The sequence below is a fragment of the Endozoicomonas sp. NE40 genome, assembly GCF_040549045.1.
Classification (GTDB): domain Bacteria; phylum Pseudomonadota; class Gammaproteobacteria; order Pseudomonadales; family Endozoicomonadaceae; genus Endozoicomonas_A; species Endozoicomonas_A lisbonensis.
In genome coordinates, this window is the sequence record NZ_JBEWTB010000002.1 from 3,522,501 (window position 1) to 3,580,171 (window position 57,671).

Genomic DNA, 57,671 nt, shown 5'->3' on the forward strand with positions numbered 1-57,671 from the left:
GGGGCTCAAACTATTCACCGAAGCTACGGGTTCAATACTTTGTATTGAGCGGTAGAGGAGCGTTGTGTAAGCGGTTGAAGGTGTGCCGGGAGGCATGCTGGACGTATCACAAGTGCGAATGCTGACATGAGTAACGATAAGGGGAGTGAGATCCTCCCCCGCCGGAAGACCAAGGGTTCCTGCGCAACGCTAATCGGCGCAGGGTGAGTCGGCCCCTAAGGTGAGGTCGAAAGACGTAATCGATGGGAAACAGGTTAATATTCCTGTACCCCTTTTGACTGCGACGGAGTGACGGAGAAGGCTAGGCCGGCACGGTGATGGTTATCCGTGTTTAAGGTCGTAGGCTGTGGGTTCAGGCAAATCCGGACCCACAAAGCCGAGAACTGATGACGAACCGGCTACGGCCGGGAAGTGGTTGATGCCATGCTTCCAGGAAAAACTTCTAAGCTTCAGGTCAAAAGGGACCGTACCCCAAACCGACACAGGTGGTCAGGTAGAGAATACCAAGGCGCTTGAGAGAACTTGGGTGAAGGAACTAGGCAAAATGGCACCGTAACTTCGGGAGAAGGTGCGCCGGCTGGTGTGAAGGGCTTGCCCCGTAAGCACCGGCTGGTCGAAGATACCAGGTGGCTGCGACTGTTTATTAAAAACACAGCACTGTGCTAACACGTAAGTGGACGTATACGGTGTGACGCCTGCCCGGTGCCGGAAGGTTAATTGATGGGGTTAGCTTAGGCGAAGCTCTTGATCGAAGCCCCGGTAAACGGCGGCCGTAACTATAACGGTCCTAAGGTAGCGAAATTCCTTGTCGGGTAAGTTCCGACCTGCACGAATGGCGTAACGATGGCCACGCTGTCTCCACCCAAGACTCAGTGAAATTGAAATCGCTGTTAAGATGCAGTGTATCCGCGGCTAGACGGAAAGACCCCGTGAACCTTTACTACAGCTTCACAGTGGATCTTGATGTTGCTTGTGTAGGATAGGTGGGAGGCTTTGAAGTGTGGACGCCAGTCTGCATGGAGCCAACCTTGAAATACCACCCTGGCAATATTGAGGTTCTAACCCAGGTCCCTTACCGGGATCGGGGACATTGTGTGGTGGGTAGTTTGACTGGGGCGGTCTCCTCCCAAAGAGTAACGGAGGAGCACGAAGGTTGGCTAAGCACGGTCGGACATCGTGCGGTTAGTGTAAAGGCACAAGCCAGCTTGACTGCGAGACGTACATGTCGAGCAGGTACGAAAGTAGGTCTTAGTGATCCGGTGGTTCTGAATGGAAGGGCCATCGCTCAACGGATAAAAGGTACTCCGGGGATAACAGGCTGATACCGCCCAAGAGTTCACATCGACGGCGGTGTTTGGCACCTCGATGTCGGCTCATCACATCCTGGGGCTGAAGCCGGTCCCAAGGGTATGGCTGTTCGCCATTTAAAGTGGTACGCGAGCTGGGTTTAGAACGTCGTGAGACAGTTCGGTCCCTATCTGCCGTGGACGTTGGAAGTTTGAGGAGAGCTGCTCCTAGTACGAGAGGACCGGAGTGGACGAACCACTGGTGTTCGGGTTGTGTCGCCAGACGCATTGCCCGGTAGCTAAGTTCGGACGGGATAACCGCTGAAAGCATCTAAGCGGGAAGCCCCCTTCAAGATGAGACTTCCCTGAGGACTAGATCCTCCATAAGAGACGTTGAAGACTACGACGTTGATAGGCTGGGTGTGTAAGCGTTGTGAGGCGTTGAGCTAACCAGTACTAATGACTCGAGAGGCTTGACCATATAACGCCAAAGCGATTTGGTGCCATGCACTAGAGAGTGTAGAGCAAGAAATACAGCTTAAGTTGAAGATTCCAGAGTAACTAGTAACTAGCTTCTAGACACTAGAGACTCAAACCAGTTTTGCCTGGTGACCATAGAGTGTTGGAACCACCCGATCCCATCCCGAACTCGGAAGTGAAACGACACATCGCCGATGGTAGTGTGGGGATTCCCCATGTGAGAGTAGGTCATCGCCAGGCACTTAATTACAAGACGCTGGATTAATTCCGGCGTTTTTGTTTCGAAGCAATTATTCGTAAGACTTGGAAACACACAAAATTTGCCTGATAACCATAGAGTGTTGGAACCACCCGATCCCATCCCGAACTCGGAAGTGAAACGATACATCGCCGATGGTAGTGTGGGGATTCCCCATGTGAGAGTAGGTCATTGTCAGGCGCTAAATTAAGAAAGCCCGACAGAGCAATCTGTCGGGCTTTTTGTTATGTACGAGAAATTGCTGATGATTGTTAGTGCCAGCCATCAAGTCACCTTTGTCTCATATAGGATGTGCCAAGGACGACAGCAACCGTAACAACAGCTATTGTTGCAAAGCGGAAAAGAATAGGTAAATCCCGTCTGCGTACCACCAGAATCCCGTTGCCTCTGCGCCCTGGGCGCTCGAATAAAGTCATTATCGGCTCATTCTCAGCATCTACTTTTCTTCGAATGCCTCTTTCTATCTGAATCAGCTCAGAGAAACCTTCTCTCACTCTACAGGCTGGACAGGCGATTGGCCCGGGTTCATCAACGTTAGGTTCATTACGAATTTTAGTTTCTACCCAGGTTTTTATACAGGTCCGGTGGAAAAACTTATTGCAGGTGCCGTTGTCGTGCTGCACTTTGTCATTGTCATTTAAGCGCGTTTCAATGCAAATGGGGCAATCCTTGTCAATATTCATCAAATACGCCTGAGTTTACAGATAACCCAGTATTCGACTTTTAATCATCGGGAAAGTTCCAGACCTGCCAGTAAAGGAGCCTGACCGGGACTCCGGAATCTGCCTGCCAGTTCTTGCTGGATAGCCGGTCAGGGGTTGTTCAGGTTAGCTGTCAGGCAAAACATAAACAAAAATAGTTGTGTAGTGACAAAGGCTTCCGGCTAATACAAACAGATGCCAGATGGCATGGTTATAGGGCAGCTTTTTCCAGACATAGAATAATACGCCCAGTGTGTAGGCCAGCCCGCCAGCAATTAACCAGGCCATCCCGCCGGCTGACAGGCTCCGGGTCAGCTCCTGTCCTACAAACAGTGCCAGCCAGCCCATTGCTACATAGGTCAGCAGCGAAAGCTTTTTGAAACGGTTCCTGAATGCCAGCTTAAAGATAATGCCTGTGAATGCCAGCAACCAGATGATGGCAAAAAGTATCCATCCCGTCGTTCCCCTGAGGGTAACCAGCAGGAAAGGTGTGTAAGTTCCCGCAATGAGTAAATAAATGGCACAGTGATCCAGCAGTTTGAAGACCTGTTTTACTTTTTCGTTCTGGAAACTGTGGTAAAGGGTCGACATGAGAAACAGAAGTATCATGCTTCCGCCGTAAATACTGAAACTAACTACACGCCAGGCGTCGCCTTGTATGGCCGCGTAAGTCACTAACAGTGTCAGCCCTGCTACACTTAGCATGGCTCCAATACCGTGGGTTACGCTATTGGCTATTTCTTCCCCAAGGCTGTAAGCCCTGTTGAGCATAGGTGGTTTTGGGAGTGGGTAGCGATTCATGATCAGTCATAAGCAGGTTGATTCGAGTAAAGATCATACTGTGCTTTTTTGGCAAATGTCATGGAAAAACCATTTTAAATTCTGAAGTTATTGAATTTTACGGTGAGCTTACTTCCGATAACTTCACCGAACCGGTTGTCAGGCGTAATATTCCGGGTACTGTCTCCATCCCACTGGAGTTGCAACAATCTCCTGGACTCTGAAGTTCAATCTGTAAGAGGTGCGATAGATATCATGAGAACCATTGGCCGTTTTGCGACGGTATTGACCGTTAGCTCTATGCTGGCAGCCTGCAGTTCAACGCATAAGCCTGTTGTTGTCACGCCGGACATGCTACAGGGGCAGATCTGGGTAATGAGTTCACTCAATGGGGAAGCTCCGGTTGGTGGAAAACGAATTACGATGGAGCTGACGCAGGGTTCTGCCTCTCAGGGTAAGGTAAATGGCAGAGGACCTTGTAACAGTTATTTTGGTGGCTATCAGATAGAGCAGGGCGAGGTCTCATTTGGACGTATTGGCTCAACAATGATGGCTTGCCGGGAACCTGTGATGCAGCAGGAGATGGCGTTCCATACTACGCTGCAGAAAACGAACCAGATGCTTATGGACGGCAGGATGCTGGTTCTGAAAGAAGCAGGTGGTCAGGACTCAATCGTTTTTATGGCTGAATCAGGTCGTGTCAGGGGCGAAGTGCATTCTTCCACAGGGAGTTTCCCCCGCAATTCTCAGATGATGATCCGGCTTAGTGACGTGAGTAAGCAGGATACCCATTTACAGACCATTGGCGAACAGAAGATCAAGATTAAAGGTGAGATTCACGGGCCGGTCGCTTTTGACCTGGCTTATGCTCCACACCTGATTCAGGCGGGTCATACGTACGCAATCTCTGTAGAAGTGCGTCAGAATGGCAAGCTGCTTTACACCAGCCAGAGCCACTACCCTTTGAATCTGGATAAAGCGGCACTGGATGTTAAAGCGGAGCCCGTGAAAAGCATGTAAGCAGATGGTTTGTTGCCAGTCACTGAGGCTGGCAACAAACATTTATGAGTACTTTGCCAGCAACCGGTCTAACTGGTTCGCAAAAGCCTGACGGTCCTGAGCAGAGAGGGATGAAGGCCCACCAGTATCGACACCGCTACTGCGCAGCTCGTCCATAAAGTTTCTCATAGATAAACGCTGCTGCACATTTTCTTTTGTATACAACTCACCTCTTGGGTTCAGTGCCAGAGCCTGTTTGCTGACAATTTCAGCAGCAAGAGGAATATCTGCGGTGATGACCAGGTCATCGGGTTGAACGTGCTGGGCGATGTAATTGTCTGCGACATCGAAGCCGGCGGGTACCTGTACTGCTTTTATCAGGGGGGATGGTGGCGTACGCAAATACTGATTTGCCACCAGAGTCAAAGGTACCCTGACTCGTTCGGCGGCACGGAACAGGATTTCTTTGATTAAATTTGGACAGGCATCGGCATCGACCCAGATGTGCATCTACAAGACCTCGTGACTGGGATTAAAAACAGTTAAGCTAAGAGAATAAATTATAAAGCATTGGGTACAGGATTGACCGTGTCGATAGAGATTACAGATGAATCCCTGAATTGCTTTCCTCCTGGCTCGCTGAGCAAACATCAGCGCCATATTCCCATGGGGACGCCCCACAATCTTCGCACTCTGGCTGGTATCCGTACGCAGGACGGTAAGACTGTTGCTGCCGGAAAACTCTATCGCTCTGATTCGGTTGCACAACTTTCCAGTGAAAGTCAGAAACGACTGGACACCCTGCAGCTAAAGGTTGTTACTGACTTCCGCTCCAGCCTTGAACAGAAAAATACGCCTCATCAATGGTCGGTGAATGATATTGACATTGTTCATCGACCTATACCGGTTATGGGGGATAATGGTCGTGCTGAAGTGATGCGGGTGTTGCAGAATGTCGATTCAGCTGAGGAGGTGGTCCGATGGCTGGGCGAACTGTATCGCAGTATGGTCATTGATTTCAGTTATGTTTATGCCGAGTGGCTGCATAGCCTGCTCAGTGATGACAGTTACCCTCAGCTTTATCACTGTACAGCTGGTAAAGACCGAACGGGAGTGGCAACGGCTTTACTGCTGAAGTTACTGGGGGTTACCGACATACTGATAATGGATGATTTCCTGCTGTCTAATGAGCTGTCTGCGGAATATATTGAAGCGCGCACTACGGGTAAAGTGACATTCAGCTGGATGCCAGAAGGGGTGAACCCTGATCTTCTGCGTCCGCTGCTGAGTGTTCAGAAAGAGTTTTTACAGGCCACATTCAGCCATATCAATGAAGAGTGTGGTAGCTTTGCTCACTATGCAAGGCAATGTCTTGATATGACATCGAAAGAAATCAGCCAGCTGCGGAAAAATCTGCTGGTGCCAGAATAGCATTCAGGCTTTTAATCAGTTGCTGGTTATGAGTGGCTGTCTATGAATTGTTCAAAGGTTGTTGTTTATGCAGTTTCGTCCCTGTATTGATCTTCACAATGGCAAGGTCAAACAGATTGTCGGCAGTTCGTTATCGGATTCAGATAATTCAGCCGCCGTTAACTTCGAGAGTGACCGTTCACCGGCAGAGTTTGCATCGCTTTATCGCAAAGATAACCTTCAGGGCGGACACGTTATAAAGCTTGGACCGGGTAATGAGGCTGCCGCAGAGCAGGCCCTTGCAGCCTGGCCCGATGGGTTGCAGGTGGGTGGTGGAATTACGGCTGACAATGCAGCTGACTATCTGGCAATGGGGGCTTCCCACGTTGTGGTAACCTCTTATGTATTTCGGGAAGGGAAGGTCCATCAGGATAATTTGAAAAAACTGGTCAGTGCCGTAGGGCGCGAACGACTGGTTCTGGATTTGTCCTGTAAGAAGAAAGACGGGCGTTACTATATCGTGACAGACCGGTGGCAGACGTTTACAGAAACGGAAATATCCAGAGAAACGCTCCATGAACTGGCGGACTCCTGTGCCGAGTTTCTGGTTCATGCAGCCTCTGTTGAGGGAATGATGGCCGGACCGGATTTGCAACTGGTTGCCCTGCTGGCCGAACATTCACCGATTCCGGTGACTTATGCAGGAGGAATAGCCTCTATTGAGGATATTGAAGCCGTCAGGACTGCGGGTAGAAATCGAATCCACATCACAATAGGCAGTGCATTGGATATATTCGGTGGCTCATTGAATTATGAAGAGGTTGTTGAGCGCTGCAAAGATTAGTGTGTTCAGGGATTAAACAAAAAAAGGATTCGTAATGAATCCTTTCTTATAACACCCATCAATTATAAAAAACAGGCTCTGTGGATATATATTGAGCCTTGGAGCAGCTGACTGTTGTTAAATGGTCAGACTGGGTGTTCTGTCGTTTTGAATGCTTATTTCAGCTTACCTTCCCGGCGCCATTTGCTTTCCTGGGAGGTTTCATCCATTCGTTCCCAGCGTTGACGCCAGTTATTTTTCTTACAGTTAGCCAGAGTATTATTTTCTGTTTCGGTGCATGGCACGGTTTGATCGCAATTGTAGTTATTCATTGTTTAATACCTGTATCAATTAAATAAATTGTCCTCTTACGTTCTCTACTTAAAGGAGGCATATTAAAATGGTCGTCTATGCCTGCGTGTGAGACGAAGGATTGTGTGATAACACAAATTAAACTGAATACTGAGTATAATTTCAGCAATTCAGCCGATGCATCCATGCTAACACAGTCAATTCAGTAATAAAGGTTTATTGTTAATTCTTTAATAAAATTCGATAATAATTGTTGATCCAGAGCAAAGCTTGTCCAGTGACGCTTATTGCGTTGAAAAACGATATGTTTTTTTGAACATATGTTCAGTGTGATAGAAAGAGTGATTGTTGTACGGTATTTAGCATTAATCGTTCGGTAGGCCGACTGTCAGGGAAAATATTCTTCATATTGTGCTATTCGCAGAAAGTTACTCTTTAAGCCAGGGTTTTAAGCCCTGAGAAAGAAAATTATTTCTGACTAAGGCTGCTTACAATAAATGAGGTATTACTTATTTTCAGGATTTGAGGAGGCATTATGGATAACGCTCATCAGTGGGTGAATGACGCTGTTCGTAAGATTGAGGCAGACTTTCAGCGCAGTGCAGACACACATTTGATAAAACTTGATCTGCCGTCTGTTAACGGCATAGACCTGTACCTGAAAGATGAGAGTACACATCCTACTGGCAGTTTGAAGCACCGGCTTGCACGCTCTTTGTTCCTTTACGCCCTGTGTAACGGCTGGATAAAAGAAGGTACGCCTGTGATTGAATCTTCCTCCGGCAGTACAGCTATTTCCGAAGCTTACTTTGCCCGCCTGCTGGGGTTGCCATTTATTGCTGTGATACCCAAGAGTACCGCCAGTAAAAAGATTCGTCAGATTGAGTTTTATGGCGGCCGCTGCCATCTGGTGGATCATTCCAGCCAGATTTATGCAGAGTCCAGACGGCTGGCGAAAGAGCTGAACGGTCATTATATGGATCAGTTTACTTACGCAGAACGTGCCACAGACTGGCGAGGCAATAACAATATCGCCAATTCCATGTTTGAGCAGATGCGGCGGGAACAACATCCTGAACCGAGGTTTGTTGTGATGAGTCCCGGAACCGGCGGCACTTCTGCAACCATTGGTCGCTATATCCGTTATCAGCAGTTGAATACACGGTTGTGTGTTGTTGACCCGGATAATTCAGTTTTTCTGAATTACTACAAAACCGGTGATGAGTCCCTGACGCTGGATGCGGGTTCCCGTATTGAAGGCATTGGACGGCCAAGGGTTGAACCATCCTTTATACCCGGAGTGGTTGATGAAATGCGCCATATTCCCGATGCCGCTTCAATTGCCACCGTCCACTGGCTGGAAAAACTGTTAGGCAGGAAAGTTGGTCCCAGTACCGGCACTAACCTCTTTGGAGCCTTGCAGATAGCCAGTGAGATGAAAGCCCGTGGCGAAACCGGGTCGGTGGTTACCCTGATCTGTGACAGCGGTGAGCGCTACCTTGACACCTGTTACGATAAGCAGTGGGTCGCCAGCAATATTGGTGATATTAAACCTTATCTGAGAAAGCTGGAATGCTTTTATCTTGATGGTGAATTGAAAACCTGACAGACCCATAGCCCGGATATAAATCCGGGCTGGTTAATGCCCAGGACCCTCTCATTATCCTTTGAAAATATTTGCTGACGACTGATTATCAGCGTCGGATTATGTCACGGGACAGGACAATCGCTTGATGTTCTGAATCGCCAGCAAGACTGGACAGCAACAGGTTAGTCGTGTGTTCAGCCATAGACGTATAGTCCTGCGGGGCGGAGTGGATGGAAAATGGCAACAGGTCAAGAATCATGTTATTGCCAAACGTTGCCCAGTTCAGTGCTTCAGGTAATAAAGCATAGTGTTCCCGAACAAAGGACAAAACACCTTCCATCAAGGTAAACGAAGCTGTCAGCAGGTTTTCCGGTAGCGCATGATGTTGACTGAAATACTCCGTGATCATTCCATAGCCAGCTTCAGCCGTGTAACTGTGGTGAAAAATATAATCTTCGTTAATGTCTATGCCGGCGTTATCTAATATTTCCCGATAGCCCTGCAGACGATTCAGGCTGTTACGCATGCCCGGGACACCACCCAGATAGACAGGTTGCTGCTGGCTGGATTCCAGCAGCAGTGATGTCAGCTGCAGCGAAGTTTCCAGATCGTTACTGATAATACAGGGATAGCTGCTGTCTGGAATTTTCCGGTCTATCAGGATGACTGGAATGCGGTTATCAGTGAGTCTTTGGTACATCTGGTCACTACTGTGGCAGCTGACGGTGACGATGGCATCGACCTGATGTCCAATCAGTGCGCGAAGCGCACAGGCTTCTACTTCCGGGTCATCTTCTGAGCAGCTTACCAGAAGGTGATAGCCCAGTTCCCTGAGTCGCAGTTCAAGGGCTCTGGCAAAACTGGCAAAGCCCCGGTGTGTGAGTTCAGGAACGATCAGCGCGACCAGTTGACTGGTATGGTTACGCAGACCAGCCGCCTGGACATTGGCAATGTAATGGTACTTTTCGGCCAGGGCTGTCACCCGTTCCTGTGTCAACTTGCTGATGCGGTACTGCTCAGCACGACCGTTCAGAATTATACTGGCTGTTGCTTTGGAAACACCTGCCAGACGTGCCAGTTCTTCCAGTTTCATATCATCGTAAAGTACTGCGAGTAGCCTACAACAGAAGGATAGTTGCTATTTCACAGATTGCTTTTAAACGACACACTACTTGAACAATTATTAAAAAATGATGATTAAGATAAATTTATTATGAACAAGCTGAATCGGTTCAGCTATAGTTTGCTTCGATTAATGAATCTTTATGAATAATCACTGTCTTGTATTAAGGGCAGGAGCAGGTAAAAACATACCGTCGTCATTCCCGCCTTCGCGGGAATGACGGGAGTGGTATTTTCTGCTTTGCCTCTACACTAAGGACGAATAATATGACAATGAAATGATGGTCGCGCTACTATGCGCTTTTATTACGGAAATTCTATTTTTATTTTTGGCTGTCTGAAGCTTCCAGGTGCTTTGTGGAAAACTAATAGCCTGATGGTCTGTTCTATGGATCACTTATTAAAGTCGCATATATTTTTGCGTCAGTTTGCGCCGAACAAATACAGGGCTCTTAAACAGGCTTGCCTGAAACTGATTGAGGCAGGTATGGTTGGACCTGGCTATTTTCATGGAATGTGCAGGCGTGAACTGCTGTCGTCTACCTATCTGGATAATGGAATTGCGGTACCGCATGGGGTGCCGGGCAGTCGTTCAGAAATAAACAACAGTGGTATGATTATTATGCAGTTTCCAGAGGGTGTGGACTGGGGGGATAACAACCGGGCCTTTCTTCTGTGCGCCCTGGCTGCCAATGGTAAAGAGCATCTAAAAATGCTCAGTCATCTTGCCTGTTCTCTGGATGATACGGAATTGTGCCGTAAACTGGCGGTGACCGAGCAGGTAGACCAGATTTACCAGTCAATTACCCGGTTCTGTTAACGGATTTTAAGGACAAATAATGATCCCACCGGTAATGACCATTACCCTTAACCCAGCACTTGATCAGACAGTCATGCTGAACCAGCTGACCACCGGGGCGCTTAATCTTGTAGAGAGTCAATGTGATATCCCCGGAGGCAAAGGAATCAATGTTGCCCGGGTGGTTTCAGACCTTGGTGGCGCGGTCAGCGCAGGAGGGCTTCTGGGAAACAACCATCGGTTGCTGTTTGAAGATTACCTGTCCCGCCATGGCGTGGCTCTCAGGCAGATCTGTGTTGAAGGGAGTGTTCGAACCAATGTAAAAGTGGTGGAACAGTCAACGGGCCAGGTAACGGAATTGAACCTTCCGGGTCTGTGTGTTTCGGATGACGTACTGCAAGCTGTTCTGGACTCTGTACTGAGGCAGCCATCAGGAAGCCTGGTTGCCGTCTGTGGCAGTTTGCCGAAAGGTGTTTCACAGCAGGCGTTTGGGGAGTTTCTGCTGGCTATCAGGAATGCAGGGCATTTTCTTGCTGTCGATACGCGTGGTGAGGCCCTGAGAACCGCGTTGTCTGTCAAGCCTCACCTGATTAAGCCTAACCTGCAGGAACTGCAGGAGCTTGAAGGACAAAAGCTGACAGCTTCTCAGGCGCTGGATAACGCTACAGAGCTTAGTCAGTCTGTTGACCACGTCATACTGTCTATGGGGGATTCCGGAGCCTGGTTTCTGGCAGGCGGAGACTGCCTCCATGCCCAGCCGGACAGTGTCAATATTGTGAGTACCGTTGGTGCTGGTGACTCCCTGCTGGGTGGTTACCTGTTTGGTTTAAGCCACAATTTTCCGTTGCATCAGATGGCTGAACTGGCAACGGCCTGTGCAATGGAGGCGGTGATGCAGGCCGGTGTTGGAATCCAGTGTCCGGATCAGCTTGAACGATTGCGAAAGAATGTCATCATTACGAGTAGACGTACATAACCATCGCCCGACAGAATTGGGCGATGGTTAGATTGTTAGAAGGGTATTGCAGGTTCGTTAAGTTCTTCAATGACGGGTGTCACTGGCTGGCATGATATTTGGGTGGCTCAGCCACTCTTCCGGGTTTTCGTCTGTTGAGTCAACGGCTTCACCGCCAGCCAGTTCCTCACGGGTGGCAATAACAGCCAGTTCCTTGGCAAAGTTCTGCAGCAGGTCAATCACCTCGTCTTTATCCTCGTTCAAGTCTTCGTCGACAAAGATTCTGAACAGTGGTGGTTGCTCAAGGTCAGCCCCTTTTCGTTTCAGTGTCATCTGCAGGCCGGAATGCTCGGGATCTGATACTTCGGCCAGCTTAAAGGTCACTGACTGAGCGTCTCGTAATACGGAAAGCAGCTTCAGGGCTTCTGCGGCACTGATTTCACCAGAGTCGACACAGGCTTCTACATATTCCCTGGCGGACATACCTGAATCTATGTAATTATCCACAAGGTCTTGCAGGTCGTCATTCTTATACTTGTTATGGCTCATGAACCCTCCATACAGCTCTGTTAGCTTCGCTTGAGAAAAGCAGCCATGACATCCTCTGTCATAATCTGCTATGAGAGCACTTCTCCAGTGTACCGAATTTCAATACAAAGGAAAGCTGGAATACGTATTTATCCATATTATCTCTATGGAGGCTGGCCGGGCAGGGCAAAAAATTTGTCCTTAATCAGTAGAACCGCTCTCGGGGCTTCTCCCCTTTCCGGTTCAGTGATACCTTTCACCCTCTTTTCGATTTGCCCAGTGAATCTATGAATCTGTCCCGACTGAATCTGAATCTGTTACCAGGTCTCAAAGCATTGCTGGATACACAAAGTGTTTCCAGGGCTGCACAGGTGATGCATGTGACCCAGTCCGCCATGAGCCGTACGCTGGGCCAGTTGCGAGAAGCCCTCAATGACCCGATTCTGATTCGCAAGGGGAACCATATTTACCTGTCAGAAAAAGCCATGAGCCTGCACGAAGAGGTCAACCGGGTGGTTCATGCTGCCAGCAGTATTTTTGAAAACCAGCAGTTTGATCCCACCACGACAGAGCGACACTTTCGTGTTGCGACTGGTCACATGGTGCTGGAAGATGTTATGCCCGGGATTATTCATAAAGTCTGGGAGCAGGCGCCTCACTTTACTTTTGAGCTGGTGGCTATGCACCCGGGGCTGACGGTGAGCAATGGCAAAATTGATATCATGGTGGGTTATATTGGTGATCCGGAAGAAGGCTTATCTGGTCACCAGTTAATGAAAGAACAGATTTGCCTGGTCGTGTGTGAAGATCATCCGTTAGCCCGCGAGCCGTTGTCCCAGGAACGGTTATTGCAGTTTCCGTTTATCATGCAGAAAAATGACCAGAATACACATCAGATAATGAACGACTACATTCGTTCATTAAGCGACAAGGTTAAAGTCCGTGCGTTCGCTCCCAGCATTATGGGCTGTATGAACCTTGTAAAAGGTACCGACAGTGTTTTTCTGGCGACAGGTTCGGTACAAACCTTTGCCCGAAGCCTGGAAGGTGTTGTGGTACGCGATGTGCCAATGGATGTTCCGGAAGTGTATTACAGCATGGTATGGCCAGAGTACTGGGCATTGAACCGTGCTCACCGCTGGCTACGGGAATTTATTCGGGACGAACTGACGGCGTTTATCGAAAGTCGTCAGATCGCCCGGTCTCCCGAAGCACTATAAAGGAAAGCCAAAGGGTCATAGTAAAACGTACCAGCCCACTCAAAAGGGTTGATTGATGAACATAATGAATCGACTGCCTTCTTCACTGGTGGCAATCTCAGCTCTGGCAGTCACCCCTTCGGCTTTAAAGCGAATGCCCGCACCCACACTGTATTTCATATCACTGTGCAGTTCCCGCGCGCTGAATGTATCGGCTACACGCCCGGCGTCGGCAAACACTGTCCACTGCCACCAGGGCAGTTCATACCAGTCGCCCAGTAACGGTAACTGTTGAAGAGGTTGCCAATGAGGCTTTACCCGGTATTCAGCGCTGTAGGATACCGCCGAACGACCATGAAAACGATTGCTGCTGTAACCTCGCAGCCGGTGCCAGCCACCCAGGGAGACACCAGAGAAAGACGATGGCCGCCGGTACTCTTCAACACCATTAACCGTTTCTGTTTTGTTCCAGGTTGGCGTATCGGCAATCCAGCCATTCAGGGCAACTACCTGTTGTTGCCATAGATGATTGTCGCCCATATCGAAAAACTGACTGAATCCCAGTTCCCAGGTACGCCATGAGTTGCGATTTTTACTGCCCCAGTCCTGAGTGACCCTGAACTCAAGATGATTGCCCGTGGTCGGTTCCTGAGTGGAATCCCGGTTGTCGTAATCCAGGATAAAGTGAGCGCCTCTGGCCGTGGTATCGTCTTCTGCAGGCATAGCTTCACCCAGGTCCTGGCGCCGATAAAATGGGCGGATTTCCAGAGTGGTGAATCCATTTGAAAACGGATTCATGGTTCCTGATTCGTGATTGGTTTCACCTTTGCGGTGCATCATGCTGGCCAGTGCGCCATCGACGCCGTCACCGATCGGCAGGATATACCGGAAGCGGGCGTAGTAATGGGACTCTTTCCCTGAGGTGCGAATATAGTTATCGGCACTGGAATCGTTACTTCCCGCCTGCTCACCGTCATAGTCAGGATTTCCGGAAACATAATAATTGGTCGCATCGTAATAGCTGTTTAGCAGTTGCAGATCGACCAGCCACTGGCTCTGGCCCGGAATCATCAGGTTGCTCATACCCAGAAAGCCCAGCCAGGAACCATTGTTTGAAGCAATGCCTGTCGCAAACACCGACATTTGAGGTTGCAGCCAGCCCGTTACAATACCGGATGCACCAACCGCTGTTCCCCAGTCTTCGGACTGAAAGGCATAAGGCACCGCAGAAAAGCTGACAGAGCTTTCCTGTTCAGGTATGGGCGCTGTATTCGGGAGAGCCTGGGTTGAAAGCGTCAGTGTCAGTAAACCAGAGGACAGTAAACCTCCCAGTCTGTTGGTTTTATTCATTCTGTCTTTGGGGTAGTCAGTAATCACTGAGCGTTAGAAGCCCGGCAAAAATACGAGGGTAATCAAGGAATTATCCGTTGAATCAGAGGTTGCCTGAATAAGGTATTGCCTCAATTTACAAACTGATCAAACTGACTTTGTTTCTCAATATACAGTAAACTGCCGATTCCTAAGCAGTAGTAAAAGTATCCATACCATGAAGAAGACGCCGTCTTCGCAAGAGTCTTCACAGGAGGCTCTGTTTGATGCGGAAGCCATCCGCAAACAGTTCCCTATTCTCAGTCAACAGGCTCATGGCTATCCACTGGTTTATCTGGATAATGCGGCAACAACGCAAAAGCCTGAATCCGTTATAGAAGCAGTCAATGGCTACTACCGGGAACAGAACGCCAATGTGCATCGTGCGTCTCATTACCTGAGTGCCAGGTCAACCAGAGCGTTTGAAATGGCAAGGGAGCAGGTGCAACAGTTTCTGAATGCCTCATCTTCTGATGAAATCATCTGGACCCGGGGGGCTACGGAAGCTATAAACCTGGTAGCCAACAGCTGGGGCAGGGCAAACCTTCAGGCTGGGGATGAAGTTCTGCTGACCTGTCTGGAGCATCATGCCAATATTGTTCCCTGGCAGCTGGTGGCGGAAGCAACAGGTGCTGTCATCAAAGTGGTGGATATCCGACCGGATGGCGAATTGTGTATGGACAGTTTTACAAGGCAGCTGTCTGACAAAACGCGAATAGTCTGTGTCACCCACGCCTCTAATGCCATTGGCACCATCACGCCGGTGGCTGAAATAATCACTGCGGCTCATGAGTCAGGAGCGCTGGTTCTGGTCGACGGCGCCCAGATGGTGGCGCACCAGGCCGTCGACGTGCAAAGGCTGGGTTGTGATTTTTACGTGTTTTCCGGTCACAAAGTATTTGGGCCGACCGGCATTGGCGTACTTTACGGTCGCAAAGCTCTGCTTGAAGCCATGCCGCCCTGGCAGGCGGGTGGCGAGATGATTGAACAGGTCAGTTTTTCAGGTACTCGCTTTAACACCCTGCCGTTCAAATTTGAAGCGGGTACGCCCAATGTTACCGGTGTGATCGGCATGGCAGCTGCGCTTGATTTTTTACAGTCGCTCAACATGCCTGATCTGGCTGAATACGAGCTTTCATTAAGGCAAAAGGCGGAAGCAGGTCTGCGTGCCATACCGGGAATCAGACTGATAGGGCAGGCGTCTGAAAAAGTATCAGTGGTGTCGTTTATTTGTGACACGTTGCACAATCAGGATATTGGCTTGCTGCTGGACCAGCAGGGGATTGCTGTGCGTACGGGTCACCATTGCACCATGCCATTGATGGAACGGCTTAACTTGTCGGGAACCGTCCGTGCCTCGTTGTCGGTCTATAACACTGAAGAAGATGTCGATCGCTTTTTGTCTGCAATGAGATTACTGGTGACTTCTGAAGATCACACAGGTGAGGAGTTTCAGGGGCAGTCTGCTCAACGTTCCGAGCTACCGGAATTTTATCAGACCATGAAAGCGTTCAATGACCAGCCTGTACCATCCAGCCTGATCGAGAGCCATAACTGGCAGGAAAAGTACCGTCAGATCATGCTGTTGGGCAAGCGTATGCCCTCGCTGCCGGATAGCTGGAAAACCGAAGATGCCAGACTGCATGGTTGTGAAAGTACCGTATGGATTCATCACTATTACGACCAGGAAACCATGCAGCTGTATTTTGCCGCCGACTCCGATGCCAGGGTGATTCGTGGTTTGATTGCGCTGGTTCTGGCGAAAATCAATGGTCGGCAACCGGGCGACATAAGTCGTTTTGATATCGATGGCTATTTTGAACAGTCAGGGTTGTTGACTCATTTAAGCCCGTCACGAGGTAACGGGCTCAGGGCCATTGTGTCGGAGATTCTGTCGCAGGCGCATCGTTACCATTAAGCTTCAGGCTGTCAGTTTTTTGATAATTCGGGAGACTGCTGCAAAGCCAAAGGTCGCTGTCACAACCGTCGATGCTCCAAAACCACCGGCACAGTCCATTTTGGTAGAACCCAGGTCGCTGGGTTTTTGCTGACAGATGCTACCATCAGGGTGTGGATAAACAGCCTGTTCACTGGAAAAAACACAGTCAACACCGAATTTACGTTTGGTGTTTTTGCTGAAACCATGAAAATCCCGTAGATGGGTTTTAACCTTCCGTGCCAGGGGGTCGTGCCAGGTTTTGGTCAGGTCGGTAATCTGAATCTGGGTCGGATCGGTCTGGCCGCCAGCTCCACCCGTGGTAATGATGGGTATTTTATTGCGCTTGCAGTGATTGATCAGCGCGGCTTTAACCCGGAAGCTGTCAATGGCATCCAGAACGTAGTCAAACTCGCTGGTAATCAGTTCAGCAATGTTTTCCGGTGTAATAAAGTCTTCAATGATCTGGCAGTCGCAATTCGGGTTAATAGACCGGACTCTCGCCTGCATCACCTCGCACTTGGACTGACCAATGGTGTCTGTTGTGGCATGCAACTGTCGGTTGATGTTGGTTATGCAGATATCGTCCAGGTCAATCAGAGTGATTTTACCCACAGCCGTTCTGGCCAGCGCCTCTGCTGCCCAGGAACCGACTCCACCAATGCCAATTACGCAAACGTGGGATTGCCCCAGTTTTTCTTCAGCGTCCATGCCATAGAGGCGGCGGATACCGCCAAAGCGTTCATCAAGGGTGGTGCTCATAACGTTCGTTGGGCTCAGAATTCAGTAGAAAAGGCGCGGATTATAATACCATCTCCGGTTGAGTGCTATTTCGCCAGAGAACGTTTTGCAGTTATCCCCAAAGTCTGTGGATAACCTATGGTATAACTTTGTGGCAACGGTTTCTGACGCCGATGAAATAACTGGTTTGAATAATTGATCAAAAAACAAACAAAAAAAAGGGCAGATAAATCCACCCTGAATCGATTGAGTAGATAGTTGTTTGTTGTCGTCTTACCACCAGGCTTCCATCTGTACGCCAAAGGTCATGCCGTCCGTTGCCCTGCCAAAGTTCTCTCTGATCAGTTTTCTGTCACCACCAATTCCTACTGTACTCGGGTAGCAGCTATTTTTCACAACGTTGGCAGGACACTTGATTTCATCCCAGTTGGCATAGGTCACGAACACCCGGATAACCGGTCTTACCCAGGCTCCGAAACGAGGGTGGAATTGTTGTGCCAGAGTGACCTTGAAGAGTTGGGAATCGGCAAATTCTTTTTTATATCTTGGTTCCGTAGTACTTGGCAGTGGCACGACAAACTCGGCACCATTTTTAACCTTGTCCCAGCCAAAGTCCAGAACGGTACTGGTTAGTTCGCTCCATTTCCATTGGGGACGTATGCCAATGGTGTACAGGTCCAGTTTGTTTGGAGCCAGAGCGGTTCTCTCAATATCTTTTGAATAGTCCATTTGGGTCCAGGCCAGTACATAGGTTACGTCCAGACGATCCATAATGGGAATCTGGCCAAAGTTGATAACCCGGGTCATCTTGCTGCCACTGAACAAATTGGATGGTTGTGAGGTTCTGCCGTCTGATCCCACTCCGGGGCCGGTCATTGCGTCGGTGGCGTATTGCACGACAAAGTTGTTAAATCCGCCCATGGGGAAAGCGTAGGATAATTGTGCCGTTCCCATATAGCCGTCTTGGTCATAATTTTTTTTGTTAGGCACTTTGTCGCCCGGAGATCCCTTGCCGTAGTTAAGACCCAGTTCCAGAGTCAGGTCGTCTGTCAGCTTCAGGTCACTGAGCCTGAGGTCAAGGATGTTGGTGGCAATTTTTCTCTCTTTATAAGTGAACCCTCCTTCATCATAGGGATTATCAGTGGTCGGGTCTGGTGGGGTGTACTCACTGCTGAAAATTACATCAGCTTCATTTCTTATCCATGCCAGGTGGAATTTACCAAAGCCTGCGTTAATGTCTTCAATGCCAGCACCCGGGCCTGAAACATTCCAGTAGTACCAGTCTATCTGGTGTATGTCGTGACGCTGGTAGTATTTCTTCCCTGCCCAGAGCCTGGCACCAGGCAGGGCGGGAAAAATGTTTTCAGCGGATATATTGGCTTCCCTGAGAGCAAAATCATCGCTTGGATTTTCGAAATCTTTCTGTTGATCAACACTGTAGGCAATCAGGGTATTCATTTTGAATATGGTGCCGTTATCGGTAGCCAGTGTGGCCTGCAAAGCCTGTTCTGTATAGGTTTCACATTCATTCCCTAACCTGTGCTTATAGGGCGCGCCAGCCGCCTGAAAACAGGCCTGCTTACCCCCTTTACCGGAGCTGCCAATACCTGAGCGAACGTATCCATAGTAAGTAAGATCCATTCTCTCGGCCGCAGAACCATATTTCTCATCCATCGTCTCTGCCAGAGCGTCAGGACCAGATATTGTGGTCAGCGAAACGACTCCCAGGCTGTACAGTGCGAAGCGCAGAGCGCTGGTCAGCGGGGACTGTTTCTGAGTCATGACAAAACACCTTGTGTGTGTTTGAACTATCCGGAAACTATCTGACATTTAGGAGCTACCTGACATTCAGGAGCTGTACAGAGACCTGAGGCATTGCTGACAGACAGTCAGCAGACCAGCAACAGACAAATAATATCTGTTGTCTGTCTTAAAAATTACTGTTGGTTTTTTTAAATAATACGAACATCTCTGAATGACAAACTCGCCGTTTTGCAGCAGATTCCAGAACCATAGTGAAGGCTTTTCTGTTTTAAAGGTGAATAATTATTTTCACCTCATACCAAAGTAGTTCAGGGTTTAATACTCAGCAAACCACTGAAAAGTCTTTTTTTGTTTATCTTTGTTTCGTCTTTTAACATTGTGTTTTCATCGGCTTCCGACATTAAACGCACCACGCGGATAATCTGTGCTCTATTGTTTATGAGTTCAAAGTTTATGGGTTCAAACAGGGGTGTGATTATGAAACTTCTGGTCAGGGGGCTGACTTTTGCCCTGATAGCTGTCGTGATAGCAACAGGATATGGGTGTGCAACGTTTCAGGCTGACGAACAGGAAGGCGGATTGCCGGATGCGAATCAGGGTAAAACGTTTCATTCCATTGCTGATATCACCTGTCAGCCGCTGGTACTGATGCCGGGAAAAGGCAGGGCCAGAGTAGTGATTAATGAATTTACGGCCCGGCTTGAGCAGCCATCGGGTCTGACTCCGGTGCTGGCCTACCAGATTCCTGAACATGGGATGCACAAAATAGCCATAGACAGTTTTGTTATTCATCATTCTCGTTTTGGAGATGGCGGACAGGGTGATAATGAGCTGTTTTATCCGGAAATCGCATTGCTGGACCAGAACAATGTGCTGATCAGTAAAGTTGATCCGGGGCATATCGGGTATAAAAAACCAGGCTTTACGACGGAAGAGGGTGTAGGCACTTCATTTACCATTGATAATCGCGGTGCAATGCCGGACAAACCAGCCTGTCTATTGATTTATACGACAGATGCTTTAAGAAAAGGCACAACGCCACTGATTAATGAAGAGAAGGAGTACGCTAAGGTACGCGGTGTTGTACCGCCTCCGATTCCTGATCCGGTAGCACGACATGGAAATGCGGGACATTTGATGATTTCAGTAAAAAGCGATGGACTGATGCCTGCCAGCCGTCCTGCTGTGGTTCTGGCTGCTGCCTCCCATCAGGTTGTTCACAAGCCAGCTCGACCAGCCAGCCCGGTTCTGGATCAGCGTACCCGGGAAATACGCAATCATTATGTGGATGGAATAAAAAATGCTCTGGACCAGGGCAATGTTTCTGCTGCCCTTGATCAGCGGACAGAGTTAAAATCCATTACGGCTGACGCTGAATATTATTTTCTGAATAACTACGGTAAACCCAAAGCAGTCATTCAAAGTGTTCACGGAGACGCTGGTGGCAGTTTTGCCGATAAAGCCCGGAATGTATATAAAGAGCGAATGAGTGATTATTTCAAACAGGGTAAGGGTTCTGCTGCACTGCAATTGCTGGACGAAGTGAAGTCGTTGCAGATGGATGTGGATCAATTATTTGACCGGTAAAGCCTGTCGTCATCCCCGCGAATGCGGGGATCCACCGTTTGTGGTGGGTTCCCGCCTGCGCGGGAACGACAGTAAGATTTGCTTCACGCCTGACGAATGTTGCAGATGTTCCTGAACAATGCCTGGTTGCTGCCATCGGCAAACAAACTTTCCAGTGTGTCGGTCAACTTTCGTTGCCAGTTCGGGTACTCAGAGCTGGTGCCGGGAACATTGACGGGAGATTCAATCTGCAGGACATCTTCCAGTTGCAGCACCACTATTTTGGACGTGGTCTTGGCCAGGTAGTAGTGCAGTTTTTCCATCACGTCTCTGGTGTAACCCAGCGTCGTTATATCATCCGGATTCATCCCCTGGGGGCGTTCATTAATGTCAATCAGGGTGTGGATCAATGCCATTTTATCCTGATGCCTTGCCTGCTTTTCAGCTTCCGTTTTTTCAGTGTCGTAAATACCCAACTCTTGTCGTAAATCCAGATCAAGGCAGTTCCACCATGCCCTGAGCGTGGGGATGTCATGATTGGAAATACAGGTCAGAGCCATCGGCTTGAACTCTCCGGGTGACATAAAGCGATCCCCTTCACAGGAGAACAGCACCACTTCATTGGAATAACATCTGGCAGGAGGCAGGCTGGCTTCAATTTCCGGCGGTACAGTGCCGAGGTCTTCCCCGAATACCAGACATTCACGACGCTGGCTTTCCAGTTTAATAATGCCCAGCAGGTCATTCAGGGGGTAATACGTGTAAGCGCCATAGTCAGCGGTCTTGCCATTAGGACACCACCAGAGGCGTAACAGCCCCATCACATGGTCAATGCGAAGCGCGCCGCAATGGCTCATGTTGGACCGGACCATTTCAATAAAGGGCGCATAATGCTGCTGTTTAAGGGTTACCGGGTTAAACGGCGGCAGCCCCCAGTTTTGCCCCTGTGGCGCAACACCATCGGGAGGCGCTCCGACACTGGCATCCAGACAGTAAACTGTGCGATTGCTCCAGACATCGGCACCACCCCGGTCAACACCGACCGCCAGATCCCGGTAAATGCCCACCTGCATGCCTGCGTCCAGAGCAGACTTCTGGGCTTCCGCCAGCTGGATTTCAGACAGCCATTGCAGATATTTGTAGTAGTCAATGGCATCCCTGTTCTGTTCACTGAACGCTTTAACGGCATCTGAGTCAGGCGTCTGGTAATCATCGGGCCAGCAGGGCCAGCCCCAGCTCATAATATCCAGCTGTCTGAAGTGTGCGTAAAGGGCTTCATAGGTGGCATGCCGGTCAAGACTGGCACCGCGAATATCGCAGAAGTTCAGGAAGGCTTTACCCCGTGGTGAGCCTGTTTTGACATGGTTGTGCTGGAACTCTTTATAGAGCAATGACAGCACTTTGAACTTCAGCGATGCCACCTGTTCATAATCCACGTATTCAGCCTTGCGGGCATCGGCAATAGCACCCTGAAATTCCGGGCCATTGACCATAGCCCGGGCTTCAGTGGAATCAGCAAATTCCGGAATAGCCGTCACATCCAGATATAACGGGTTGATAAAGTTACGGCTTGAAGGGCTGTAGGGGCTGGCGTGTGGGGGATTGGCAGGGTACAACGCATGGATTGGATTAAGCCCGACAATATGAGCCCCCTGGCTAGCCAGCTTCTCAGCCAGTTGTTTCAGACTACTGAAGTCGCCTATTCCCCAGTCATGGTCGGTACGCAGGGTATAAAGCTGTATGGCAGCTCCCCAGATTTTATGCCCCTGTTCCAGTGATTCAGGCTCATAACAGGCGGCAGGTGCAACAATTATCAGGCTGATGGCTTCCAGATTTCGGTTTTTCAATGTCAGCTGATGGTAGCCTGTTGGCAGGTCTTCCGGCAGTTCCAGAGACAGCTTTACCAGATCCCTGTCAGGAAAGGATTGTCTGTCGAGTACTTCCAGAGAGTCAGCCTTGACTGAAATTGAACGACGACGGCCGCTTTCCAGCTCGAACTCGCCTTTAAATGCGTTGTTTAACCGACTTTCCGGTATGTACATATCAATGGTAAAAGGTTGCCCCTGATGCACAACATTTACCGGTGCAACGAGATGCTCCCACTGCTGCTGCTGATAATGGCCAATCGCAGCTCGGGTGGTGTCATTATCGCTGAGGTTGAAACCCATGGCCTGCAGGATGGGAATTTTCAGCTCCGTTGGTACGTTCACCGGGCGACCTGCCCAGTCTTCATAATTGCCACAGACGCCACTCAGGGCTGCGAGCTGCTCAATCAGTTGCTGATCGAGCGAGGTTGAAATGGTCATATCTGTTCCTTCCTAATCGACTTCCGGGGCTCGAGTACGACGGAAGGCTTTGCCATCCGCATCGAATAGATGACAGAAATGCACAGGAAGCTCTATTTTCATTTTTGTTCCTTCTGCCCTGTGTCGGGAATCTTCTACACGCACAATGAAGTGTTCCCGAATTGTATCATGGGTCATATAGATAAATGATTCGGCACCCAACCGCTCGAGGGCTTCTACTTTACCTTCTACAGCATTGCCTTCGTCGGTTTCTGCCAGGGCATCTTCCGGGCGAATACCCAGAACCACGCGGTCTCCGGCTTTTGCCCGTTCTGTATTGGCATTAGCCTGAAGTATTTCTCCGGTGGTGAGTTTGACGATGGTTTGTTCTTTATCGACTTTTTCGATAAAGCCATCGAAAAAGTTCATTTTTGGTGAGCCGATAAAGCCCGCAACAAACATGTTAGCGGGATGGTGGTACAGCTCCAGTGGCTTGCCAACCTGCTCAAGGTTGGTTTTAGCCTCTGGCTGCAGGGGGCTAAGAACCACGATCTGGTCTGCCAGCGTCATGGCTTCGACCTGATCGTGGGTGACATAGATGGACGTTGTCTTCAGCCGGTTATGTAGCCGGGACAGTTCCTGACGCATTTGTACCCTGAGAGAAACGTCCAGGTTCGACAATGGCTCATCAAACAGGAATACCCGGGGTTGCTGAACAATGGACCGGCCGATGGCAACCCGTTGTCGTTGGCCTCCAGACATGGCTTTAGGCTTGCGTTCCAGTAACGCTTCAAGTTGCAGAATTCTTGCTGCTTCCTGCACGCGTTCCCTGATCAGGGCTTTGTCGGCTTTTACCAGCTTCAGGCCAAATGCCATGTTCTCTTCAACACTCATGTGCGGGTAAAGTGCGTAGGACTGGAATACCATGCCTACCCGCCGCTCATTCGGTGGCATGTCATTAACACGTTCCCCGGCAATAAACATTTCACCGGCACTGATTTCTTCCAACCCGCAGACCATTCTGAGCAGGGTGGATTTACCGCAACCGGAAGGCCCCACAAAAGCGACGAACTGCCCATTGGTTATATTGAGGTTGACGTCTTTGATCACCCAGGTTTTACCCTGGTCGTAGCTCTTGGAAATATTAACAAGTTTTACTTCTGCCATGTCTGTTTCCGCTAACTGTTACCTGTTGCCTGTTACCAGTTATCAGGGCTGTTTAACCTTTCACACCACCTGCTGTGAGGCCTCCGACAATCCAGCGTTGACAGAGCAGGAAGATGATCGAGATCGGCAAACCGGATAACACCGCTGCCGCCGCAAAGTCGCCCCAGAGATAGTTCTGTGGGTTCAGGTACTGCCTGGAGCCAACGGCCAGAGTCAGGTTATCCATACTTTGCAGGAGTACCGACGCCACAGGGTATTCGGCAATGCTGGTGATAAAGGCAAGAATAAAGACGACAGCCAGTATGGGAACGGACAATGGCAGGAGTACATACCGGAATGCCTGCCAGGGCGTCGCCCCGTCAATGGCTGCTGCTTCCTCAAGGGATTGGTCGATGGTTTCGAAATACCCTTTAATCAACCAGATATGCAGTGCCAGCCCCCCCAGATAGGCGACGGTGACTGACCCAAGGCTGTCCAGCCCCAGCCATGGAATATAGTTCCCCAGCCTGTCAAACAGCGAGTAAATGGCCACCAGTGCCAGTACGGCCGGAAACATCTGCAGAATCATCATGGCTGTCAGCATGTGTTCTTTAAACTTGAAGCGCAGCCGTGCAAAGGCATAGGCTCCGGTGGTTGACAGCAGAAGAATCAGTATGGTTGAAACAAACGACACTTTAATGGAGTTCCACAGCCATAACATCACCGGAAAAGGCGGCTGAATCACGGAACCGTCAGGGTTTTCCCATGGGATGCCAAACGCCAGATACCAGTGCTCAAGGCTGGGGTTGCTGGGGATCAGGTCTCCCGTGGCAAAATTGCCGGACCGGAATGACACAGAGATGATCATCAGGAACGGGAACATAATCAGGCACAGGAACAGAATCATAAAGATTCTTGTGGCCCATACCCGGTATTTCAGGTTTCTTGGTTGAACAATCATAGTGGCTACCTTTAACAGGGGCTACCTGCCTCTTTCGATATTGGGAACCCTTTATTCAGTGAACCGCCTGGTGGCTTTGAGATTGAGCCAGGCGATGACCCCGACCATCAGGAAGATAAAGGTGGCAATGGCTGATGCCAGGCCATAGTCCTGTCCGTACTGGCCAAAGGCAATACGGAAGGTGTAGCTGACAAGCAGGTCAGTGGCACCGGCTGGCGTAGTGGCACCAATGATATTGGGCGCGCCGTCGGTCAGCAGGGCGATCAGCACCAGGTTGTTAAAGTTGAAAGCAAAGCTGGCAATCAGTAGTGGAATTAATGGTTTGATGATCAGTGGAATGGTGATCTTGAACAGATTTTGTATCGGAGTGGCTCCATCAATCGCCGACGCCTCGTAAAGGTCGTCAGGAATAGACTTCAGCAGCCCGATAGAAAGGATCATCATGTAGGGGTAACCCAGCCAGGTATTAACAATCAGCACCATTGTCTTGGCAAGGAAACCGTTACTGAACCATTCCGGCTGAATGCCAAACAGCATGTTCAGCAGCATGTTGATCTCACCAAAGTTCTGGTTAAACAGACCCCGGAAAATCAGGATGGAGATAAACGCAGGGACGGCGTAGGGGAGAATCAGCAACAGACGATAAACGCCATTGCCCTTGAGCGGTTCCCACTGCACCAGGCAGGCCATCAACAGGCCAATAATCAGGGTGAACAGAACACTGAGCGCTGAGAAAGTCAGGGTCCAGGTGAATATTTGCAGAAACGGCCCCTGAATGCCCGGGTCTGATATCACTCTGGAAAAGTTGTCCCAGCCGTTGAATACCGTAAACCCCGGACCAATCTGTTCGCCAGTGTTGTCAACATAGTAGCCGGTCGTCATATCCGGGGTAAGGATGTCACCGTTGCGACTGTCGATGAGTGTATCATTGGGACCTTCGTCGTATATTCTGGTCTGTGGGCCAAATTCACGCAGGCTGGTCATTGATAACGAACCACCGTCAGGCAGCATGATGGTTAACAGCTTCAGGATATGGCGAATCTGGATGGTGTCGCGAAAAGCCAGCTCCTTTCCATCAGGCAGTTCGGACGACAGTCGGGCATTCACCTCTGTCGGTTCGGTTAACTCCCCGAATGGTGCGCTGATCAGGTGTTTGTCTGTGTCTTTATTGCTGATAAACAGCAGCTGGTAGTTTTCACCCTGCTGCCAGGCTTTGAAACTGTAAGACTCTCCGGGGGTTCTGTAGGTTTTTGCCATGTGAATGGCTTTTACCCGTTCAAGGGGGAGAAGGTTGCTGGAACTGTAATTGGTGAAAGCGACATTCACCGTATAAAGCAGGGGAAATACAATAAAGACCGATACACCCAGCAACGCCGGATAAACGTATCGGTACGAGTAACCTTTATGGCTGATAAAGACCCAGGTGCCGGTAGTAATAATAAGCAACACCAGTAAGGCGAAGGGGGTTTCGCCGCTGGCATACATCATGGTGACACCATACAGCAGGATCAGGTCTATAGCGGCAATCAGCCCCAATGCGACCCATCTGCCAGGGTTGCCGGATCGGTTTCCGGCAGAACTGATAGCCTTCATAGTGGAAAGCCTCCTGAACTGTGGGGGGGTCGTTGTTCTGGCAGGAAGAAAAAGTAACGGCCACCGGAAACAACGACAATAGCCTTATAATAAGTAAGACTGAACAGGTTCTATCCTGTTCAGTAGGTTAGTCGACGATGCGCTTGGCTGCGTCATTCAGTGCTTCTTTATATCCCTGGCGTCCGCTGGTGATATTTCTCAGGGCAGCTTCCATGGCTGACCAGAATTTGCCCATCTCGGGAACATTCGGCATCAATAGCCCGTTCATTGCGTTGTCATAAGTGGCGCTGATGCGAGGGTCTTTCTGCAGCTCTTTCATATAGGTTTTGTTGGCAACGGCTCCGAGTGGCACGTCTTTATTCATCGTACGTAGCCCGTCGTCAATCAGCAGGTAGTTTTCCAGAAACTCTTTAGACAGTGCCTTATTGGGGCTGGCGTTATTCAGGGCAGCGCTCCATACACCGACAAAGGCTTTTGAACGCTGGCCGTTGATGCTGGGAAGCGGCGCAACCCCGTAGTCGATGCCACTGGTTTCCAGATTGGCCCAGGCCCAGGGACCGCTGATCATCATGGCACTTTTGCCCTTGTTAAAAGTAGATTCCATGACACCGTAATCAACCCCTCTGGGAAGAACGCTTTTATCAATCAGGTCGGTCAGCATTTTAGCCCCGGCCATGGCTCCTTTATTGTTGACACCTGTGTCTTTGACATCGTAACCGGTCGCGGTTTTTTTAAAGACATAACCGCCATCGGCTGCCAGCATGGGCATGGTGAAATACGGCTGTACCTGATCCCACATAATGGTATTCATGCTCTTGTCGGTCTTTTTCAACCGGGTATCCAGGGCGAACATGTCTTCATAGGCTTTGGGTGGTTCGGGCAGTATTTTCTTGTTGTAGATCAGGCTGATGGCTTCCAGTGAAATGGGATAGCCATAAACTTTATTGTCAACGGATACGGCGTCCCAGCCCATATCAACCACTTCACGTTTAAAAGGTGAGGATGGCTTGACCGGAGCCAGTAGCCCGCTTTGCGCCCACTCGCCAAAACGGTCGTGAGCCCAGAACAGAATGTCCGGCCCGCTGCCGGACGCTGCTGCCTGCTGGAAGCGGTCGGTAAGGTTTTCCGGAATTTCTACCTTGACCTTGATGCCGGTATCTTCTTCAAATATTTTGCCGACTTCCCGTATACCGTTGTAAGCCTTGTCGCCTCCGACCCACAGAACCAGCTCATCGTCACTGAAAGCAAGCGCTGTCGATGCCCCCATCGTCATGCTCACTGCCACCGTTGTGGCTGCCAGGGTCGTTGCGGCAACCTGGCTGGCGAGAGTTTTAGTCATTGTGTTGGCAAGTTGTTTGATCATCTGTCAAAACTCCAGACAATAGTGCGCCCTTTTTCCAGCGTGTTCTCTGAGAAGCAGTCAGCCATCAGAATACCGAAAAGGTCGTTATGGCCTGATATTGCTATGACTCAGGGAGCTGATCTCAGACCAGAAACAGGGTTCAGGGGAATTTGGATCAGGGACTGTTATAAACGCCTTACAAATATAGTTTCTTGTAGGGAAAGTACTGGAGATATCGGCTGGAAAATTTGTTTTATGGGTTTCAGGGAAGGCTATTGTTATAAAACTATAGTCTTTTATATTTTTATTGATACTCAGGCAGAACAATTAGCTGGTTTCCAGCCAGAAACAAAACACAAGAAACAAACCTGTTTTCAGGTTTGAAAAATGCAGTCATGACTGATAGTCCGGTAAACATTACTGACTATTTCCGCGTTAGCTGATGAACAGCACAGGAAACTATTACCGGCTTTTACCGGAGAAGAACCTGAAGCTGAAATAAGGGGGCTTCCAGGGATTAAGGGTGCTGTATTCCATAAAAGGCTGTTTTTGCACAGACTTTTTCTCAGGAACTTTAATGCTTTCCCCGAGTCTATTACTGTCAAATCGCTTTAAACCATATTCTGAGCCGTTTATCAAAAGCGTATTAAAGATCTGCTTTAATATCACGCCTCCGGGTAGGGCTTTTGATCTTAATTAGTACAATAGGTATCTTCATGGATCCAGTAAGAAGTATTCCACTATCATATCAGTCACAGCCGGGCAATACTCAGATACCGGCTTTTGATGAAGTGACAGAAACCCCCCCATACGTGCTGTTAGAATGCGATGAACCACCGGCTACTCCGTTATCCGAAAGGTCGGTGTCTTCAGAACCCGTGGGACAACCTTCAATCGAATCAAGGGGGGGGTTGTTGCCACATTTTTCAAACTATTCTAATCAAGGTACACTGGGGGAAGCAATTGAATTACCACATAGAAATATTTCAAGCGGGTTACAGACGACATCCACGCAACCTGAAGAAGGCTCGACATCCAACTTATTTGAACAGCCTTTACAACAGGGTGAATACTTACAGCAAAATCAGAACCCGGGGCAACCTGTGATGGATGGCGAAGTCGCGCAGCTGCAAACTTTCAATCAGACTGTGTTCAATTATCTTCAAATGTTAACGGCTTATTTTGCTACCAGACCGCCTGATGATGAAGGGTTGGTAAATAGAATCATGATTCTTACGTCTTATTTAAATCGTGCGGTTATGGAAAGAGATAATTTAATTAATTCAATCAGTCAGAGTGAAAGTACTATCAAGGAACTTCAGGAAATGCTTCAAGATAAGCAAAGAGAGCTTATCGAAGCCTCGATGGAGTCCGATAAAGTAAAGCAGGAGGTTCAGCTATTACAACAACAGAAGGCGCTGCAAGAAACTGCAAATGAACAACTGACGAATGAGTTTAATAAAGTACAAGAAGCTAGAAAGAAACAGGAAGAATACACTGAAAATCTGAATGGAAGAATAAAAGAGTTGAATGAAACCATAGAGAATAAGCACGTATTACTTTCAGAGAAAAACGAAGTTATTCGTGCTATGGAAATGAGAAAAATGGATATTCAACGATATCAGCAAGAGGTTAAAGAAGTAAAAGAAAAACTTACTGAACAGCAAAATGAATTTTCAGAAAAAGAAAGTCAATGGGCTAAAGAGAAAAAAAGTATTTATCAGTTGCTGTTAAGTAAAGATCAGAAGATAACTGACACTGTTTCGTCGCATAGTGAAATAAAAGACCGTCTGGATGAAATAAAATCACAATTAAGGACCGGATTTGATGAATTAATTCATGCCAGGAGTCAAGCAGAGAAACAAAAACAGGATTTTGAAAATGAAGTTGTACGACTACGCGCAGAACATGACAAAGAAAAGGGAGAATTAACAGCTGAAAATGAATCACTGTATCAAACTATCAATGTGTTGAAGTTATCTATTGCTCAGAACGAACAGTCTAATAGGGAAATTGAAGTTATTTTAAACAAAGAAATTCAAATAAATAATTTTGAATCAAAGTTATCTGCGATGGAACAACAACTAGACGAATCAAATTCCAGACATGCAGATATAGTTGGCCAGCTGGATACAACAAAAGCCCAGTTGGTTCAGACAAGTCAATCCTTAGATAAGGTGTCGGCAGATTCTAAAACCTTATTTGAGGATAATCAGCAGCTAAATGCGGAACTTGAAAAAGAGACCAGTGAGAAAATTAATTTAAAAAATGAACTTGAAAAACAGCTTGCAGAGGTTGATCGGTTGAAAACGGAATTGTCTGAACAGCAAGCATCTATCCTGTCTTTGGAGGAACAATTAAACAGGCAGCCAACCCAGGTATTCGATTTTGTAACTCTGTCAGCATCAGCCGGACATTTAATTGATCCGGTCAGCGGGGAATGCAGTAGTGAACCGGTAAGCTCCGGAACAGCCTCACCGACCATTGCCGAATCGGTATCAGCTAAGGCTGGCGTGATCACGGATGAACCTGTTGCCAGCACCTCTCAAACCGTCCCGGTGTCAGGCGCACCACAAAATTTAGAGGAACTTTTTCAACGGGCTGAACAGCTGAAAATTCCACAAGAGTACGTTGCTCTGGGTTACCCGATCCGTAAACAAAATAATGGCCATTCAGTAACTATACGGAGTAAGGAAGACCTGGGTGATCCCAGCAAATTCGAATCCGATAAAGAGAGAGAAATTCTGAACGAAATAGCCAGAGTGTTTTGTAATGGTGATACAGATCTGGTTGACAATTACTGGCACCAGGCCTCTTTTCTTGAATATTTCTACAAGTGCAAGCTGGTCACTTCGTGGCGCTCCCTGTCCCACTTTGACTTTTGCCGCAAAATGGCGGGGGTGCGCAGCTTAGGTATCGACAAAACTGACCCGGATGCAGAGGGCATAGATGCAGAGGGCATAAATGTATATAGCAAAAAAGAGGTCGATCAATTAACAGTCTGGCGAAATGAACAGAATTACGACGAAGATATTAAAGGATTCTCTCCGAAAGGCTGGCAGCCGTGGGTATGGCTTAGCACACTTGCAAAAGCGCACCGGGAAAATAGCGAGGATAAATTAATGCTTCTGGCTGGCTTATGGGCAGATTTTTCATTTTTGATGGCTCCCAAGTCACTTCGAAAAGCGGCTAAAGCCCGCATTCAGCAGAATAAAGACCCGTTTGACTGGCGAAAATTGAGCGATACATCAGAAGAAATGGCAATTGCTTCAGGAGGTCAGGGTGAGACGGTGGGCATGGCAAGCAAAGGCAAACGAAAAGTACCCATGGGAAAATCAGCCTCTGCCAAAAAACAAAGGCAAAAGTAAGGTCTGATTCCAGGGAATAGTATTAAACGGAGGTTGGTCGTGCAAAACTCAGGTCTCAATTTAAATTCAGAACCTGTTCTCTCCCGGGAGCCGCGATCGCGAAAACGACCTCACAGGGAAGGCGATTCTCAAATCCGGTGTGTTCTGGGAGAATCCCTGCGATCTGTATCATCGACAGCCCCCCAGACACATATTGATTCAGGTTCAGATCCGGATTCTTTGCCGACAACAAAACCTCTGTTAAAGCGCTCCCGAACAGTAACGGCCACAAAACCAGATCTTGAAGAATGCGGAGGTTGTTTTTTTGTACCCACTGACCTGGAGACGTACACCGGCTTTATTCCTTCTCCAGTTTCTGAAATACGAAAGGCCATTGACTGTTATCAGCAAAATAACCTTGAGGTCAAAACCGGAGCGGTTCATAACCGGGGTGTGTTTTTAAAGGACAGCGCTGCACCGGTAAAAAAAGGACAGGTACTCGCCATCTACCGGGGTACGGCTGTCAACCTCAGGGAGTTGGACAAGGAAGAGTTTCGGTTATGCGGTTACCCAGAGTGTGAGCCAGTTAAATGGTTGGTATGGGCTGAGACCGGGGGCGTACCTGCATTATCGCAACGACCTGCCAGTTATCAGGCACACACACCGCATATTAGTTATCTCGATCAGAAAAGACGTAAAGTAAATATTGGGGTAGATGCTATCGACTCCATCGATGCCATCAGTCACACAAACTCTCAGCAGGAGTGTGACAATATCGAATTTGTAGTGTGCCTTAATGATGAACTGGTTAGATCAAACACAAAACATGCAACAATTTTAAGAAGAAAACCAACCGAACAGGATTATTGTTTTCTGGCGGTTGCCTGTAAGGATATTCAACCGGGGAGCGAACTGTTTTTAGACTATGGTAAAAGTCAATCGAGAATGGCTCACTTTTGGGCACCCGATCAGTATTTTTATCCAACACTTTGCCCTAGGGCTGTATCCGTACATTTTTCAGAAGATGGTACAACTGTGTCTGTTAGGGCTTCTGATGCCGGTGAGGAGCAGGTTAAGCTGGAAAGCCTCAAAAATTTTATTTATGAGAAATTAGATTTTTGGAAGAGGCACTCTATTGACAGGCTGATTTACACCCTCAATCAATATCATCAAAACCCTTTTACCGGTGGTCAGGATTGGGTGGAGGGAGATGTTCAATATTTATTTGAACGCTGGAATATTGAAGTGTTCAGAAGTCCCCACTACCTCACCTACCTGTTTCATTGCTTTAATATCGAAGGCAAGCTTGATAACAATGGCGTCAATTATATTTATGCCTTTATAAAGTCTAAAAATCTCACCATCGCTCCTCCCGGCAGCAGACCTGTTTACATAGAAGAGGTGATCGGGTGGCTAAAGCACTCCATTGAAATTTTCGAAGGTCCTGATTCAGAACGGCAGCTGGACATTCTGGAAAATCAATTGCAATTACTTGAGGTACAACAATACAGAAGAATGGCTGAAGGGGAGGAAAAAAAACAGTGCCTGAGAAAGGAGGGTGAAAAGCTCCATGACTATATTCGTCGGTTGAAGGTAGCCTTAGGCCCGGGAGGAAAAATAAAGTCACCAACTCACTATAGATTAACCGCCCGTTTTTTATCCCCTTCTGAATTATGGCCAGATATATTCCGGGAGATACCTGTCTGGAGTCTGGCTCATTTAAAATGTCTGGCCCTGCGTGAGAACCCTTCCGAAGAAGTTGATCCAATTGACAGGATTGACTGTTATCGCTTTGATAGTCCAGAGTACGCTCAGGCAATGCACGAGGCATTGCGGCGCAGGCAGGTGGAGGGAGCAAAGTTTGAGGCTATTCGGACAACTGTCAACTCGGGAGGCCTGCTACCGGTTGAGTTCCGCTTTCAGAGTGTAATAGAAAAAAATTACCAAATTCCCCATGTTGAAGGTATACCTGCCCAACTCAGGGGGACATCCAATTGGTTAGATTTAACTGTTGAGCACTGGCGGCTGCTTGGGTTTGAAGAAACCAGCCTATCTCCCCTGAGAACGGTTATTGAGCGGATAACCAGCAAGAAAAAAGGCCTGTACGGTACTCTTCACGCAGTCTGCAGATATGACAGCGAACACCGCCATCTCTGGATCAGCGACCCTTGCATCAAGGACAAGGTAAAGAAAGATAAGTCGAAAACCATGGTGTTGCTGAAGCACCTGATTAATAAGTCAGGCGCGATAATCGACGTTACCACACCAGCCCACCAATGGCAGCCAATAGATACTCTGATGGTCTGTAAGCCTGAATCTGAGGACTACCAAAGTGCAATGAAAATGCTCCTGAATGATGCCGTTGCCAATGGTAAGAGCCTGTATGAAATAGCAGTCTTGTTAGATGCTGATATGGGCAGCTCAACGATTCCGGTAGAATCAAAAGGAAAGTATCGTGTAGACCTTCCTGAAACCCTGCACCGATACAACAAATGGACTCCCCCTGCTGTATCAGATTTATTGGCGTCGTTTAATCTGCCACAACCCACAGGCTGTGATCCGCAAGCTGAACTTAAATCGCTTATAGAGGGGTACATTTTTGCGGGTGAAGTCAACTCAGTTTCCGGAGTAGTTAAAAGATTGAGGGGGTTGCTTGCAAAAAGACCTGACGTCGCTAAAGACCTTGCTGACATTTTATACCTTAATCCCAGAAGGCTTGAGAGCCTTAATCATCGGGGGGTTCGATATATCTTTGCTGCACTGGACATCAAGGTTCACGAGACAGCAATTAAAAGTGATTTTGAGCCTGTAGCATTCGACAAAATTCATGCCATAACCGATAGCCATCCGGACTGGCCAAAAGAGGTCATGAGGGTTGTAAACTTTTACAAAAATCGTGGAGAGAGCGATCAGTTTATTGTTGAAATACTTAACAAGGGAACGCGTTCTCCATTCATAAAACTTGTTATTGACCCCATACCTTTACCCCCGGGGTGTCAGGCAAAACAATGGACCGTCGACGTATTAAAAGGCTTTATTCAAAGCTGTGAGCAGCCCCCGGCAGTGCCTGTACCACCGGCAGCCTCTATGGACGTTGATGAGAGCCTTTGTAGTGGACAAGCCAAGCCTGAAACAATGATGATTGAAGAACCGGAAAGATCTGTTTCCCCCCCTGAAATCCCGAAGCATGAGTTGCAATTAAACATTGCCCGCTGCATTCGGGAGAGTGCGGAGGTTTCCTCACAAGCGCTGGTCAAAAGTATAAGCAGAATGTTCAAACAAGACAGTGCGCTGGTTGTAGCAGTATCCGGTTTTCTGCATATCAAGCCTGAAAAACTGCAATCCCCCACCCCCCCGCTGGTGAGATATCTTCTCTCCAGCCTGGAGGTTGAAATTATACCGGATGAACTGAAGACTGAAATGCAGCTTCAGTTGTACGACACCATTAATTCGATTTCGGAGCACCACCCCGGATGGGCGGGGGAAGTCCTGAAGTTGATCAATGAACTGGCCTCATTTGGCCAGAGCTATGGTGCCATTGCCAAAATGTTGAAATCGGGGCGGGTAAGAGGCCAACAAATGTTCGATCCTGTTCCTGTACCAGAGGGTATCCGGGGAGAGCAATGGACGGAAAAAAACTTAAAAGCGTTCATCGCAAAGCATGGGTAAAAAACCAGGCTCGCTCAAAGTTTGGGGAGTCAGCCCATAATCACAGGCTATGGGTTGCTGTCAAGGCAGGTGCTCCCTGCATCCAGTATCGATAATATCAGGATGCAGGGAAGGGCTGGTTAGAATAATTGATTGATTTCGTTTGCCAGCCTGTCAATCTGGTCAATCCATGCCAGGGCAGCCTGAGGATTGTCCTGCTTCATGGCAATTATTATTTTTTGCTGGTAGTGAAAACTCAGAGTGTCTTCAATTGATGCTGTTGTTTCTGGCGGAGATAGCAGTTCTAGGTCTGAGCCAACACCATAGTTTTCCGAAAACTGCTTTTGCATCGTCCTATGCAGTTGTCTGATAGCCGACCTGAGGGCCAGAGCCTGGTTGACATCTTTCTCTGCCAGGGCTGATTTCAAAGCGGCGAGATAGTTCTGATTGATTGTGTCGGTGCTATTTAGCGTTGTCTGTTCTTGTACTATTTCTGGCGTCGATGGTACATAGTCTGGCCTTGGTGGTGGCTCTATTCTGGTTTGCTGCGCTGGCTGGCTGATAAGTGGTGTTATTTGCAGACGCAGCGTTCCTTCATCTGTGGCCTCAGTATAAATATCACCGGACGGAGGGGCTGTTCAGGCGCGGATTCGTGCGTATTCTTCATCGAAGTTGGCCACTTTCAGGCTTAACTGACGATCCAGTAACCACACCTCTGGCATAAAAGCTTCTGCCCGGGTGCCAAAACCTTTGCGTGTCACCAGACTTTCAACCTTAAACTGATACACACCGTAGTCAGGCAGTTTCCAGCCAGCAACAGGGGTTGTTTCACCGTCAAAGTCAAGAACCTCCGATGCCGCATTGATAGCACGTTCGATAGCGACAGCCTGGCTATAGACTGTTATGGGGGAGTAGGTAATATCAGCCAGCGATGAAACTGTGGTGGCTATTTTGGCTGGTGCTTCTGCAGCCTGTTCCTGGCCTGTACTGGCACACCCTGCCAGGGCTGCCACTAACACGAGAGTCGATAAACGTTTCATGGGTTACTCCGAAACAGCAGGTATGATTCGATTCTATCGATTATCAGGGATAACTCGTGTCGTTTTATTTCTGTAAACCTTTACACTTTTTCTTCTTTTCCAATGCAGCCTGTAACTATCGGTTACAGGCTGCGGTTCCGGCTAAGTACTCGGCCATATGGTGGAGTACTTATGCCTTACGACACTGACTGATGTTGTGGAAGAAACGACGGTTGTCTTCGTTAGCAAAGAACTCATCAATATTAACGGTTAAACGACGACGCCAGTTTGGATACTCTTCACTGGTTCCCGGCACGTTTACCGATGTATCGATCATCATGCAGTCCTCAAGCTGCACGTTGGTGATCTGAGAGCTGGCCAGTGCCAGATAATAGGTAAAGCGTTCCATCAACTCACGACTGAACGCCGGGCTGTTTTGTGCATAAGGGTTGATGCCATAAGGAAGCTCACCAATGATTGCCAGCGTATTAATAACCGCTTTACGGGTATATTCCCGGTCGATGCGTTCTTTATGGGTACGTTCATCGTCAAAGATACCCAGAATGTTAGCAAGGTCGAGGTCCTTCTCTTCCCACCATCCTTTTAATGGAGGGGTATCGTGACAGGTCAGGTTTGCCATCGCCCGGGGTTTGAATGTGCTGGGCATTGGATAGCGGTCGCCTTCCTGCAGATGAATGCCGTTCAGGCTTGAATAAAGGCGTGCCGGTGGCAGGGCTTCTTCAATTTCCTTTGGAACCGTACCCAGGTCTTCACCAAAGACCAGACAGTTAAGGCGACGGCTTTCCAGTTTGATAATGCCCAGCAAATCCTGCAGTGGATAGTGAACATAAGCACCATAAGCCGCACTCTTGCCATTAGGACACCACCACAGACGGAACAGCCCCATGGCATGGTCAATACGGAGCGCGCCGCAGTCTCGCATATTGTTACGGATCATGCGGATAAACGGCTCGTACTTCTGCTGCTGCAGAACCAGCGGATTAAACGGCGGCAGCCCCCAGTTCTGCCCCTGTGGTCCCAGGGCATCGGGTGGTGCACCGGTGCTGGCGTCCAGACAGTACAGATTCGGGTTGCTCCAGGTATCCGCGCCACCACGGTCGACACCCACCGCCAGATCACGGTAGACACCAACCATCATGCCTTTTTCGGTGGCGGTTTTCTGGGCGACAGCAAACTGTTCACTGGCCAGCCATTGCAGGAATTCAAAGTAACGAATTCGTTTTTCATGCTTCTTAACAAACGCCCTGACTTCTTTCGTGTCTGGTGTCTGGTAGGCTTCTGGCCAGCAGGGCCAGCCCCAACTCATCACATCCTGCTGGCGGAAGTGTTCGTAGAGGGCATCGAAAATTGCAAACTGGCGCAGGCTTTCACCGTTCTCCCGGCAGAAATCCATAAAGGATGTCGCACGGTCAGTATTCTGCTTCAGATGAACGTTGCAGAAGAAATCGTACAGCTTTTCCAGTATGTCAAATTTCAGGGAAGCGACGGTTTCATAATCAACGTAATCCTGTTGTCGTGCTTCAGTCAGACGACTCTGAAAGTCTTCTTCAGCAAACCGCTGTCGAGCTACGTCACATTCGTTAAACTCAGGCACCTGTTCAGGGTTAATGTAGAGCACGTTGCTGTAAGTCCGGCTCGATGGGCTGTAAGGTGAACAGTGCAGCGGGTTGTCGGCATAAAGGGCATGTACCGGGTTCAGGCCAACAAAGTCGGCACCGTTGTCAGCCAGTTGGCTGACCAGTTCACCCAGGTCGCGGTAATCACCCATACCCCAGTTGTTTCCGGAGCGAACGGAATACAGCTGAATACCTGACCCCCAGATTTTCGCGCCGTTTATCAGAGCTTCCGGTTCATAGCAGGTTTCGGGTGTCACGATTAAAGAGCAGGTTGATTTAATGCCTTCAATGTCGAGCTGATGGTAGCCCAGTGGCAGATCGGCAGGCAGGGGCAGTGACAGGCAGACTTTGCTGTCTTTGCCGGTTTTGCTCTTTTCAATCACTGACAGGTCATTTATTTCACGCTGAAAAATACGAACTTCCCCGTATTCCAGGGTCACAGTGACTTTAAAGTATTCAGGTAAGCTTTTTTCAGACAGACGAATTTCGACAGAAAATGGCTTATTCTGGTGCAGCACACAAACAGCAGGAATGGTTTGATGCCATTTCTCACTGAATTTTCGGTCAATTGCCTTTTTAATGGACAGTTCACTGCTTAAATCAAATCCCATGGCCTGTAAGGGGGGGACTTTATTTTCAGGCGTAATCGTTACCGGTAGTCCTTCGGAGTCCAGGTATTCACTGGAAATTCCGCACAGCCCGGCGAGCTGGTTAATCAGCTGATGATTTAACATAACAATCTGGTATCGGGTATTTGAATAGAAACCGGGTGGGGGAGCCCGGCTTTTATTCATTGTTTTTAATAAATTGGTTAGGAAGAATAATTTACGTTAATCGTAATGCGGCGCTCTGGTTCGTGGGAACGCCAGACCTTTTTCATTAAACAGATGACAGTTTTCTGCAGGAACGGCCACTTTAAATTCAGAACCTTCTTCCCGACGACGGGAGTCTTCTGTTCTTAAGATAAAGTCTTCTTCAATGTCTGGATGATTCAGATACACAAAGGATTCTGTCCCCAGACGTTCCAGTGCTTTAATGGTGCCGGTGATGACATTTTCACCTTCTGCTTCTGCCAGCGCGTCCTGAGGACGAACCCCCAGCGTGACCTTGTCTCCGGCTTTTGCTGAAGACGTATCATTACAGGCTACCACCTGTTCACCACTGTCAAGGCGGACAATCGTCTGTTCCGCACCGGTTTCCACAATTTCACCACGGAAGAGGTTCATTTTTGGTGAACCAATAAAGCCTGCAACAAACTTGTTACGCGGGTGGTGGAACAGTTCCAGTGGTGCGCCAACCTGTTCCAGATTGGATTCAGCATCTTTAGTCAGCGGACTGAGCACCACGATTTTGTCAGCCAGTGTCATGGCTTCCACCTGATCGTGGGTGACATAAACGGCCGTGGTTTTCAAACGACTGTGGATGCGGGACAGCTCCTGACGCATCTGTACCCGCAGGGCAACGTCGAGGTTAGACAGTGGCTCGTCGAACAGGAAAACCCTTGGCTCCTGAACAATTGAACGACCAATAGCAACCCGCTGACGCTGACCGCCGGACATGGCTTTAGGCTTACGGTCCAGCAGGGGTTCCAGTTGCAGAATACGGGCGGCTTCTTTAACACGCTCGTCGATGACAGACTTGTTAACTTTCGCCAGCTTCAGGCCGAACGCCATGTTTTCAGCCACAGTCATGTGCGGGTACAGGGCATAAGACTGAAACACCATACCCACACGGCGTTCGTTGGGCGGCATATCGTTGACACGTTCATGATCAATTTCAAGATTGCCGTCCGTGATATCTTCCAGACCACAGATCATACGAAGCAGGGTTGATTTTCCGCAGCCGGACGGGCCAACAAAAGCAACGAACTCACCGTCCTTAATGTCCAGATTAATGTTTTTCAGAACATACGACTTGCCGCCGTCGTAACTTTTATCCAGTCCTGCCAGTTTCAGTTCAGCCATGATAATGAATTCCGTAATCTTGTCGTTTTAGCTGGCTGAGACCTGTTTTTACTCAACCAGCATACTATATTTGTCGTTTAACCTTTAACGCCGCCAGCAGTCAGCCCGCTGACCAGATATCGCTGTGCTGTCAGGAAGATAACCGTGATGGGCAGGCCAGTCAGTACCGCAGAAGCGGCAAAGTCACCCCAGAGGTAGTTCTGTGGGTTCAAAAACTGGTTGGCCCCCACTGCCAGCGTGAGCTTGTCCATATCCTGTAGGAGTACGGAAGCAACCGGGTATTCACCAATGGTGGCAATAAACGCCAGAATAAAGACCACCGCCAGAATCGGTACAGACAAGGGCAGCAGTATGTGGCGGAATGCCTGCCATGGGGTGGCTCCGTCAATGGCGGCGGACTCTTCCAGGGCGTTATCAATGCTTTCGAAGTAACCCTTGATCAGCCAGATGTTCATGGTTACACCGCCCAGATAAGCGATGGTGACGGCTCCATGGGTGTTCAGCCCCAGCCATGGGATAAAGTTACCCAGTTTGTCGAAGATGGCGTGGAAGGCCACCAGAGCCAGCACCGCAGGAAACATCTGCAAAATCATCATGGACTGCAACAGTCCCTGCTTGAAACGGAAGCGCAGGCGGGCAAACGCATAAGCGCCAGTGGTGGACAGCAGCAGAATAAACGTCGATGTCACCACACTGATCTTCACCGAATTCCACAGCCAGGTCAGTACCGGAAAGGTGGGCTGCATAATCGTGCCGTCGGCGCGTTCCCAGGGAATACCAAAGGCCATCGCCCAGTGCTCCAGACTCGGATTGGTGGGAATCAGGCTGCCGGTGGCAAAGTTACCCGCCCGGAATGATACGGAGATGATCATCAGGAACGGGAACAGGATCAGGCACAGGAACGCGATCAGGAACAGTCGGGCCGCCCAGACACGGTATTTCAGGTTTCTTGGTTGCACCATTGCCATGTTTATTGCTCCTGCAGTTTGCTGGTGGCTTTCAGGTTGGCCCAGGCGATAAAACCAACAATGATAAAGATCAGGCCGGCAATAGCGGATGCCAGACCAAAGTCCTGTCCATAGCTGCCAAAGGCGATGCGGAAGGTGTAACTCACCAGAATGTCGGTGGCTCCTGCGGGTGTCGAAGCGTCGATCAGGTTCGGGCCACCGCCGGTCAAGAGGTTGATCAGTACAAAGTTGTTGAAGTTGAAGGCAAAGCTGGCGATCAGTAGCGGTACCAGTGGTTTAATGATCATCGGTACGGTGATGTGGCGCAGGTTGTGCAAAGGGTTGGCACCGTCGATGGCAGACGCTTCGTACAGATCTTCCGGAATGGCTTTTAGCAGCCCCATAGTCAGGATCATCATGTAGGGGTAACCCAGCCAGCAGTTCACAATCAGGATCATGGCTTTGGCAAGGTATTCATTGGTGAACCATTCCGGTTTTATGCCAAACAGGTTATGAAGCACCATATTGATTTCACCAAAGTTCTGGTTGAACAGACCCCGGAAAATCAGGATGGAAATAAAAGCAGGTACTGCGTAGGGAAGAATCAGCAATACCCGGTAAATGCCGCTTTCTTTCAGGGGTTCCCACTGCACCAGACAGGCGAGCAGTAAACCGATAATCAGGGTGAACATCACTGTCAGGGCAGCATGGGTAACCGTCCAGCCGAGAATCTTCCAGAACGGCCCCTGGATGCCCGGATCGGTTACAACCCGGACAAAGTTATCCCAGCCAATGTAAACGGTGAAACCCGGAGCCATACGTTCGCCATCCTGACTGACATAAAAGCCGGTCTCGTTGTCAGGGTGATAAACGTCTCCAGTCTGGTTGTTGATCAGACTGTCGTTGTCGCCTTCTCTGAAAAGAGGTGCCATGGCACCAAATTCACGCAGACTGGTCATGACCAGTTCGGACTCGCCAGGCAACATGACTGTCAGCTGGCGCAGGTTGCTGCGAAGCTGGATAACATCGCGCATCGCCAGCTTGTCACCCTCAGCCCTGATGGAAACATCGGCAGAAATGGCAGCAGGCAACTGACCCATAGTAAAGGTTTCAGTCGTGTAGGATTCGTCGCTGTTGCGGGTGTTCGTCAGTTCCAGCTGGTAAGCGTCGTTATTCTGGTACAGGCTCAGGGCGAACTTCTCTTCACCACTGCTGTAGGATTTATCCAGATGAATCTGTTTGACCCGCTCGAAGGGCAGCAGGTTGGTGGAGCTGTAGTTGGTGAAGGCAATATTAACGGTATAAACCAGAGGGAATACCACAAACAGTATCACCCCCAGCAGGCTTGGGTAGACATAACGGAAGTTGTAGGCTTTCTCGCTGGTGAACACCCAGGTACCGATACTTCCCAACAACAAGATGACAAGGGCAAACGCAATCTCTCCCTGTGCGTACATCAGCGTAACGATATACAACAGTGCAACATCAATAGCGGCAACCAGCGCCCACTTTAGCCCGTTGCCGGAAAGTACTTTACTGGATAGTACTTCGCCGGCATCCTGTGGCTGTTTCATGTTTGTTCTCCGGGTCAGGACGGGGACGAACCGGAGCATGCTCCGGTTCGTATTCAGCTCAGATAATAAGAGCAGACAATCAGTTCAAAATACGGTTAGCGGCGTTGTCGAGAGCGGTGTTCACTTCTTCACGGCCATTGGCAATGTTGGACAGGGCTGCTTCCATGGAATTCCAGAACTTGCCCATTTCCGGCACGTTAGGCATCAGCAGGCCGTTCATGGCACCTTCATAGGTGGCGGCAATGCGCGGGTCTGACTTCAGCTCTTCCATAAACGCCTTGTTGGCAACGGCACCCAGAGGCACATCATTGTTCATGGTTTTCAGACCGTCTTTGCTCAGCAGGTAGTTTTCCAGGAATTCCTGTGCCAGCGCCTTATTCGGTGTGGCGTTGTTAATGGTGGCTCCCCAGACGCCGACAAACGCACGAGCCGGGCTGCCGTCAATGGTTGGCAGTGGCGCAACACCGTAGTTGATACCTGAGCTGTCCAGGTTTGACCATGCCCATGGACCGGAAACCATCATGGCGGCTTTGCCATTGTTGAAGGTGGAATCCATGACGCCATAATCAACACCCCGTGGCAGAACGTCTTTTTCAATCAGTTCGGCAAACATGCTCGCGCCTTTTCTGGCGCCTTCGTTGTTTACACCAACAGATTTAACGTCGTAGCCTGATTCGGTTTCCTTGAACACATAACCGCCGTTGGAAGCCAGCATGGGCATGGAGAAGTAAGGTTGAACCTGGTCCCACATAATGGTGGCCATGTCCTTGTCTTTCTTCTTCAGTTCGTCACGCAGGGCGAACATCTCTTCGTAAGTCTCAGGCGCTTCTTTGACGATGTCCTTGTTGTAGATCAGGCCAATGGCTTCCATCGCGATTGGGTAGCCGTAAGTCTTTCCGTCAACGGTAGTTGCCTGCCAGCCCAGGTCGACAATGCCGTCGTAGAAAGACTTGGACGGTTTGATTTCTGCCAGCAGGCCGGACTGAGCCCACTCACCATAGCGGTCGTGCGCCCACAGCAGAATGTCTGGCCCCTGACCGGTGGCAGCAGCCTGTTGGAAACGGTCGGTGATGTTTTCCGGAATTTCTACACGAACCTTGATACCCAGCTCTTTTTCAAACAGTTCACCCACCTGGCGGATACCGTTATGGGCTTTGTCACCGCCGACCCAGACGGTCAGCTCGTCTTCAGAAAAAGCGTGGGCGCTGCCTGCGGCAACGGTTAAGGCAATAGCGGCGGCGAGGGATTTTTTTAGCATGCTTACTCCTGACAGTCTGCTTTTTAGCTAGCAGTTAATCGTTGGTGTTGATAATCAAGAATGTCAGCCCGACAGATTTTGCTAACGATTTGTTAGTCGAGATAAATACACGACTATGTCTATGTAATCAAAGGCAAATTTCTATGGACTGGATGTTGTTGTTACGCCGCTTATGCTCTGGTGAAAGGCATTGTGAATCAATGTGTAAACGTTTCCAATCGGTGTTGATTGATACTGTTTTTCTGAAAGGGAAAATGGACGGGTGTTTTTGTTGAAAAAACGCTCGTGGGAGGTGAGATTAGCCGCTTTTATGAACGTGAAGCATCTTATTCTGTCAAATTACTTTTATCGTATTCAATAATGATTTTCAGTTGTTTTTTGGCTGGTTCTATCAACCTGAGCGGTATAGCTAAATAGTTTACTATTATCCTTTCTTCAGGAGGGAGGAAGCTTTCATCACTCAGACCCAGAGCGCTGATTACATCGTTACTGGTTGCTCGTGTAGCATAACGCCAGTCAAGCGGGTTAGTATCCTCTCCAGGTTGGGCATCCGGCCATTCAGGATTGATATTCGACAAGACAAAAATATTTCGTGCCTGATCAACAGCAACAGCCAGATGAAATTCAAACTCTTCTTCCTCTACTGAAAAATAGTAGCTGATGATAAAGTGCTGACGCCTCACTGTCAGAAGGTGCTGAAGGGTAGTGGTCGCTTCGTCTATGCTATGAAAGGAATACTGGGGATAGGCTAAATTGACTGGTGATATAAACTCGCCAATATTCGGATGGTTGTCTTCATCGCGTTCTACCTGACGACTTAAATGTAAAAGCCAGGGCGGTGCTTGTCTGTTGTCTTGACCAACCGCGCCTGGTTCGCCGTCTGTAACCCCTGAACAGGATGAATCCAGATTTATAGCGTTTGGCTGTAAAGTTGTTGCTGCTGGTACCGGATAGTTCGGAGTGTCTGTTGAAGGGAAAATGCAGTAAATTACGGAGCTTGGACATGAGGGGTTATAGCATAAAAAATTTGTATTCATTTCCTGACCGCACCTTGTACAGTTAACTGCAAAGGCTGGCAAAGGACAGGTCGTCATTGTTACGACAATAACCATCAGGGTTTCGATACAGAGAATGAGTGCAAACAACCGGTTCGATTGAGAAGCTGTCTTTATGACCCGGCTCAATAACCCCTCTGGCTGAAGTCCCACTTTTAATACCTGTTTTTATAAAAAGATTTATGGCTGGGTCATCATTGTAGAAGGTATGGCACTGGGAAGAGCTGAAAAAAGTACTTCTCAGTGCTGGAGAAATGGTTGGGTATTTTATCCGGGTGAGTGTCAGCCAGCCTTTGCTGCCAGTGCAGGCGCACCCGTTGTATGCCCCTGTCGCAGAATAACGTTCAGAAACTCACCTCTTGGTGCTTCATTACGTATGGCTTCCATCACCAGGTTGGCGGCTTTACTGGCGATACCTTCAATGTTCTGACAGACCGAAGTCAGGGCGTGATAACGATCATTATCGATACCGTCGTACCCCACAACATGAACCTCTTCAGGTACCTGTTTGTTAAGGTCGGCCAGTGCCATGCAGATGCCGGTGGCAACAATATCCGAGAAGGCTACAAAGCCGTCCGGGCGTAAGCCTGATTCCATAAGGGTTCGGATCCGCCGGTAACTGTCCAGTGCCGGCAGGCCGGTGTTGTTACCAATCTCGATAATCTCTGAAGGAATCAGACCGGCTTCAATCATCGCCCGGCGATATCCGGCACGTCTTAACTTTGAGACTTGGTGGTCGCCGTTCAGGCAAACAAAATAGATCGTACGGCAATCATTATCTAATAAGTGGCGGGTAGCGATAAAACCGCCCTGTTCATCGTTGGAAGACACCCAGAACGCATTCTCTTTTGGCTCACCAATATGGATGACCGGCAGGTTTTCGTCGTGAATCGATTTTAACCGGGGATCACTTTCGTGTATGCCTATTGCTATAAACGCTTTGGCTTTTGTTTCCAGCTGACCGTCAATACTGAATTTAGCGCGTCTGGCCCGGTAACCTTTTTGCTGGAGGTGAATTTTCAGAACTTCATACACTTTCAGAGCAAAGGGCGAAATGGTTCCCAAGTCCAGCCCCAGAATGACGCCAATACTGAAATCGTCCTGGCCATGCAGCTGCCGTGCCATGTAGTTGGGCTGGTAATTCAGCTCCCTGGCAGCTTCCAGAACCTTTTTGCGGGTGCTTTCTGAAACATATTTTCCTCCGTTCAGTACGCGGCTCACTGTAGCTATGGAAAGCTCAGCCTGAGCTGCTACCTGAAGAATTGTGGCCTGACTCCCAGACTTTTTACGTCCCATATTTTGCTCAATTACTCCAGTTTGCTCAGACAAGTGATAATAACAGGAATGTTACGGAGTGTAATTGTAAATGACGTTTACTTGATTTTGATCAATTTGAGTTGTCTTTTGAAAGCCTTGTTTATGTTTTACCCGAGTTTCTCAAAACCTTTACATATTGCACCAGATCTTTTCATTGGCAGAATGCAAACCACGCCAATGACGTAATTCATTTCTCAAAGACAGTTCATGAGAGCGCAGCAATGGGGGGTAATTATTGCTGTGCGTGGATCATGACTTGTCCAAATAAAACACTGAACCAAATGGGAGTATTCGGTTTGGCAAAACAAGTTAAGGCTTTACCTCTTGCTGCTGCTATTTCAGCAATTGTTTTTTCGGCGGGCGCTGCTGCTGCTGAGGTTGATTTTTCAGGCTATGTGCGCTCTGGTTTGGGGATGAGTGGAAGTGGTGGTGACCAATGGGCTTATCAGGCAACAGGCTCAGGTTCAAAATATCGTCTCGGTAACGAGACAGACACCTATATGGAGCTTGGTTTAGGCAGCAACCTTTGGGAAGATGGTGATAAGTCATTCAGATTCGAGAGTCGCATGGCCTATAAAACGTTCCAAAATAAAGACTGGGCAGCCATGCAAGGTCATGATTGGAATGAAATGGCTTTGCGGGAAGCCTATGTTAAAGGTGATAACCTGTTTGAATCCATGCCTGGCGCGAGCATCTGGGCTGGTCAGCGCTTCTACCAGCGTCAGGATATCCACATGATCGACTTTTACTACTACGATGTTTCTGGTCCTGGCGCAGGTCTGGAAAATATTGACGTAGGTCTTGGTAAACTGAATCTGGCATGGACCCAGAATAATGACGAGAGCGACTTCCAGACAGGCCATGGTAGATTTGTCGGCAACATGTTCGATGCTCGTCTGAATGATATTGCGGTTAACACAGACGGTTTCCTTCAGTTGGGTCTGACCTATGGTACTGCATCAGAAAATAAGAATTCTGAAGCGCTTAGGGGTAAGGAAAAGAGCGGTTACATGCTGACAGCCGAGCATACTCAGACTAACTTTTTTGGTGGCTTTAACAAGTTTGTTGTCCAGTACGCCACTGACGCTATGAGCACTTGGCAAATGGGGGCCAGTGGTAAGACCGAGCCGCTTGACAAAGATGTTGACCAAAGCCTGCTTCGGATTATTGACCATGGTGCTTTCGACCTGCCTGACAGCAACTTCAGCATGAGTTATGTGGCAATGATGAACAAGCTGAGCAATGATCCTGATACTGGGCGTACTTGGTACACCGTAGGTGTTCGTCCTCAGTACCACTGGAATCAGGTGATGAGTACTGCGGTTGAGTTGGGTCATGACCGTGTCAAATTTGACAAAAATGCTTCTGGTGTTGACGCCGGCAAGACCTATAAAATGAACAAGGTTACCGTTGCTCAGCAGTGGTCTGCGGGAGACAGCGTTTGGGCTCGTCCAACCATCCGTGTTTTTGGTACTTATGCCAAGTGGAATGACAAGCAGGCTCTTAACGGATTCCGTGATGGTGACGGGAATTTTGATGCTGTCGCCTATAACGAGAAATTTGGTAGTAGTAAAGACGGTTTCACCTTCGGTGTCCAAATGGAAGCCTGGTGGTAAGGAGGTGACCTGAGAAAGGAGGGCTTCCTCCTTTCTCAACTGGCAAACAGCAAGATTGAATTAAAGCTTGAACAAGCTTCTATGTGTGTGTGGTTAAATAGATACTTCATTTTTTGCCGGTGCTTTTCAGTACCGGCTTTTTTCATAGTTGTGATAGAGACCAGGTACCAGCAGATCGAAAATTCGTTTCGGCCTCGATTACTCAGGGTGTCATGCCTGCCTGTAGCGAACGGCTGAGGTATTAAGTCACAGATAGTTCCTTTTTTCTGCATCATTATTTTAACTCTGGATTGTCTGTAATCGTTTACAGACTTTTAAATAGTGTGAGTAACAAGGAGGCAAAATAACGCAACAGGTCAGGTTTTATGGACTAGTATTTGAAAGGTCTGATTTCAGGCTTTTTTACTATATAAATACTAATTTTTTAACATTTTATGTTCTATAAAAACCATAAAGTTAAAATGGAGTATAACCGTTGTTTGCGATTATTTTATTGCCAGTCTATAGCCTCTTCTTGTCTACGGGTATTCTTGCCTGGGATAAAATAGATGTTTTATGGGGAAGTAATAGCGAGTATCTCCAAAATCCGTTAAATATAAAATTGCACTCTTCATCTTTTTATTCTGAAAACAGAATTGATCTATTCAACACCCTTCCTGTCGATCAATACATCTTACCATCTTCTTATACGACATCTTATTCATGTTTTAAGCATTTTACACCTCAGTCAGGTGATCTGGCAGAGCTTATCAATGACATGGAAAGTCCATGTGTGTTTTATGTGCAGGCAGGCATTTATTTTATTTCAGACACTATTCGTTTAACAAATCAGACGCTGGTCGCTGAACCTTCTGGTTTCAGGGAATGTCGTGAAACGAAGGATAGTTTCCCTTTGTTTAATCAGTTGTCTGGCAGGGCAAATTATAGCCGCTCTTTTGTTGTATCATTAGCGCATAACTCACTTGGGCATATTATAGGTTTCCCCTGGTATCAGTATAAAGAAGTTAAACAGGATAAAATAATAATTGTCCCGGTGATTGATAGTAATCGCCAGCAAAAGAATGAGTGGGTTTATTTACAAAATAATAGTTACCTGTCAGATATTATACTGGTAGGTAGTGATACGAACGATGGCTTTACCGGCGTTGTTTCTGATTTCTCATCCAATACGCTGGGTGAGACAGGCTACCTGGTGATGAGTGCCAGCTGGCTAAACTATTTACAGGCTGAGAGGGGAGGTGGCGATAAGGGAGACAAGAGAAAAGGTCAGACAGGAGGTGAGCCTCCCAGAAAGAAACAGAAAGGATGGGGGTCTTTCAGGCGCAGCAAGAGCCTTAGCTTTTCAGGAGGGGGTGGTGGAAACGGAAGAGATGACGAAGATGATGAAGATAAGAAAAAGAAACCGACAGGTCATATGAATCCCGTATGGGGGGTTATTCCAGTAGGTGTTGCCGGGCTGGATCAGCTATCAATGATACTCAGAGCATTACTGGCTTATCTCTTTATACCGGATAAAACAGCTACTGAATTTATCAGTCGCTTAGGGCATGTTGTTCGCTATCTTCAGCAATCGGTTGTGTCCGGGAATAATGAGAGGTTTATGGAAAACTTACAGGTTCAGCTGGGAGAACGTCTTGGCCTGGACTTAACAGGTTGTACAAACATAGATAGCCTGTTGAATCAGTTATCCAGTCAAACTGAAATTATTCAAAATCGACTTTTACAGCAGCGTGATATTGTCCTTAAAGTTTTAATAGAGAAGTTATTAGCCCACCTGGTTTGGCTAACCCATTCTGACGGTGGCGAAATGCTTGTAGACATTCAAAGTCTGGTTAAGAATTCAACCAGTTCTGCTATAAAGCCCTTGCAGGGAGTAAAAGAAGCGATTAATAAAAATCAGCAAGATATTGTGAAGCATGAGGGGTTAGTCCGCCAGAGAACGATAAAAAATAAACTTGAAGAACTGGAAATAAAAACAAACAAAGGTAGAGATAAAGAAGTTCTGTTAAGGCTGTTTGAAAAATTTCTTGCAATAGAAGCTGGGCAGAAGTTTTACACTGGTGAAGGCAGGGTTATTATTAAAATTTTATCAGAATGTCTTGATGAAAAACAAATTGAACAGCTGTCAATAAAGCTTGGTTTAGGTCGGGTTTACCATCATGATGGACAGTATGAAAGGCTGGAGTCTTTGATTATTAGTTTTTTTGAAAACAGGGGTAAATCTCGAAAATTAATACAAGCGATAGTTGACCTTTTAGGAAAGCGTATGGTGAATGCCGTTGAACGAATCAAGGAGGCTGTTGTTGGAATCTCAACTGTCGATTCTGCAAACCCCGTAGATATAGACACATTACTGGGTCGCATGACGATCTCTTCACCATCTGGTCCGGATACCCCTCCGGCTCCAGACGCTTTCTCTCCGGAATCCGGTAATCACTCTGTTTTGCCGCAACCAGACAGAGATCAGATTATCAGTGGGCTTGAATCCTTTCTTCTGAATAACCAGACTGAAGAAGCCAGTTCAGAGCCGCTGAATCCCCAGGCTATCAATCAACTATCCAGTTTATTAGCCACCTGGCAAGTTATGCAGTTGCACCAACTGTTAAGGGCTGATGACCCCCGGGTTCCGCGCTTCTCTCAGTATGACCCGAATAACATCAGTAATGTGATTCAGGCGTTCTTTGTGTCATACCAGGGGAGAGATGCCTTCCGGGAGCTGGCAATGATGTTATATCAGGTTCTGGAGCAGACTATGGAAGTAGAAGACATTGGGTACCTGCTTCAGGGTTATCTTAAAAACTTCCAGTTTGGTAAAGGAAAGGAAAAATAGCCGGGTTCCTTTTTTACCGTAGAAATTTCTGCAATCGTTTACAAGAGCGAATTTTCTGTTTTGTTCACCAGACAGACAATATGCGGCAGTAGTTGCCATTAGCTTGATCCGGGTCACTTTCGTGTTGGGTAGGACTATCAATTTGCTGAAATTGATAGTTATACTTTGTCGTATAGATGTGGTGAAGGTTCTTTAAGGTGGAATCGTTTACAACCAATAAATACTTTAAACACAGGCTTTCTCAAAGAATAATTTGCAACAAATGCGGAATGACCGGAAATCAGAATTATAATGAACCACAGGTCATGCCATCACGTTTTTGATTAATAGAGAGTGGGATATCATGAGCGCAAACAAGACTGAGCAGTACGCAACTACAACACTTGATGCCGACCAGCTGGCACACAGCATCAAGCGCCACTTGCAGCAGTCTCTGGGTGTTGATCTGGAGGAGGCTGGGCCGGCCGAATACTGGGAGGCACTAAGCCTGGTCGTTCGGGAACAGGGTCTGGATTTAATTCGCAAAACCCGACACAAAGAGCGTGATGAAAAAGCACGTCGGGTCTACTACCTGTCTTTAGAGTTCCTCGTTGGCCGTCTGCTGGGGAACAACCTGCATAACCTGGGTATTTATCATCAGGCTGAAGAAGCCATGGCGAACCTGGGCGTCAATCTGTCAGATGTTCTGGAACATGAAACCGACCCGGCTCTGGGTAATGGTGGTCTTGGCCGACTGGCGGCCTGCTTTATGGACTCGCTGGCCACGCTGGATCTGCCAGCCTTCGGCTATGGTATTAACTACCGTTTTGGTCTGTTCAAACAGGACTTTGCCGGTGGCAAACAGGTGGAAAGCCCTGATGCCTGGAGAGAGGAATCATGTCCATGGGGTATTGAACGTCCCAAGCGCAAGCAACTGATCAAGCTGTACGGTCGGGTGACTGAAAGGGCTGGCAAAGCCGTCTGGGAAGATACCCAGGAAATTCTGGGTATGCCCTGGGATGTGCCGGTGACCGGTTATGGCACTGATACGGTGAATACACTGCGCCTTTGGGAGAGTCGTGCCGCAGAAGGCTTTGACCTGTCCAGTTTCGATGAGGGCCGTTACCAGGAATCCCGGTCTGGTGAAATTCAGGCTGAAAACGTTAGTCAGGTGTTGTATCCAAACGACAACCACCCGGCAGGTAAAGAGCTGCGACTGATTCAGCAGTATTTCTTTGTCGCCTGTTCCATTGCCGACCTTATTGCCCGTTACAAGCGTGAAAACGGTGACAACTGGGATGGCTTTGCCGAAAAAGTAGCCATTCAGCTGAACGACACTCACCCGGCTATCGCTGTACCAGAGCTGATGCGCATCCTGATGGATGAAGAAGACATTGTTTTCAGCAAGGCGTTGTCTATCTGTCGTGAGGTGTTCTCTTACACCAACCACACCCTGTTGCCGGAAGCGCTGGAAAAATGGCCGCAGAACCTGATTACTAAAGTGCTGCCCCGCCATATGCAGATCATTCACATGATCAACTACCACTTCCTGCATACTGAAGTGGAGACCCAGTGGCCGGGTGATAACAACATGAAACGTCGCCTGTCTATTATCGAGGAGCCTGAGCGTCCCGGAGGTCAGCAGATGGTTCGCATGGCGTACCTGTCTGTTGTGGGTAGTCATAAGGTCAATGGTGTTGCTGCACTGCACTCTGGTCTGGTGAAAACCACACTGTTCCCTGAGTTCAATGAACTGTGGCCGGACAAACTGGTGAATGTGACCAACGGTGTAACTCCCCGTCGCTGGCTGGATTACTGCAACCCTGAACTGGCCAAACTGATTGATGACACGATTGGGAAGGACGAAAAGGCTGACTGGCGCAAAGACCTGAGCAAGCTGGATGCCATTAACGCCTATGCCGATGACCCTGCGTTCCAGAAGAAGTTTGCAGCCATCAAGCACAACAACAAGATTCGTTTTGCTGCGGTGGTGAAAGAGCTGTGTAATATCGATATCAGCCCGGATGCTATCTTCGATGTGCAGATTAAACGTCTGCATGAGTACAAGCGCCAACAGCTGAACCTGCTGCACATAATGGCTCTGTACCGTCGCCTGCTGGATAATCCGGACCTGGATGTACCACAGCGGGTGTTTATTTTTGGAGCCAAGGCAGCACCCGGCTATAAGGTGGCAAAAACCATTATTCATGCGATTAACCGTGTTGCCGAGCGTGTAAACAACGACCGTCGGATTAAAGACAAGCTGAAGGTGGTTTTTTTACCTAACTATCGTGTCAGCCTGGCAGAGAAAATTATCCCGGCTGCCGATGTGTCTGAGCAGATCTCTACCGCCGGCTTTGAGGCGTCCGGTACCGGCAATATGAAGTTTGCCCTGAACGGCGCTCTGACCGTAGGTACGCTTGATGGTGCGAACGTTGAGATTGCGGAAGAAGTCGGCGACGACAACATCTTTATCTATGGCCTGACCGTGGAAGAAGTGGCTGAACTGCGTCATCGCGGTTACAACCCTAAGGATGTCTACAACAGCAATGCGGAACTGAAAGCCGTGATCGACTGGCTGGCGTCTGGTGACCTGTGTCCTGAAGAGCCTGATGCCTTCCGTCCGCTGGTGGATTCACTGCTGGGTGGTGATTACTTCCTGACCCTGGTGGATTATCAGGCCTACAGCGATGCTCATGACAAGATCGTTGAGACCTGGAATAAACCGGAACTGTGGTGGAAGATGGCAATCATCAATACCGCATCCATGGGTAAATTCTCTTCTGACCGTTCCATTATGGATTATGCGAAAACCATCTGGAACATGGCGTAATATAGCTGCGCTATCCAGAGTGGTCAGGCATTTATGACTGTACTGTCGTCATCCCCGCGAAGGCGGGGATGACGATGATTAAAACGGTATAGTTCCCCTTCTCTTGTTCATTTCTGTTTCTGCCATGACAAATTCTATCGAGTCTCTGCTTGAGGATCTCAAGGATGGATGTTGCTCCCGGCCATTTGATGTATTGGGTATTCATGATGTGGCTGCCGGGGCTCCCGACAGTCAGTCCTCAGGAAATGGGAAAGTCATAAGGGTATGGAGACCCGATGCCCTGACGGTTCGTCTGATTGACCTTGCCAGTGACGAACTGGCCGGTGAAATGCTTCAGGTTGCCAGCGGTCTGTTTGAGCTGACTCTGGATGCCAGCAGTACGCTGTGCTTTTATCGACTGGAAATCCAGAGCAAAGAACAGCAGTCGTTTACCTTTATCGATCCATGGCAGTTTGGTGATCACGTATTCAATCCGGTGTTTGTTGAACCCTATCGTTCATATCGCTACATGGGCGCCCGGCTGGTCAATATTCCTGCCGTGTCCGGACACGATGTCCAGGGTGTTATGTTCCGGGTTTATGCGCCCCATGCGCGCAGTGTTGCAGTGGTCGGCAGCTTTAACGGCTGGGATGCCCGGCTGCATCCCATGCAGGGCTGTGATGACGGGATATGGCGACTGTTTATCCCTCATCTGTGTGCCGGTGACCTGTATAAATTCGAATTAAGAAATGCCGATGGAGAGCTGTTGCCTCATAAGTCGGACCCTTATGGTTTTTATGTGGAACAGCCGCCCGGCAATGCATCCATTGTTTACGATCAGGAGCGCTATCGCTGGCAGGATCAGGACTGGCAACATCAGGGGCAACAGAATCAGCCCATGAGCATTTATGAGGTTCATCTGGGGTCGTGGCGCAGGGAACAGCAGTTTGATGGAGAAAAACGCTGGCTGACCTATCAGGAACTGGCCAATGAACTGATTCCTTATGTGGTCGAACAGGGATTTACACATATAGAACTGTTGCCGCCTATGGAGCATCCGTTTAGTGGTTCCTGGGGTTATCAGCCAGTGGGCTTGTACGCGCCAACCAGTCGTTTTGGTTCACCGGATGACTTTAAGTCTCTGGTGGATCGTTGTCACCAGAGTGGGCTGGGGGTGATTCTGGACTGGGTGCCTGCACATTTTCCCTCAGACCCACACGGTCTGGGACGTTTTGACGGAACGCCCCTGTATGAATACGCTGACCCGAAGCGGGGCTGGCATCCCGACTGGCAGACGCATATCTATGACTATGGTAAGCCTGCGGTACGTGACTTCCTGATCAGTAATGCCCTGTTCTGGCTGGACTGTTTTCATATTGACGGTCTTCGGGTTGATGCCGTGGCCTCCATGCTTTATCTGGATTATTCCCGGTCAGAGGGCGAATGGGAGCCGAATATCCATGGTAGCAACGAGCATCTGGAAGCCGTTGATCTTCTTAAACGATTGAATGAAACCGTTTATGGTCATTATCCTGAGGCTGTCACCATTGCAGAAGAGTCGACCAGCTGGCCTGGTGTTTCAAAGCCGACGTACGAGAATGGTCTGGGGTTTGGCTATAAGTGGAATATGGGCTGGATGCACGATTCGCTGGAGTATATGAAGCATGAGCCCCAGTATCGGCGCTATCATCATGGGGAACTCATGTTCAGCATGGAATATCACTATTCTGAGCATTTTATTCTGGCACTGTCGCATGATGAAGTGGTACATGGTAAAGGTACCCTGCTCGGGAAAATGCCCGGAGACGACTGGCGTCGCTTTGCCAGTTTACGGGCCTATTATGGCTTTATGTTTGCCCATCCCGGCAAGAAACTGCTGTTTATGGGAGCAGAAATCGGCAGCCTGATCGAGTGGAACCATGATGATCAACTGGACTGGGCATTGTTAGCTGAAAAAAGTGAACGGGGCAATTTCAGTCGTGGTCTGCAACAGCTGGTCAGGGATTTGAACAAGTTGTATCGTAAACATCCTGCCCTGTATCAGTCGGACTATGACACCTGGGGGTTCAGCTGGGTTATTGGCGATGATACTGAACAGAGTGTTTATGCCTTTCTTCGCAGAGGAGGCAGTCAGTCACCCATTCTGGTCGTCTGTAACTTTACACCGGAGGTTCGTCATCACTACCGGGTTGGTGTACCGAATGTCGGGCAGTGGTATGAGCTGATCAATACCGATGGCTCCTGTTATGGTGGCAGTGGCGTGATTAATGCTGGTAGTTTGCAAACAGAGTTTGTCGAAGCTCATGGTTATGAACAATCGCTGATGTTAACGTTGCCCCCTCTGGGGACGGTTTTTTTAATTCCTGATTATTGATACGCAGACAGTGATCTGTCTGCCTGTGCATTATTTTACAATGACTGAACAAACCAAATTTCTGCCAAACGCAGCTTGCCAAAATAAGGCTGTGGGTTATGGGACTGCTCCTGGACGTCCGGAGTTGCAGGGAGCAACTTTGATGAAACAGGGCGAACACAGCCTTTTAGTGGCTTCTGTGGAACAGGCTGACGGCGTTAATTTTTCGGTGTATGCCCCTCAGGCTCAGGGGATAGAGCTTTGCCTGTTCAGCCAGGAGAATCAGGAGACCCGTTTAGCCATGCTGCCTTCCGCCATGGGAGTCTGGCATCTGTTTGTTAAAGGCGTCAGTGCCGGTCAGTGCTACGGTTACCGGGCGGATGGTCAGTGGCATCCGGACCTCAGCCCCCGCTTTAACAATCGTAAGTTGCTGCTTGACCCTTACAGTCGTGAAGTCAGGGGAGAAGTCAGCTGGCATCCGGCACTGTTTGATTACTCAATCTCCAAATCAACCGGGGCCTGGAAAATCAGTGAGATTGACAGTGCCGGTGTGATGCCAAGAAGTGTGGTCAGGGAGCGTGAGTTTGACTGGCAGCAGGTGGGCAAACCCGGCACTAGTCGTACAGACAGTATTATCTATGAACTGCACGTCAAAGGCTTCTCCATACAGAACAAAGCCATACCCGAACACCTTCGTGGCACTTATCTGGGTTTAAGTCATCCGGCGTCTGTTGCCTATCTGAAACAGCTGGGGGTGACTGCTGTAGAGCTGTTGCCTGTTACGTCCCGTGTCAGTGAAGAACGGCTGGATACTATGGGGTTAAGTAATTACTGGGGCTATAACCCGCTCTGCCTGATGGCACCGGAACCCTCGCTGGCTGTTGACGATCCGGTTACAGAGATGAAAACCATGGTCAGGGAGCTGCACCGTGCCGGCATTGAAGTGATTCTGGATGTGGTCTTTAACCATACCTGTGAGAGTGGTCACGGTGGCCCGAGCCTCAGCCTGCGGGGGCTGAGTGAACGGGACTATTATCTGGTTGACGAAACCATCGACGTCCGTGGTCATAAGCAGATCGACAGTGTTAACTATACCGGTTGCGGCAATACCATGAACTTTGATTGCCCGCAGACCCTGAAGCTGACCATGGATGCCCTGCGTTGCTGGGTCGAAGAATACCAGATTGATGGTTTCCGTTTTGACCTGGCTCCCACCATGGCACGCCAGGGACGTGTATTCCGTCAGGACAGTGCATTCTTCCAGGCCATTTACCAGGATCCGGTGCTTTCACAGTGCAAGATGATTGCAGAGCCCTGGGATATAGGCCCTGAAGGTTATCGTCTGGCTGGTTTCCCCCGTGAATGGCAGGAGTGGAACGACCGTTACCGTGATGGTATTCGCTCATTCTGGCGAGGCGACAGTCAACGTGTCGCTGATATTGGATGGCGTATGGTGGGGTCGGTAGATGTATTTGGAAATCACCGGCCAATCGGCAGTATCAATTATATTTGCAGTCACGACGGGTTTACACTTAACGATTTAGTCTCTTATGAACACCGTCATAATCTTGCCAATGGTGAACAAAATCGTGACGGTGATGCCCATAATTACTCCTGTAACTATGGCGTGGAAGGACATACGACACATTCACCCATTCTGGCCAGACGGCAGAGAGCAAAGCGCAATATGCTGGCAACCCTGATGCTGTCCAGAGGAACGCCGATGCTGATGGCCGGGGATGAATTTGGTAATACCCAGGATGGCAATAACAACGCCTATTGTCAGGATTCGGAACTGTCCTGGCTCGACTGGTCCTGGCAGGACGATGAATCGGCCTGGCTGGAAAAAGACCTGCAGGCTTTTACCGCCAGTCTGATCGCATTACGTAAAACACACCCATTGCTACAGGGCGACGGTGGTCGAAAAAATGTCTGCTGGATGGATCGACATGGTGCTCAGCTGAATGAACATCAGTTGGGGCAGGTTAAAGGCGGCTGTCTCGGCCTGAAGGTGATGGCGTCAGAATCTGGCCCGGAAACAGACTCGGGAACAGAAGAGCCGCATACACTGTACATCCTGATGAATAACGAAAAAGTTAACCGCCGGTTTACATTCGCTGACAGACACAACCAGAGTTTCTGGTTTACCCTTCTGGACACCTCCCGGCCAGATCTGGTCAATCGGGAAGTTCTGCTGACCAGAGGCTGGCACCTAGTTGCCGAACACAGTCTGGTGATTGTTGAGGAAAGAGGTTAGCTTGGGTAAGTCGTTGAAATTATTTGATATAAGCTGGCGTTTGCTAGGTGTGTTCACTTATAATCAGAGGTAATAACCGTTGGTGAATTCGCTGGTTATAAAGAGTATTTTATAC

The 57,671-nt window shown here is 48.7% G+C and carries 40 protein-coding genes and 3 rRNA genes (1 of these 43 only partly in view); 20 read left to right on the forward strand and 23 right to left on the reverse strand.

The genetic code is table 11. The features are described 5' to 3' along the window. From V5J35_RS16810 to rrf (V5J35_RS16820), 3 genes are all read left to right on the forward strand, one after another. A 23S ribosomal RNA gene (locus V5J35_RS16810) occupies positions 1-1,767 on the forward strand; it begins 1,126 nt to the left of the window's first position. A gap of 123 nt (positions 1,768-1,890) precedes the next feature. Then, positions 1,891-2,006: ribosomal RNA gene (gene rrf, locus V5J35_RS16815) — 5S ribosomal RNA — on the forward strand. An 83-nt stretch (positions 2,007-2,089) separates the two neighbouring features. After that, positions 2,090-2,205: ribosomal RNA gene (gene rrf, locus V5J35_RS16820) — 5S ribosomal RNA — on the forward strand. 89 nt (positions 2,206-2,294) lie between these two features. Here rrf (V5J35_RS16820) and V5J35_RS16825 read toward each other — a convergent pair. Both V5J35_RS16825 and trhA read right to left on the reverse strand, forming a co-directional pair. Next, on the reverse strand, positions 2,295-2,708 hold the full coding sequence (locus V5J35_RS16825) for an RING finger domain-containing protein (protein WP_354008254.1): 414 nt from the start codon (positions 2,706-2,708) through the stop codon (positions 2,295-2,297). Between the two features lie 144 nt (positions 2,709-2,852). Further along, entirely contained in the window at positions 2,853-3,527 is a 675-nt protein-coding gene (gene trhA / locus V5J35_RS16830) for a PAQR family membrane homeostasis protein TrhA (protein WP_354008255.1), read from the reverse strand. 234 nt (positions 3,528-3,761) lie between these two features. Here trhA and V5J35_RS16835 point away from each other — a divergent pair, with 234 nt between their 5' ends. After that, a complete protein-coding gene (locus V5J35_RS16835; protein ID WP_354008256.1) occupies positions 3,762-4,526 on the forward strand; it encodes an META domain-containing protein in 765 nt (254 codons plus the stop codon). A gap of 42 nt (positions 4,527-4,568) precedes the next feature. On the opposite strand, the gene V5J35_RS16840 is transcribed toward V5J35_RS16835, so the two are convergent. Continuing rightward, a complete protein-coding gene (locus V5J35_RS16840; protein WP_354008257.1) occupies positions 4,569-5,015 on the reverse strand; it encodes a YaiI/YqxD family protein in 447 nt (148 codons plus the stop codon). Positions 5,016-5,093: 78 nt separating this feature from the next. On the opposite strand from V5J35_RS16840, the gene V5J35_RS16845 reads away from it, so the two are divergent. Beyond that, positions 5,094-5,936, forward strand: a complete 843-nt coding sequence (locus V5J35_RS16845) for a tyrosine-protein phosphatase (protein ID WP_354008258.1) — start codon at positions 5,094-5,096, stop codon at positions 5,934-5,936. A 67-nt stretch (positions 5,937-6,003) separates the two neighbouring features. Continuing rightward, positions 6,004-6,759 (forward strand): phosphoribosylformimino-5-aminoimidazole carboxamide ribotide isomerase, encoded by a 756-nt coding sequence (gene hisA / locus V5J35_RS16850; protein ID WP_354008259.1) that lies wholly within the window; start codon positions 6,004-6,006, stop codon positions 6,757-6,759. A 155-nt stretch (positions 6,760-6,914) separates the two neighbouring features. Here hisA and V5J35_RS16855 read toward each other — a convergent pair whose 3' ends face one another. Then, positions 6,915-7,070: a hypothetical protein gene (locus V5J35_RS16855; protein WP_262599882.1), complete on the reverse strand. Its 156-nt coding sequence runs from the start codon at positions 7,068-7,070 to the stop codon at positions 6,915-6,917. Between the two features lie 515 nt (positions 7,071-7,585). Here V5J35_RS16855 and V5J35_RS16860 point away from each other — a divergent pair. Then, positions 7,586-8,656: a PLP-dependent cysteine synthase family protein gene (locus tag V5J35_RS16860; RefSeq protein ID WP_354008260.1), complete on the forward strand. Its 1,071-nt coding sequence runs from the start codon at positions 7,586-7,588 to the stop codon at positions 8,654-8,656. 88 nt (positions 8,657-8,744) lie between these two features. Here V5J35_RS16860 and V5J35_RS16865 read toward each other — a convergent pair whose 3' ends face one another. Further along, entirely contained in the window at positions 8,745-9,731 is a 987-nt protein-coding gene (locus V5J35_RS16865; RefSeq protein WP_354008261.1) for a LacI family DNA-binding transcriptional regulator, read from the reverse strand. A gap of 417 nt (positions 9,732-10,148) precedes the next feature. Here V5J35_RS16865 and V5J35_RS16870 point away from each other — a divergent pair, with 417 nt between their 5' ends. Continuing rightward, positions 10,149-10,580 carry a PTS mannitol transporter subunit IIA gene (locus tag V5J35_RS16870; protein WP_354008262.1) on the forward strand — a complete coding sequence of 144 codons (432 nt, stop codon included), beginning with the start codon at positions 10,149-10,151 and terminating at the stop codon, positions 10,578-10,580. 19 nt (positions 10,581-10,599) lie between these two features. Continuing rightward, positions 10,600-11,535 (forward strand): 1-phosphofructokinase family hexose kinase, encoded by a 936-nt coding sequence (locus tag V5J35_RS16875; protein ID WP_354008263.1) that lies wholly within the window; start codon positions 10,600-10,602, stop codon positions 11,533-11,535. Between the two features lie 66 nt (positions 11,536-11,601). Here V5J35_RS16875 and V5J35_RS16880 read toward each other — a convergent pair whose 3' ends face one another. Next, entirely contained in the window at positions 11,602-12,063 is a 462-nt protein-coding gene (locus tag V5J35_RS16880; RefSeq protein WP_354008264.1) for a hypothetical protein, read from the reverse strand. A gap of 266 nt (positions 12,064-12,329) precedes the next feature. Here V5J35_RS16880 and V5J35_RS16885 point away from each other — a divergent pair, with 266 nt between their 5' ends. Further along, positions 12,330-13,262, forward strand: coding sequence for a LysR family transcriptional regulator (locus tag V5J35_RS16885; RefSeq protein ID WP_354008265.1), 933 nt, complete (start codon positions 12,330-12,332; stop codon positions 13,260-13,262). A gap of 39 nt (positions 13,263-13,301) precedes the next feature. On the opposite strand, the gene V5J35_RS16890 is transcribed toward V5J35_RS16885, so the two are convergent. After that, complete coding sequence (locus V5J35_RS16890) at positions 13,302-14,591, reverse strand: BamA/TamA family outer membrane protein (protein ID WP_354008266.1); 1,290 nt, start codon at positions 14,589-14,591, stop codon at positions 13,302-13,304. 196 nt (positions 14,592-14,787) lie between these two features. Between V5J35_RS16890 and V5J35_RS16895 the strand changes: the two genes are divergently transcribed. Continuing rightward, positions 14,788-16,527 carry a SufS family cysteine desulfurase gene (locus V5J35_RS16895; protein ID WP_354008267.1) on the forward strand — a complete coding sequence of 580 codons (1,740 nt, stop codon included), beginning with the start codon at positions 14,788-14,790 and terminating at the stop codon, positions 16,525-16,527. 3 nt (positions 16,528-16,530) lie between these two features. On the opposite strand, the gene tcdA is transcribed toward V5J35_RS16895, so the two are convergent. Together tcdA and lamB (V5J35_RS16905) are read right to left on the reverse strand one after the other, a co-directional pair. Continuing rightward, on the reverse strand, positions 16,531-17,307 hold the full coding sequence (gene tcdA / locus V5J35_RS16900) for a tRNA cyclic N6-threonylcarbamoyladenosine(37) synthase TcdA (protein WP_354008268.1): 777 nt from the start codon (positions 17,305-17,307) through the stop codon (positions 16,531-16,533). Between the two features lie 252 nt (positions 17,308-17,559). After that, positions 17,560-19,068: a maltoporin LamB gene (lamB, locus tag V5J35_RS16905; protein ID WP_354008269.1), complete on the reverse strand. Its 1,509-nt coding sequence runs from the start codon at positions 19,066-19,068 to the stop codon at positions 17,560-17,562. A 459-nt stretch (positions 19,069-19,527) separates the two neighbouring features. Here lamB (V5J35_RS16905) and V5J35_RS16910 point away from each other — a divergent pair, with 459 nt between their 5' ends. Then, positions 19,528-20,637 (forward strand): MalM family protein, encoded by a 1,110-nt coding sequence (locus V5J35_RS16910; RefSeq protein WP_354008270.1) that lies wholly within the window; start codon positions 19,528-19,530, stop codon positions 20,635-20,637. Between the two features lie 83 nt (positions 20,638-20,720). Here the strand turns inward: V5J35_RS16910 and malQ (V5J35_RS16915) are convergent, their stop codons facing one another. From malQ (V5J35_RS16915) to malE (V5J35_RS16935), 5 genes are all read right to left on the reverse strand, one after another. After that, positions 20,721-22,922 (reverse strand): 4-alpha-glucanotransferase, encoded by a 2,202-nt coding sequence (malQ, locus tag V5J35_RS16915; RefSeq protein WP_354008271.1) that lies wholly within the window; start codon positions 22,920-22,922, stop codon positions 20,721-20,723. A 12-nt stretch (positions 22,923-22,934) separates the two neighbouring features. Next, a complete protein-coding gene (locus V5J35_RS16920) occupies positions 22,935-24,068 on the reverse strand; it encodes an ABC transporter ATP-binding protein (RefSeq protein ID WP_354008272.1) in 1,134 nt (377 codons plus the stop codon). 52 nt (positions 24,069-24,120) lie between these two features. Continuing rightward, complete coding sequence (gene malG, locus V5J35_RS16925; RefSeq protein WP_354008273.1) at positions 24,121-25,008, reverse strand: maltose ABC transporter permease MalG; 888 nt, start codon at positions 25,006-25,008, stop codon at positions 24,121-24,123. Positions 25,009-25,059: 51 nt separating this feature from the next. Next, positions 25,060-26,601 carry a maltose ABC transporter permease MalF gene (malF, locus tag V5J35_RS16930; RefSeq protein ID WP_354008274.1) on the reverse strand — a complete coding sequence of 514 codons (1,542 nt, stop codon included), beginning with the start codon at positions 26,599-26,601 and terminating at the stop codon, positions 25,060-25,062. Positions 26,602-26,728: 127 nt separating this feature from the next. After that, on the reverse strand, positions 26,729-27,964 hold the full coding sequence (gene malE, locus V5J35_RS16935) for a maltose/maltodextrin ABC transporter substrate-binding protein MalE (RefSeq protein ID WP_354008275.1): 1,236 nt from the start codon (positions 27,962-27,964) through the stop codon (positions 26,729-26,731). Positions 27,965-28,066: 102 nt separating this feature from the next. Between malE (V5J35_RS16935) and V5J35_RS16940 the strand changes: the two genes are divergently transcribed. The 3 genes from V5J35_RS16940 (at position 28,067) to V5J35_RS16950 (ending at position 34,959) form a co-directional block, all read left to right on the forward strand. Further along, positions 28,067-28,327: a hypothetical protein gene (locus tag V5J35_RS16940; protein ID WP_354008276.1), complete on the forward strand. Its 261-nt coding sequence runs from the start codon at positions 28,067-28,069 to the stop codon at positions 28,325-28,327. A 332-nt stretch (positions 28,328-28,659) separates the two neighbouring features. Continuing rightward, positions 28,660-31,311, forward strand: a complete 2,652-nt coding sequence (locus V5J35_RS16945) for a hypothetical protein (RefSeq protein ID WP_354008277.1) — start codon at positions 28,660-28,662, stop codon at positions 31,309-31,311. 219 nt (positions 31,312-31,530) lie between these two features. Beyond that, entirely contained in the window at positions 31,531-34,959 is a 3,429-nt protein-coding gene (locus V5J35_RS16950) for a hypothetical protein (protein WP_354008278.1), read from the forward strand. Positions 34,960-35,078: 119 nt separating this feature from the next. On the opposite strand, the gene V5J35_RS16955 is transcribed toward V5J35_RS16950, so the two are convergent. The 9 genes from V5J35_RS16955 to V5J35_RS16995 all read right to left on the reverse strand — a co-directional run bounded on the left by V5J35_RS16955 (position 35,079) and on the right by V5J35_RS16995 (position 45,688). Beyond that, the gene (locus tag V5J35_RS16955; protein WP_354008279.1) at positions 35,079-35,288 is read right to left on the reverse strand and encodes a hypothetical protein; all 210 of its coding nucleotides are present in this window, start codon (positions 35,286-35,288) and stop codon (positions 35,079-35,081) included. 288 nt (positions 35,289-35,576) lie between these two features. Further along, positions 35,577-35,978, reverse strand: a complete 402-nt coding sequence (locus tag V5J35_RS16960; protein WP_354008280.1) for a hypothetical protein — start codon at positions 35,976-35,978, stop codon at positions 35,577-35,579. A 169-nt stretch (positions 35,979-36,147) separates the two neighbouring features. Further along, the gene (gene malQ / locus V5J35_RS16965) at positions 36,148-38,328 is read right to left on the reverse strand and encodes a 4-alpha-glucanotransferase (RefSeq protein ID WP_354008281.1); all 2,181 of its coding nucleotides are present in this window, start codon (positions 38,326-38,328) and stop codon (positions 36,148-36,150) included. 96 nt (positions 38,329-38,424) lie between these two features. After that, a complete protein-coding gene (locus V5J35_RS16970) occupies positions 38,425-39,558 on the reverse strand; it encodes an ABC transporter ATP-binding protein (RefSeq protein WP_354008282.1) in 1,134 nt (377 codons plus the stop codon). A 77-nt stretch (positions 39,559-39,635) separates the two neighbouring features. Further along, positions 39,636-40,526 (reverse strand): maltose ABC transporter permease MalG, encoded by an 891-nt coding sequence (malG, locus tag V5J35_RS16975; protein ID WP_354008283.1) that lies wholly within the window; start codon positions 40,524-40,526, stop codon positions 39,636-39,638. 2 nt (positions 40,527-40,528) lie between these two features. Next, the gene (gene malF / locus V5J35_RS16980; RefSeq protein WP_354008284.1) at positions 40,529-42,079 is read right to left on the reverse strand and encodes a maltose ABC transporter permease MalF; all 1,551 of its coding nucleotides are present in this window, start codon (positions 42,077-42,079) and stop codon (positions 40,529-40,531) included. A gap of 79 nt (positions 42,080-42,158) precedes the next feature. Continuing rightward, positions 42,159-43,337, reverse strand: coding sequence for a maltose/maltodextrin ABC transporter substrate-binding protein MalE (gene malE, locus V5J35_RS16985; RefSeq protein ID WP_354008285.1), 1,179 nt, complete (start codon positions 43,335-43,337; stop codon positions 42,159-42,161). A 326-nt stretch (positions 43,338-43,663) separates the two neighbouring features. Continuing rightward, the gene (locus V5J35_RS16990) at positions 43,664-44,545 is read right to left on the reverse strand and encodes a hypothetical protein (protein WP_354008286.1); all 882 of its coding nucleotides are present in this window, start codon (positions 44,543-44,545) and stop codon (positions 43,664-43,666) included. A gap of 129 nt (positions 44,546-44,674) precedes the next feature. Further along, entirely contained in the window at positions 44,675-45,688 is a 1,014-nt protein-coding gene (locus V5J35_RS16995; RefSeq protein WP_354008287.1) for a LacI family DNA-binding transcriptional regulator, read from the reverse strand. Positions 45,689-45,789: 101 nt separating this feature from the next. On the opposite strand from V5J35_RS16995, the gene lamB (V5J35_RS17000) reads away from it, so the two are divergent. From lamB (V5J35_RS17000) to glgX, 5 genes are all read left to right on the forward strand, one after another. Next, on the forward strand, positions 45,790-47,325 hold the full coding sequence (lamB, locus tag V5J35_RS17000; RefSeq protein ID WP_354008288.1) for a maltoporin: 1,536 nt from the start codon (positions 45,790-45,792) through the stop codon (positions 47,323-47,325). Between the two features lie 475 nt (positions 47,326-47,800). Further along, the gene (locus tag V5J35_RS17005) at positions 47,801-50,155 is read left to right on the forward strand and encodes a hypothetical protein (protein WP_354008289.1); all 2,355 of its coding nucleotides are present in this window, start codon (positions 47,801-47,803) and stop codon (positions 50,153-50,155) included. Positions 50,156-50,498: 343 nt separating this feature from the next. Continuing rightward, positions 50,499-52,967: a glycogen/starch/alpha-glucan phosphorylase gene (locus V5J35_RS17010; protein ID WP_354008290.1), complete on the forward strand. Its 2,469-nt coding sequence runs from the start codon at positions 50,499-50,501 to the stop codon at positions 52,965-52,967. 124 nt (positions 52,968-53,091) lie between these two features. Beyond that, the gene (gene glgB / locus V5J35_RS17015) at positions 53,092-55,320 is read left to right on the forward strand and encodes a 1,4-alpha-glucan branching protein GlgB (protein WP_354008291.1); all 2,229 of its coding nucleotides are present in this window, start codon (positions 53,092-53,094) and stop codon (positions 55,318-55,320) included. Positions 55,321-55,462: 142 nt separating this feature from the next. Then, a complete protein-coding gene (gene glgX, locus V5J35_RS17020; RefSeq protein WP_354008292.1) occupies positions 55,463-57,556 on the forward strand; it encodes a glycogen debranching protein GlgX in 2,094 nt (697 codons plus the stop codon). Positions 57,557-57,671: the final 115 nt, after the last annotated feature.

Coding starts and splice junctions, on each gene's coding strand:
- V5J35_RS16825 (WP_354008254.1), bottom strand. CDS start 2,708: ATGAATATTGACAAGGATTGCCCCATTTGCATTGAAACGCGCTTAAAT.
- trhA (WP_354008255.1), bottom strand. CDS start 3,527: ATGAATCGCTACCCACTCCCAAAACCACCTATGCTCAACAGGGCTTAC.
- V5J35_RS16835 (WP_354008256.1), top strand. CDS start 3,762: ATGAGAACCATTGGCCGTTTTGCGACGGTATTGACCGTTAGCTCTATG.
- V5J35_RS16840 (WP_354008257.1), bottom strand. CDS start 5,015: ATGCACATCTGGGTCGATGCCGATGCCTGTCCAAATTTAATCAAAGAA.
- hisA (WP_354008259.1), top strand. CDS start 6,004: ATGCAGTTTCGTCCCTGTATTGATCTTCACAATGGCAAGGTCAAACAG.
- V5J35_RS16855 (WP_262599882.1), bottom strand. CDS start 7,070: ATGAATAACTACAATTGCGATCAAACCGTGCCATGCACCGAAACAGAA.
- V5J35_RS16860 (WP_354008260.1), top strand. CDS start 7,586: ATGGATAACGCTCATCAGTGGGTGAATGACGCTGTTCGTAAGATTGAG.
- V5J35_RS16865 (WP_354008261.1), bottom strand. CDS start 9,731: ATGAAACTGGAAGAACTGGCACGTCTGGCAGGTGTTTCCAAAGCAACA.
- V5J35_RS16870 (WP_354008262.1), top strand. CDS start 10,149: ATGGATCACTTATTAAAGTCGCATATATTTTTGCGTCAGTTTGCGCCG.
- V5J35_RS16875 (WP_354008263.1), top strand. CDS start 10,600: ATGATCCCACCGGTAATGACCATTACCCTTAACCCAGCACTTGATCAG.
- V5J35_RS16880 (WP_354008264.1), bottom strand. CDS start 12,063: ATGAGCCATAACAAGTATAAGAATGACGACCTGCAAGACCTTGTGGAT.
- V5J35_RS16885 (WP_354008265.1), top strand. CDS start 12,330: ATGAATCTGTCCCGACTGAATCTGAATCTGTTACCAGGTCTCAAAGCA.
- V5J35_RS16890 (WP_354008266.1), bottom strand. CDS start 14,591: ATGAATAAAACCAACAGACTGGGAGGTTTACTGTCCTCTGGTTTACTG.
- V5J35_RS16895 (WP_354008267.1), top strand. CDS start 14,788: ATGAAGAAGACGCCGTCTTCGCAAGAGTCTTCACAGGAGGCTCTGTTT.
- tcdA (WP_354008268.1), bottom strand. CDS start 17,307: ATGAGCACCACCCTTGATGAACGCTTTGGCGGTATCCGCCGCCTCTAT.
- lamB (WP_354008269.1), bottom strand. CDS start 19,068: ATGACTCAGAAACAGTCCCCGCTGACCAGCGCTCTGCGCTTCGCACTG.
- V5J35_RS16910 (WP_354008270.1), top strand. CDS start 19,528: ATGAAACTTCTGGTCAGGGGGCTGACTTTTGCCCTGATAGCTGTCGTG.
- malQ (WP_354008271.1), bottom strand. CDS start 22,922: ATGACCATTTCAACCTCGCTCGATCAGCAACTGATTGAGCAGCTCGCA.
- V5J35_RS16920 (WP_354008272.1), bottom strand. CDS start 24,068: ATGGCAGAAGTAAAACTTGTTAATATTTCCAAGAGCTACGACCAGGGT.
- malG (WP_354008273.1), bottom strand. CDS start 25,008: ATGATTGTTCAACCAAGAAACCTGAAATACCGGGTATGGGCCACAAGA.
- malF (WP_354008274.1), bottom strand. CDS start 26,601: ATGAAGGCTATCAGTTCTGCCGGAAACCGATCCGGCAACCCTGGCAGA.
- malE (WP_354008275.1), bottom strand. CDS start 27,964: ATGATCAAACAACTTGCCAACACAATGACTAAAACTCTCGCCAGCCAG.
- V5J35_RS16940 (WP_354008276.1), top strand. CDS start 28,067: ATGACTCAGGGAGCTGATCTCAGACCAGAAACAGGGTTCAGGGGAATT.
- V5J35_RS16945 (WP_354008277.1), top strand. CDS start 28,660: ATGGATCCAGTAAGAAGTATTCCACTATCATATCAGTCACAGCCGGGC.
- V5J35_RS16955 (WP_354008279.1), bottom strand. CDS start 35,288: ATGCAAAAGCAGTTTTCGGAAAACTATGGTGTTGGCTCAGACCTAGAA.
- V5J35_RS16960 (WP_354008280.1), bottom strand. CDS start 35,978: ATGAAACGTTTATCGACTCTCGTGTTAGTGGCAGCCCTGGCAGGGTGT.
- malQ (WP_354008281.1), bottom strand. CDS start 38,328: ATGTTAAATCATCAGCTGATTAACCAGCTCGCCGGGCTGTGCGGAATT.
- V5J35_RS16970 (WP_354008282.1), bottom strand. CDS start 39,558: ATGGCTGAACTGAAACTGGCAGGACTGGATAAAAGTTACGACGGCGGC.
- malG (WP_354008283.1), bottom strand. CDS start 40,526: ATGGCAATGGTGCAACCAAGAAACCTGAAATACCGTGTCTGGGCGGCC.
- malF (WP_354008284.1), bottom strand. CDS start 42,079: ATGAAACAGCCACAGGATGCCGGCGAAGTACTATCCAGTAAAGTACTT.
- malE (WP_354008285.1), bottom strand. CDS start 43,337: ATGCTAAAAAAATCCCTCGCCGCCGCTATTGCCTTAACCGTTGCCGCA.
- V5J35_RS16995 (WP_354008287.1), bottom strand. CDS start 45,688: ATGGGACGTAAAAAGTCTGGGAGTCAGGCCACAATTCTTCAGGTAGCA.
- V5J35_RS17010 (WP_354008290.1), top strand. CDS start 50,499: ATGAGCGCAAACAAGACTGAGCAGTACGCAACTACAACACTTGATGCC.
- glgB (WP_354008291.1), top strand. CDS start 53,092: ATGACAAATTCTATCGAGTCTCTGCTTGAGGATCTCAAGGATGGATGT.
- glgX (WP_354008292.1), top strand. CDS start 55,463: ATGAAACAGGGCGAACACAGCCTTTTAGTGGCTTCTGTGGAACAGGCT.